The sequence below is a fragment of the Candidatus Oscillochloris fontis genome (assembly GCF_004138135.1).
GTDB classification, from domain to species: Bacteria; Chloroflexota; Chloroflexia; order Chloroflexales; family Chloroflexaceae; genus Oscillochloris; species Oscillochloris fontis.
The window spans coordinates 115344-171853 of record NZ_RYFD01000002.1 but is presented as its reverse complement, the minus strand read 5'-3'; the positions used below and the strand labels follow the sequence as shown (position 1 = coordinate 171853).

54 protein-coding genes, 3 tRNA genes and 1 riboswitch (2 of these 58 cut by a window edge) are annotated in these 56510 nt (G+C 59.1%); of the genes, 36 read left to right on the top strand and 21 right to left on the bottom strand.

Going from position 1 to position 56510, the window contains the following annotated elements:
• The 5 genes in view from EKD03_RS01840 to EKD03_RS01820 are tightly spaced (each overlapping or abutting the next) and all read right to left on the bottom strand, a layout consistent with a single transcriptional unit that may run on beyond the window.
• Positions 1-141: the 5' end (the start) of an ATP-binding cassette domain-containing protein gene (locus EKD03_RS01840; RefSeq protein WP_238613322.1), read on the bottom strand. It extends 666 nt beyond the left edge of the window; the window shows 141 of its 807 coding nt (coding positions 1-141); the start codon lies at positions 139-141; the stop codon falls past the left edge of the window.
• Positions 131-1072: an alpha-D-ribose 1-methylphosphonate 5-phosphate C-P-lyase PhnJ gene (locus EKD03_RS01835; protein WP_129626698.1), complete on the bottom strand. Its 942-nt coding sequence runs from the start codon at positions 1070-1072 to the stop codon at positions 131-133. Before EKD03_RS01835 ends, EKD03_RS01840 begins: the two co-directional genes overlap by 11 nt.
• Positions 1069-2136 (bottom strand): carbon-phosphorus lyase complex subunit PhnI, encoded by a 1068-nt coding sequence (locus EKD03_RS01830; protein WP_129626696.1) that lies wholly within the window; start codon positions 2134-2136, stop codon positions 1069-1071. The genes EKD03_RS01835 and EKD03_RS01830 overlap by 4 nt, the downstream gene beginning before the upstream one ends.
• Positions 2136-2684, bottom strand: coding sequence for a phosphonate C-P lyase system protein PhnH (gene phnH, locus EKD03_RS01825; RefSeq protein WP_129626694.1), 549 nt, complete (start codon positions 2682-2684; stop codon positions 2136-2138). Before phnH ends, EKD03_RS01830 begins: the two co-directional genes overlap by 1 nt.
• Complete coding sequence (locus EKD03_RS01820) at positions 2684-3106, bottom strand: phosphonate C-P lyase system protein PhnG (protein WP_129626692.1); 423 nt, start codon at positions 3104-3106, stop codon at positions 2684-2686. Before EKD03_RS01820 ends, phnH begins: the two co-directional genes overlap by 1 nt.
• Before the next feature lie 300 nt (positions 3107-3406).
• Here EKD03_RS01820 and EKD03_RS01815 point away from each other — a divergent pair, with 300 nt between their 5' ends.
• The 3 genes from EKD03_RS01815 to EKD03_RS01805 are packed head-to-tail and all read left to right on the top strand — an operon-like array spanning position 3407 to position 6015.
• Positions 3407-3916 carry a hypothetical protein gene (locus tag EKD03_RS01815; RefSeq protein ID WP_129626690.1) on the top strand — a complete coding sequence of 170 codons (510 nt, stop codon included), beginning with the start codon at positions 3407-3409 and terminating at the stop codon, positions 3914-3916.
• Between the two features lie 23 nt (positions 3917-3939).
• On the top strand, positions 3940-4518 hold the full coding sequence (locus tag EKD03_RS01810) for a GNAT family N-acetyltransferase (RefSeq protein WP_161569158.1): 579 nt from the start codon (positions 3940-3942) through the stop codon (positions 4516-4518).
• 30 nt (positions 4519-4548) lie between these two features.
• Positions 4549-6015, top strand: coding sequence for an outer membrane protein assembly factor BamB family protein (locus tag EKD03_RS01805; RefSeq protein ID WP_129626686.1), 1467 nt, complete (start codon positions 4549-4551; stop codon positions 6013-6015).
• Positions 6016-6060: 45 nt separating this feature from the next.
• On the opposite strand, the gene EKD03_RS01800 is transcribed toward EKD03_RS01805, so the two are convergent.
• The 7 genes from EKD03_RS01800 to EKD03_RS01770 all read right to left on the bottom strand — a co-directional run bounded on the left by EKD03_RS01800 (position 6061) and on the right by EKD03_RS01770 (position 10621).
• A tRNA-Phe gene (locus EKD03_RS01800) sits at positions 6061-6136 on the bottom strand.
• 19 nt (positions 6137-6155) lie between these two features.
• Positions 6156-6231, bottom strand: a tRNA-Val gene (locus tag EKD03_RS01795).
• A 13-nt stretch (positions 6232-6244) separates the two neighbouring features.
• A tRNA-Leu gene (locus EKD03_RS01790) sits at positions 6245-6334 on the bottom strand.
• 39 nt (positions 6335-6373) lie between these two features.
• Positions 6374-7414 (bottom strand): adenosine deaminase, encoded by a 1041-nt coding sequence (add, locus tag EKD03_RS01785; protein WP_129626684.1) that lies wholly within the window; start codon positions 7412-7414, stop codon positions 6374-6376.
• Between the two features lie 244 nt (positions 7415-7658).
• Positions 7659-8744 carry a peptide chain release factor 1 gene (prfA, locus tag EKD03_RS01780; RefSeq protein WP_129626682.1) on the bottom strand — a complete coding sequence of 362 codons (1086 nt, stop codon included), beginning with the start codon at positions 8742-8744 and terminating at the stop codon, positions 7659-7661.
• A 128-nt stretch (positions 8745-8872) separates the two neighbouring features.
• Complete coding sequence (rpsU, locus tag EKD03_RS01775) at positions 8873-9064, bottom strand: 30S ribosomal protein S21 (RefSeq protein ID WP_044200632.1); 192 nt, start codon at positions 9062-9064, stop codon at positions 8873-8875.
• A gap of 423 nt (positions 9065-9487) precedes the next feature.
• Positions 9488-10621 carry an ArsA family ATPase gene (locus tag EKD03_RS01770; protein WP_129626680.1) on the bottom strand — a complete coding sequence of 378 codons (1134 nt, stop codon included), beginning with the start codon at positions 10619-10621 and terminating at the stop codon, positions 9488-9490.
• A 152-nt stretch (positions 10622-10773) separates the two neighbouring features.
• Between EKD03_RS01770 and EKD03_RS01765 the strand changes: the two genes are divergently transcribed.
• From EKD03_RS01765 to EKD03_RS01745, 5 genes are all read left to right on the top strand, one after another.
• On the top strand, positions 10774-11412 hold the full coding sequence (locus EKD03_RS01765; RefSeq protein WP_129626678.1) for a cyclodeaminase/cyclohydrolase family protein: 639 nt from the start codon (positions 10774-10776) through the stop codon (positions 11410-11412).
• Positions 11413-11448: 36 nt separating this feature from the next.
• The gene (locus EKD03_RS01760) at positions 11449-12306 is read left to right on the top strand and encodes a bifunctional 5,10-methylenetetrahydrofolate dehydrogenase/5,10-methenyltetrahydrofolate cyclohydrolase (RefSeq protein WP_129626676.1); all 858 of its coding nucleotides are present in this window, start codon (positions 11449-11451) and stop codon (positions 12304-12306) included.
• Positions 12303-13637 carry a phosphoribosylamine--glycine ligase gene (locus EKD03_RS01755; RefSeq protein ID WP_129626674.1) on the top strand — a complete coding sequence of 445 codons (1335 nt, stop codon included), beginning with the start codon at positions 12303-12305 and terminating at the stop codon, positions 13635-13637. Before EKD03_RS01760 ends, EKD03_RS01755 begins: the two co-directional genes overlap by 4 nt.
• A gap of 244 nt (positions 13638-13881) precedes the next feature.
• On the top strand, positions 13882-15468 hold the full coding sequence (locus EKD03_RS01750; RefSeq protein WP_238613317.1) for a (Fe-S)-binding protein: 1587 nt from the start codon (positions 13882-13884) through the stop codon (positions 15466-15468).
• 32 nt (positions 15469-15500) lie between these two features.
• Complete coding sequence (locus EKD03_RS01745) at positions 15501-16319, top strand: hypothetical protein (RefSeq protein ID WP_129626672.1); 819 nt, start codon at positions 15501-15503, stop codon at positions 16317-16319.
• A 258-nt stretch (positions 16320-16577) separates the two neighbouring features.
• Here the strand turns inward: EKD03_RS01745 and EKD03_RS01740 are convergent, their stop codons facing one another.
• Both EKD03_RS01740 and EKD03_RS01735 read right to left on the bottom strand, forming a co-directional pair.
• The gene (locus tag EKD03_RS01740; RefSeq protein ID WP_161569157.1) at positions 16578-17327 is read right to left on the bottom strand and encodes an FHA domain-containing protein; all 750 of its coding nucleotides are present in this window, start codon (positions 17325-17327) and stop codon (positions 16578-16580) included.
• Positions 17328-17462: 135 nt separating this feature from the next.
• Entirely contained in the window at positions 17463-18053 is a 591-nt protein-coding gene (locus tag EKD03_RS01735; protein WP_129626668.1) for a hypothetical protein, read from the bottom strand.
• Positions 18054-18192: 139 nt separating this feature from the next.
• On the opposite strand from EKD03_RS01735, the gene EKD03_RS01730 reads away from it, so the two are divergent.
• The 16 genes from EKD03_RS01730 to EKD03_RS01655 all read left to right on the top strand — a co-directional run bounded on the left by EKD03_RS01730 (position 18193) and on the right by EKD03_RS01655 (position 34257).
• On the top strand, positions 18193-19353 hold the full coding sequence (locus tag EKD03_RS01730) for a M23 family metallopeptidase (RefSeq protein ID WP_129626666.1): 1161 nt from the start codon (positions 18193-18195) through the stop codon (positions 19351-19353).
• A gap of 174 nt (positions 19354-19527) precedes the next feature.
• Entirely contained in the window at positions 19528-20361 is an 834-nt protein-coding gene (locus tag EKD03_RS01725) for a B-box zinc finger protein (protein ID WP_129626664.1), read from the top strand.
• 85 nt (positions 20362-20446) lie between these two features.
• The gene (locus tag EKD03_RS01720; protein ID WP_238613315.1) at positions 20447-21673 is read left to right on the top strand and encodes an AAA family ATPase; all 1227 of its coding nucleotides are present in this window, start codon (positions 20447-20449) and stop codon (positions 21671-21673) included.
• Positions 21674-21759: 86 nt separating this feature from the next.
• Positions 21760-22431 (top strand): helix-turn-helix transcriptional regulator, encoded by a 672-nt coding sequence (locus tag EKD03_RS01715; protein ID WP_129626662.1) that lies wholly within the window; start codon positions 21760-21762, stop codon positions 22429-22431.
• Positions 22432-22455: 24 nt separating this feature from the next.
• On the top strand, positions 22456-23235 hold the full coding sequence (sufC, locus tag EKD03_RS01710; protein ID WP_129626660.1) for a Fe-S cluster assembly ATPase SufC: 780 nt from the start codon (positions 22456-22458) through the stop codon (positions 23233-23235).
• A gap of 14 nt (positions 23236-23249) precedes the next feature.
• The gene (gene sufD / locus EKD03_RS01705) at positions 23250-24458 is read left to right on the top strand and encodes a Fe-S cluster assembly protein SufD (RefSeq protein WP_129626658.1); all 1209 of its coding nucleotides are present in this window, start codon (positions 23250-23252) and stop codon (positions 24456-24458) included.
• 30 nt (positions 24459-24488) lie between these two features.
• Complete coding sequence (locus tag EKD03_RS01700; RefSeq protein WP_129626655.1) at positions 24489-25727, top strand: cysteine desulfurase; 1239 nt, start codon at positions 24489-24491, stop codon at positions 25725-25727.
• A 35-nt stretch (positions 25728-25762) separates the two neighbouring features.
• On the top strand, positions 25763-26164 hold the full coding sequence (gene sufU, locus EKD03_RS01695; protein WP_129626653.1) for a Fe-S cluster assembly sulfur transfer protein SufU: 402 nt from the start codon (positions 25763-25765) through the stop codon (positions 26162-26164).
• A 2-nt stretch (positions 26165-26166) separates the two neighbouring features.
• On the top strand, positions 26167-27582 hold the full coding sequence (gene sufB / locus EKD03_RS01690; protein WP_129626651.1) for a Fe-S cluster assembly protein SufB: 1416 nt from the start codon (positions 26167-26169) through the stop codon (positions 27580-27582).
• A gap of 287 nt (positions 27583-27869) precedes the next feature.
• Complete coding sequence (locus tag EKD03_RS01685) at positions 27870-28181, top strand: non-heme iron oxygenase ferredoxin subunit (protein WP_238613309.1); 312 nt, start codon at positions 27870-27872, stop codon at positions 28179-28181.
• A gap of 18 nt (positions 28182-28199) precedes the next feature.
• Positions 28200-29057 carry a sulfurtransferase gene (locus EKD03_RS01680; protein WP_129626649.1) on the top strand — a complete coding sequence of 286 codons (858 nt, stop codon included), beginning with the start codon at positions 28200-28202 and terminating at the stop codon, positions 29055-29057.
• Positions 29058-29241: 184 nt separating this feature from the next.
• Positions 29242-29928, top strand: a complete 687-nt coding sequence (gene trmB, locus EKD03_RS01675) for a tRNA (guanine(46)-N(7))-methyltransferase TrmB (RefSeq protein WP_129626647.1) — start codon at positions 29242-29244, stop codon at positions 29926-29928.
• 381 nt (positions 29929-30309) lie between these two features.
• Positions 30310-30717, top strand: coding sequence for a hypothetical protein (locus EKD03_RS01670; protein ID WP_129626645.1), 408 nt, complete (start codon positions 30310-30312; stop codon positions 30715-30717).
• Positions 30718-31185: 468 nt separating this feature from the next.
• Positions 31186-31334, top strand: a riboswitch (cobalamin riboswitch).
• Between the two features lie 132 nt (positions 31335-31466).
• Positions 31467-32477 carry an ABC transporter substrate-binding protein gene (locus tag EKD03_RS01665; protein ID WP_129626643.1) on the top strand — a complete coding sequence of 337 codons (1011 nt, stop codon included), beginning with the start codon at positions 31467-31469 and terminating at the stop codon, positions 32475-32477.
• Positions 32477-33481, top strand: a complete 1005-nt coding sequence (locus EKD03_RS01660) for a FecCD family ABC transporter permease (protein ID WP_238613306.1) — start codon at positions 32477-32479, stop codon at positions 33479-33481. Before EKD03_RS01665 ends, EKD03_RS01660 begins: the two co-directional genes overlap by 1 nt.
• On the top strand, positions 33478-34257 hold the full coding sequence (locus EKD03_RS01655; protein WP_129626641.1) for an ABC transporter ATP-binding protein: 780 nt from the start codon (positions 33478-33480) through the stop codon (positions 34255-34257). Before EKD03_RS01660 ends, EKD03_RS01655 begins: the two co-directional genes overlap by 4 nt.
• A gap of 327 nt (positions 34258-34584) precedes the next feature.
• Here EKD03_RS01655 and EKD03_RS01650 read toward each other — a convergent pair whose 3' ends face one another.
• Both EKD03_RS01650 and EKD03_RS01645 read right to left on the bottom strand, forming a co-directional pair.
• A complete protein-coding gene (locus EKD03_RS01650) occupies positions 34585-36495 on the bottom strand; it encodes a PhoX family protein (RefSeq protein WP_129626639.1) in 1911 nt (636 codons plus the stop codon).
• Positions 36496-36540: 45 nt separating this feature from the next.
• Positions 36541-37560, bottom strand: coding sequence for a c-type cytochrome (locus EKD03_RS01645; RefSeq protein WP_161569156.1), 1020 nt, complete (start codon positions 37558-37560; stop codon positions 36541-36543).
• A gap of 203 nt (positions 37561-37763) precedes the next feature.
• Here EKD03_RS01645 and EKD03_RS01640 point away from each other — a divergent pair, with 203 nt between their 5' ends.
• On the top strand, positions 37764-39764 hold the full coding sequence (locus EKD03_RS01640; RefSeq protein WP_129626635.1) for a WD40 repeat domain-containing protein: 2001 nt from the start codon (positions 37764-37766) through the stop codon (positions 39762-39764).
• 69 nt (positions 39765-39833) lie between these two features.
• Positions 39834-41381: a glycoside hydrolase family 71/99 protein gene (locus EKD03_RS01635; protein ID WP_129626634.1), complete on the top strand. Its 1548-nt coding sequence runs from the start codon at positions 39834-39836 to the stop codon at positions 41379-41381.
• A gap of 164 nt (positions 41382-41545) precedes the next feature.
• On the opposite strand, the gene EKD03_RS01630 is transcribed toward EKD03_RS01635, so the two are convergent.
• Both EKD03_RS01630 and EKD03_RS01625 read right to left on the bottom strand, forming a co-directional pair.
• Positions 41546-42931, bottom strand: a complete 1386-nt coding sequence (locus EKD03_RS01630) for a B12-binding domain-containing radical SAM protein (protein ID WP_129626632.1) — start codon at positions 42929-42931, stop codon at positions 41546-41548.
• Positions 42932-42944: 13 nt separating this feature from the next.
• On the bottom strand, positions 42945-44489 hold the full coding sequence (locus EKD03_RS01625) for a B12-binding domain-containing radical SAM protein (protein ID WP_129626630.1): 1545 nt from the start codon (positions 44487-44489) through the stop codon (positions 42945-42947).
• A gap of 467 nt (positions 44490-44956) precedes the next feature.
• Between EKD03_RS01625 and EKD03_RS01620 the strand changes: the two genes are divergently transcribed.
• From EKD03_RS01620 to secF, 3 genes are all read left to right on the top strand, one after another.
• Positions 44957-45664: a DsbA family protein gene (locus EKD03_RS01620; protein ID WP_129626628.1), complete on the top strand. Its 708-nt coding sequence runs from the start codon at positions 44957-44959 to the stop codon at positions 45662-45664.
• 215 nt (positions 45665-45879) lie between these two features.
• Positions 45880-47277, top strand: coding sequence for a protein translocase subunit SecD (secD, locus tag EKD03_RS01615; protein ID WP_129626626.1), 1398 nt, complete (start codon positions 45880-45882; stop codon positions 47275-47277).
• 18 nt (positions 47278-47295) lie between these two features.
• A complete protein-coding gene (secF, locus tag EKD03_RS01610) occupies positions 47296-48300 on the top strand; it encodes a protein translocase subunit SecF (RefSeq protein ID WP_129626624.1) in 1005 nt (334 codons plus the stop codon).
• Here the strand turns inward: secF and EKD03_RS01605 are convergent.
• The gene (locus EKD03_RS01605) at positions 48203-49351 is read right to left on the bottom strand and encodes a lysylphosphatidylglycerol synthase transmembrane domain-containing protein (protein ID WP_238613301.1); all 1149 of its coding nucleotides are present in this window, start codon (positions 49349-49351) and stop codon (positions 48203-48205) included. The genes secF and EKD03_RS01605 overlap by 98 nt on opposite strands.
• A gap of 81 nt (positions 49352-49432) precedes the next feature.
• The gene (locus tag EKD03_RS01600) at positions 49433-49711 is read right to left on the bottom strand and encodes an acylphosphatase (RefSeq protein WP_129626622.1); all 279 of its coding nucleotides are present in this window, start codon (positions 49709-49711) and stop codon (positions 49433-49435) included.
• A gap of 544 nt (positions 49712-50255) precedes the next feature.
• Between EKD03_RS01600 and EKD03_RS01595 the strand changes: the two genes are divergently transcribed.
• From EKD03_RS01595 to EKD03_RS01565, 7 genes are all read left to right on the top strand, one after another.
• Complete coding sequence (locus tag EKD03_RS01595) at positions 50256-51086, top strand: electron transfer flavoprotein subunit beta/FixA family protein (protein WP_129626621.1); 831 nt, start codon at positions 50256-50258, stop codon at positions 51084-51086.
• Between the two features lie 12 nt (positions 51087-51098).
• Positions 51099-52118 carry an electron transfer flavoprotein subunit alpha/FixB family protein gene (locus EKD03_RS01590; RefSeq protein WP_129626619.1) on the top strand — a complete coding sequence of 340 codons (1020 nt, stop codon included), beginning with the start codon at positions 51099-51101 and terminating at the stop codon, positions 52116-52118.
• A complete protein-coding gene (locus EKD03_RS01585; protein WP_129626617.1) occupies positions 52108-53424 on the top strand; it encodes an FAD-dependent oxidoreductase in 1317 nt (438 codons plus the stop codon). Before EKD03_RS01590 ends, EKD03_RS01585 begins: the two co-directional genes overlap by 11 nt.
• A 4-nt stretch (positions 53425-53428) precedes the next feature.
• Positions 53429-53785 (top strand): ferredoxin family protein, encoded by a 357-nt coding sequence (locus EKD03_RS01580; RefSeq protein ID WP_238613299.1) that lies wholly within the window; start codon positions 53429-53431, stop codon positions 53783-53785.
• A gap of 13 nt (positions 53786-53798) precedes the next feature.
• Positions 53799-54089 carry a hypothetical protein gene (locus tag EKD03_RS01575; protein ID WP_129626615.1) on the top strand — a complete coding sequence of 97 codons (291 nt, stop codon included), beginning with the start codon at positions 53799-53801 and terminating at the stop codon, positions 54087-54089.
• 258 nt (positions 54090-54347) lie between these two features.
• Positions 54348-55136 carry a PhzF family phenazine biosynthesis protein gene (locus EKD03_RS01570; RefSeq protein WP_129626613.1) on the top strand — a complete coding sequence of 263 codons (789 nt, stop codon included), beginning with the start codon at positions 54348-54350 and terminating at the stop codon, positions 55134-55136.
• 21 nt (positions 55137-55157) lie between these two features.
• Positions 55158-55457: a hypothetical protein gene (locus tag EKD03_RS01565; protein ID WP_129626611.1), complete on the top strand. Its 300-nt coding sequence runs from the start codon at positions 55158-55160 to the stop codon at positions 55455-55457.
• A 153-nt stretch (positions 55458-55610) separates the two neighbouring features.
• On the opposite strand, the gene EKD03_RS01560 is transcribed toward EKD03_RS01565, so the two are convergent.
• Positions 55611-56510, bottom strand: partial view of a lamin tail domain-containing protein gene (locus EKD03_RS01560; RefSeq protein WP_129626609.1) — the 3' portion only. The gene runs 84 nt beyond the window's last position; only the last 900 of its 984 coding nucleotides appear in the window; the start codon falls outside the window, past its right edge; it ends in the stop codon at positions 55611-55613.

Below are 56510 nucleotides of genomic sequence, written 5' to 3'. Positions count from 1 at the left end.
CAACACTTCACCCCGGTAGACACTCAGATCCACCCCATCAATCGCCGTAATCGCGCCATAACGGCGGCTCAACCCACGCGCTTGGAGCAGTGGTACATCGCGCACCAAGCGCGGCTGATCAAGGCTCGGTCTAGTCATCATGGTGCAAGAATCCCGTATGGTAGAACCGGCCCTGATCGTCATAGTAGGTCGCACCGATCTCGACTCCTTCACCCTGCGCCCGCTGCACGAGCTTTGCCGCATAGCCGGTGTCGGAGAGGATGTAGCGCGAACTGCCATCGGGCTGGGGGACTTCATTCATAAAGCGGTTGATCGCGCCGGTCTGCGCACACACCCGGCCCGCTTGGTTCTCAACCTGAAAATGGACATCCTCGAACTCAATCGGGCGCACATCGGTATAGGGCGGCACCGCATACAAGCGCTTCTCACGCCCCGCCGAGAGCAGGGTCAGGTGAGCAGCCTGGTGCAGCATCGGGGTATCCCAGCGCGGAATAGGACTCGGAGCCATCAGGTAGCGCCCGTGTACCACCACCGGGTAGTCGGCTCCGCCGGTAAAGGTGCGGTAACGTACCAACTGCTCGTGCAGTTCAAGCCAGATCAGCGCATAATCGGCGTCGGCATGCATCTGGCGCGCACGGGTGACACTCGGTTCCACATGGGTCAGTGGTTCGGGCACCGGCACCTGCAACACCAACAGTTGCCCCTCGCGCAGCCGCTCTTCGGGGATACGGTGGCGACTCTGGATGATCGTCGCCGCCAACACATCGGTGGTGGTCTGCACGCCGGCCATACGCGCAATAAAGCGGCGCAGGTTGGCCGCATTGACCGAGTCATCCGCGCCCTGGTCAATCACCTTGACCGTGTCTGTCGGCCCGACGGCGGCCAGGGTCACTTGCAGACCGCCGGTACCCCAACCGCGCGCCATCGGCAATTCGCGGCTGGCGTATGGCACCTGATAGCCGGGGATGGCGATGGCCTTGAGGATACGGCGGCGCAATTCGCGCTTGGCAAACTCATCCAAAAAGGCATAACTATAGTCATGGCGCGGATGCGCAAGTTGTTGGAGGCTCATTCGGTATCCTCCGCCGCAGCCTCGCGTGCCCGGCGCAGTGCGTCCAGGTTGCTGCTGAAGGTGACATAATGGGGTAGTTTGTAGTGAATACAGAACCCCGACGACTCAACCGGCTCGGTATGGTAGAGCACGAACTCCTCGTCATGCGCCGGGTGCGGATTGGGCTTATCCATCTCCAGATCGAGCATCGCGCCAGCAATCACCTTCACCTCATTCCACCCCAACGTGGCCGCATAGCCCAACTCCAGTGTATCGCCGTGGCTACTCACCACCTCGGCCATACTCACCCGCACCCGCCCCGCACTAAAGCGCTCCCCACTGATAGGATGTTCGAGCAGCACATCGGCATAGCCCAGGCGCACCTCATTCACCGTAGGATGGATGAGGCCATAACCGCGCATACTGGCATACCCAAGCGCCAGCACTCCACCCGTATCGGCGCGGGCAAGCGACTGTAAGCGTTGCGCACGCGGCGCCGGGAAACGCACCGCCTCACGAGTCACATCGGGCAGGAGCGCCGGGTCGGCGGGGGGCTGAGGCGGGAGCGCCTCCAGCAGCCCGTTGAGGCGTAGCCATTCGGTGACGGGAGGGATGGGCAGATCGGGGAGCACGGGCAATTCGGAGGTTGTGGGCTGTTCGCTCGCTACCTCTCCCTGCGCATCACCATCAAGCAGATCCGTGCGCAAGAGACGGTGGCTATAATCGAGGGTCGGGCCAAGAATCTGGCCACCGGGAATATCCTTAAACGCCGCCGAGATGCGCCGCAGCGTCTGCATAGTTGCCGGATCAACCGGCGCAGCATAGGCCACCCGTGGCTGCGTCGAACGGTAGGCGCGCAGCAACAAGATCGCCTCATACAGATCACCCCCGGTCTGCGCGATGGCCAACGCGGCCAACTCCGGCGCATAGAGCGAGCCTTCACTCATCACCCGATCCACCAGATAGGGCAACTGGCGCTCGATCTGCTGCACCAAACCGGCATCAAGCGTCCCATTCAGACGGCGAAAGAGCGCCTCAGCCTCTTGGATCGCCGCTTCACCGCCACGTGCCGCAACATAGGCCACTAAAGCACCTCAACCTTGGTTGTACGCGGCAGACCGATCAGTTGGTCGTGCGCAATGAAGAAGATGTCCCACCCAAGCGGGAACTGGCACACATTGGTGCGCAACTCCCAGAACCCCGGCGGCAAGCCACCCAGATTCACCATGAACGGTGCGGGGATACCCGGCCCACTCAGGCGCAGCCGTTCACCCGCACCCAGGTGGCAACTCAGCACCAACGTCGCCGAAGAGTCGGGGTCAAGGTACGTACCGACCGGGGCCAGCGCCAGATCATCGAGCGCCGTGCTGGGCAGATCGGGGTAGAACTGGTAGTGGGCATGCTGCGGCCCCAACGCCCGCGCCCCACTATGTGCCAGCAACTGGACCAAGCCAGCATGGTTGGTGTAGTAACTCGTCTCCAGATCGATCAGGGTCGCCCCGACCGCCGCGAAGGCTGCCACACCCACCTCGGCGATGCGCTGCGCTCGCCCCGGGTAACTCAGCGCCCACATGAGCGCCTGGAACGTCTGCTGACTCTGGGCCTCAAACGCCGTCAACTGAGGAGTAATCATCAGAATGTCTCTAGCTCCACACGAGTAGCCTCAATCTGGTGCCGCAGCGCCAGATCCTCCGCCTCCAGCGCCGCTGCTTGCGCCTGCACAAACGCGGCAATCTCGGCACGACAACACCCCGCCGCGCAGGCCGCATCAAGCAACGCCAGCGCCAACGCCTGGGTCAGATCACGGCCCAGACAGGCGGCATAGCCCTCGCCACCCGCCAACCGCACCCGCGCCGAGGCCACCAACACCTCACCCACATAGAAGGTCGTACCCTTGGCCGTATCCTGCATCGGCAGCATGACCAAGCCAGTGGCGTTGTACAACACCTCCACTGGTTCCAGAGCGGGCAACAAGCTCTCAACAAAATCCTTAACCAGCGTAGCCGGACTACGGCTGAGGACACTCAGGGAGAAAGATTGATCGGGGTAGGACATGGAGAAGTCATCCCATGTAGGCAAAGCCATCACACGCTGCGGCGCAAGTGTAAGCGGGGTTGACTAAGGGGGTGTTAAATCGCGGTCAAGGGCAGAGGGGATTTGGGTGAAGTAGGGGCGAAGCATCGCCTGCCATGGAGCATGGGAACCCGAACCAGTGGGCGATGCTTCGCCCCTACGGGATGATCGGGGAACCCGGCGATGATGGGGTTTCCTGACCCCAAGGGTGATCCGTAGACTAGCATCAAGTGCTACAATAGCTGCCGACATCGCTCTCCCATACCGAAAGTAAACCTCTTTATGGCCGCCAAACTCACCCCCCAAGGTCGTGCATGGCTCAAAGGCTTCCACATCCTCTTCTCATCCACTTGGGTAGGCGCAGCTCTGTGTATGGTGCTGCTCCATTTCAGCTACCAACCGAGTAGTAGTAGTGAGACCCATACCATTCTGAGCATCCTCAAGCGCATTGACGACTGGGTGATTATTCCTTCAGCGATTGCCACCCTCATCACTAGTGTTCTGATCAGCGCTCTCACGCCTTGGGGCTTCTTCAAGTGGGCATGGGTGACGGTCAAGTGGGTTCTCACCATCGCCATCATTCTCTTCGGCACCTTCTTCCTTGGCCCGTGGCTCAATGGGATGGAGGCACTGACAGCCACTGATCCGCAGCTTGCCGTACAGAACCCGCAGTTTCTCACCAACCACCAACTCATGTCCTATGCGGTTGGCCCGCAGTTGTTGACCCTGCTCTCAATCATCTTTATCTCGGTGTTAAAGCCATGGAAGCCCAAGAAGAATCCGGTAGTGTAGATCTGAAAGCAACACGTTCTCTTATGGACACCTTCATCCCGCCGCTCGAATACCACTACGACACCTTCACCCTACGCGCCTACCGCCCCGGTGATGGAGCCGCACTGCAACACACGGTAAATGCCTCGTATGAGCACCTACGCCAGTGGATGATCTGGGCCAAGCCCAACCAGTCACTGGAAGAGTCGGAGGCGATCTGCCGCCGTTTTGCTGGCCAGTACCATCTCAACCAGGGCTTCACACTGGGCATCTGGCGCGGGGATGCGTTGGTCGGAGGCACCGGCTACCATCTGCCCAAGCAGGGGCTAGAACATGGCAATGCCGAGATCGGCATGTGGATCGCCGCTCACGAAGCGGGCCGGGGCTTAGGGACGCGCACCCTGCGGGCGCTGCTCGATTGGGGCTTCAGTGAATGGCCCTGGCAACGCCTCTTCTGGCGCTGCGACACGCGCAATCTGGCCAGTGCGCATACTGCCCAAAAAGCGGGTATGATACGAGAGGGGACGTTCCGATCTGATGGGATACATGTGGATGGTACCCGCCGGGATACCCATCTCTTTGCCCGCTTGCGCACGGAATATACCCCCCAACCCCCACACTAACCGCAGCGGTATGGATGGGAGGTCGCGTCTATGCGAGAAGAACGTCGCCCCCCTGCGGGCTGGATCATCCCCGTGGTGGCGCTGCTGATCGGGGTGCTGGGCGGAGCCTTCGCTATGCTCAGCTTTTTAGGTCTGGGCATGAACGAGGTGATCGCCCGCATGCAAGGCCGGGCCGCCCCACTCCTGATCGAAGTCACCCCAACCCCTGTACTCCACACCGTCGGCGGAGCCGCTCCTGGCCGCCGCCTGGTCTGGCGCGCCCCCATTCCCCTGGATACGGATACGAGCGAACCAGAGTTGCTGCTGATTAGCCGCAACTACGACCGCGATAGCGATACGCTGCTCCTCTTCAGCCCGCTTGAGGGCCGGGTGCGTTGGGAAAGCCCGCCCATGGGCACGAATGGTACCTCCTGGCTGGTTGCCTACAGTGCCGCGACGATCATCGTTGCCGATGAGGCGCGCCTGATTGGCTTGAGCCGCACCGATGGTAGCAAGGTCTGGGAAGCGCCGCTCACCGACCGTATCTTCTCCAATGGCTGCCAGGATTGCCTTCAGGTCTTTGGTGATGTGGTCGTTGCATTGAGCGACGATGGTCAACTCCAAGCCCTCAATGCCAACAAGGGCACCCCGCTCTGGGTGGTGCGTCTGCATCAGACCACGCGCCAACTGGTGCGGGTGGGCGCTATGGTGGGGGTGCCGGATAGCCTAGAGCCAGATGAAACCGAGGCGGGTCTCTTCATCTACAATCCCGCCGATGGCCAACTGGTGCGCACGATTGCCCCCACCTGTCAGCACGAATCGCAGGGCTATGTGGATCAACCGCACTACTACGACTACATCCTGGCCGATCCGCAGAGCGAAGCGCTCTACTGGATGCTCGATAGTGTCAACTGTCTGTTACGGGTGGGAATGGGCAGCTTCGGTGGTGAAGAGCGCACCTTCAACCCGGCATTTCAAAACTTTGAGGTCAAGAATACCCTCGTTGCTGATGGACACATCTATCTGAGTAGCGATCAATCCATCTACACCAGCGACGGCCAAGGCCAAGCCCGCCTACTGACCCAGGCTGAAGACTATAACCTCCGCCCACTGGCAGCGCGTGGCAGCGATCTGCTGGTGCTCGCCCAGCGTACTCGTGGTTCTTCGCGTTACGAACTCTGGCTTCTCGATGCCCAGAGTGGCCAGCAACGTTGGAGCCGCGTCTTGCTCGGTGATGATCTCGTCGAAGATGCGATCTACGATTCGGGCGACACAGCCGTACATCTGCTCGCCAGCGGCGTTGCCCTGATCGAGCAGCAAGCCGATCCAGAGGCGATCAGCTATGAACTGCTCAACCTGAACAATGGTACCAGCCAGGTGAAGAAAGAACTACGTGTCGAAGATGCCGGAGATTCGCTACGTGGGGTCACATGGGGCAACCAGAGTGTCTGGTTGGCAGTCGACGAGCTCTACGCCGTGGATCTGACCACCGGCGAGACGCAGGCGCGTTGGCCATAACAACCCAAAGCCCCCCCATCGTTGTTACGATGGGGGGCTTGTTGCTGGTGCCAAGGACCAGACTTGAACTGGTGACCCTCGCATTTTCAGTGCGATGCTCTACCAACTGAGCTACCTTGGCGTGGTGCTGGCACTCTCACTGGTGGGCGATGACGGGCTCGAACCGCCGACAACCTCGGTGTAAGCGAGGTGCTCTACCAACTGAGCTAATCGCCCCCAGATAATGAGATGGTGCCCAGGAAGGGACTTGAACCCTTATGAGCATGGTTAGCTCACTAGGCCCTCAACCTAGCGCGTCTGCCAATTCCGCCACCTGGGCTTAACACGGTCGGTATTATAGTCGCCCTTCCCACTTTTGTCAAACGCCGATCTCACTGCGCAGCATGGCAACCTCTTGGGCAATCCGTTCATGCAGCCGCTGGCGCTCTGCAACGGGCAAAAAGCTGGCAGCCGCAGCATTCTGCACGACGTGGATCAGGTCATCAATCGTGAACCCGAAGTGCTGCACAGCGTGGCGGTATTCTTCGGTAATGGTCGTGTGGAAGAAGGCCGGATCATCGGAATTGAGCGTCACAACCACCCCGGCATCGTAGAGTTGGCGTAACGGATGCGCCTCCCAGTTTGCGACTGCGCCAGTGCGCAGGTTACTACTGGGGCAGACATCAAGGATCACCCCGCGCTCGATCAGCGCCGCGATCAGGGCGGGGTCCTCAATACTGCGCACCCCGTGGCCAATGCGCTGTACCCCCAACGCATTGATCGCGCCCCAGACACTGGCTGGCCCCACCACCTCTCCGGCGTGCGCCATCAGCCCCAAACCAGCCTCGCGGGCCGCCGCGAAGAGCGCCGCGAAGGGTTCGGGCGGGTAGTCAATCTCGTTACCGCCAATAGACCAGCCCACCACGCCGAGGGGCTGGGCACGCCGGGCCACATCGAGTACCTGCCAACCCAGATCGGGGCCATACTGCCGCCCGTGGTCTAGGGCGATACGGATCTGGGTGCCGGTTTCGCGGGCCACCTGGGCAAAGCCCGCCGCCGCCCCACTGATCGCCTCGTAGAGATCCATCCCGCGCCGGATGTGCTGCATGGGCGAGATCATCACCTCGGCATAGCGGACGTTTTGGGTAGCGAGGTCGCTGCCCAGTTCGTAGGCCAGGCGGGCAAAATCTTCGCCGCGCACAATCACCTGGGTCATCTGCATAAACAGGCTGATGAACTGGCTAAAATGCTGGTAGTGGAAGAGTTGCTCGACCCCAGCAACATCATGGGCGGGGAGATCGAAGTTATTCTGCTGGGCCAGATCGAGCAACGTCTGGGGCGTTATCGAACCCTCAAGGTGCAGATGGAGTTCCACCTTCGGCATCCGCACAATAAACTCATCGAGTTCTGCGGTCAGCACACTGTTCCTCCTTCGTGCGTACCTTGGCGTTGGGGGCAAAAAAGGGACATAGCGTTGTCGCTATCTCCCTATGCTGCTTGCTTCTCACGCCGATAAGGCGAATTATCGGTAGTAGTTGGTCATTCCGAGCGATTGCGGTGGCTTCGGCAAGCTCAGCCACCGCGCCGCTGGCTGAGCTTGTCGAAGCCATGTGGCGCTACGCCGTTTCCCTCAGCATTACTGACCCGCTGGAGCATTGGGTGCTCTATGCGATCCCTGATGCCTGTAAGCGCTCGGCATTATCATAAACGATCAACGCATCAATGATCTTGTCCAACCCACCGGCCAAAACACCCGGCAAATTGGAGAAGTTCTGGCCAATCCGATGATCGGTGATGCGATCCTGGGGGAAGTTGTAGGTGCGGATCTTTTCGGCGCGCTCGCCGGTACCCACCTGAGCCAACCGCGATGCACCTTGGGCACGCTGCTGCTTCTCTTGCTCCCGCGCATAGAGCTTGGCGCGCAGCACCGACATGGCCTTCTCGCGGTTCTTGATCTGCGAGCGGCCATCCTGACACGTCACCACGATCTCATCCGGCGTACCACCCCGATAGACCAGCCGCACCGCCGAGTCGGTCGTATTCACGCCCTGGCCACCGTGGCCACCACTGCGGAAGACATCGGTGCGTACATCCTCGTCCTTAATATCAATCACCGTCGGCTCCACCTCTGGCATTACCGCAACCGTGGCGGTGGAGGTGTGGATACGCCCACGCGCCTCGGTGGCAGGGACGCGCTGCACACGGTGGACACCGCCCTCGTACTTGAGTTGGCTGTAGGCATTCTCACCCCGGATCTCAAAGACCGCCTCTTTGAAGCCGCCGATCCCGTTATCGGTGATACTATCAACCTCAACCCGCCAGCCACGTAGTTCAGCATAACGCACATACATCCGGTAGAGATCGGCCGCAAAGAGCGCCGCTTCATCGCCACCTTCGCCCTGGCGGATCTCGATGATCACATCCTTGGCATCATTGGGATCACGCGGAAGGAGCAGCAGCTTTATCTCTTCTTCAAGCTGGGTGATGCGCGTGCGCTGGCTCTCCAATTCCTCATGGGCCATCTCGCGCAGTTCTGGCTCGCTGCCACTCTCGTTCAGCATCGCATGCGCCTCTTCGGCGGCTTGCCGGGCATGCTGATACTCACGAAAGGCATTGACAACTGCCTCCAATTCGCGCTGTTCTCGTGCATATTGCTGAAGCAGCGTGTGGTTATGAACCACCTCTGGTTGGGCCATCAGTTCGCCAAGCTCGTCATAACGAGCGACGACACTCAAAAGTTTATCGAACATGGGTCTTTATCATCCTTAACATGTTGTATGGATCGCCATTATAGCATGGGGTATCAAGTGTAACTGGACATAACAAAACGGCATAGGGGCGAGTGTTACTCGCCAGCCCATGCCGTCTGAAAGTTGGGTTAGAAACCCTTCGAGATCTTCTTACGCCGGTTGCGCTCAGCGCGGCGGCGCTTCTCTTTGCGCTGCTCGCTCTTCGAGACGAAGTGCATCTTCTCGCGGAAGGTCTTCGTGATGCGCTCGGAGACGACGCCCTTATTGAATCGGCGGATCAGCTGCTCGACTGTCTCACCGTCACGACGCTCAACTTTCATCGCTCTGCACGTTCGGTAGGGAACGAACCGCTGGTTTAGCCAACTGGCTCAGGTCTGGTACTGGCGTGGGGCACCGCCCCGACCCGATACGCCTTCTACCGATACGTTCTGCTCACCCCCTTTACCGTGGATTTGGTGTGGCCCCGATTGCAGATGGGCAGAGCTGCCCGCGAACACCGTTGCGTAGTATAGCCGATATCCGCTATCGGCGCAACATCTCCAATCCCTGTAACTATTCACACTTGGGGTAAATAGAAATCTTGTATTGACGCAAAGGCGCAAGGACGCAAAGGTTTTGTTGCAGGCTTTGCGCCTCTGCGTCTTTGCGTCAAAAACTGGAAGCTAGGAGAAGTGTGAACAGTTACCAATCCCTGTAACTATTCACCCTTGGGGTAAATAGAAACTGTGAACAGGTACCCATGACTACCCTGTTCGCGGGCGCACAATCAGGGTATCGCCCTGACGTGCCGCACGGATCGCGGTTCCATCGCGTAGCCCCTCTGGCATCAGGATGTGGCGGCGATATGGCCCGGCGCGCACAATCAACTCGTCGCCACTGACGGTAAGCCCCAGTGCCTCGCGGCGCAGACCGGGCAGATCGATCGCCACGTGGGGATCGGGTGGCCCGACCACACGCAGCGGAGGAACGGCATCCTGCGTGGGAATAACTTGGCCATCGGGGTAGAGCGCGGCACCCAAGGTGGCCAGCCCCGGTACACTACCGGGGGTCGCCGCAGCTTCAAGGCGGCGCAGGGGCAACCCGCCCCAGAACCGCGCCACATCCGCTAGAACCTGGCGCTGCTCGGCGATGAGTGGGCCAAGTGCCAACACCCCTTCGGGAAGGAGCGGGCCAGCAATGATCTGCTCGACCAGTAAGCCAAAGAGCTGGATGGCCGGCAGTGCGTTGAGCGCCTCTTCTAGCCCGCTGCGGTCGGGACGTAACACGTAGCGCACCCGCAAGGCCGCCGGATTGACCGTCTCATCACGCAGGTGTTCCAACTGAACGCGGGCATCCTGCACCTGCGCGATCCAGTCGAAGGGCATGAGCGCACTTGGTAACAACGCCCGCGAGATCGAAGCACTCGAACGACCAGGGCCACGATCTAGCCCCAAAAGCAAGCGCACCACCCAACGGAAGGTGTCGGGCACCACGAGCGCTCGCAGGAGGCTATCGTGATGGCCAGCATCAAGACAGATCAGATCATAGTTCGCCGCCATCAATCGCAAACGCGCCACGGCCAAAAAGAGATCACTCCCCGGAATGATCGGCAATTCATCGCCATTGATCGGCAAGTTGGCCAGGGTACTCACCCGATTGCGTAATTCACCCCAGACCGCACTCAGATCGTTGAGCGCATCAAGAGTCCAAAAATCTAGCCCCGGTGCAATCGGATGCGGCGCAGTAGCCGAAGCCACCCCCACCAGAGCGTGAATGCTATGTGACGGACCAACACTGGCGATCAGAGCGCGGCGACCGGCAGCGGCGGCGGTGGCAGCGGTGGCAGCGGCGGCGGTGGCAGTTGCGCCCCCACCACTTCCCACAAAGATGAGAATCATATCATTTCGAGAGATTTTTGATACTTGGGACATCAGACAACATGCAGTGTAGCATGCTTTTTGTGTCATAGGGGCGGTATCACCTTGTCATAGCCTGCTATAATGAAAGGCGTCAGCCGCAGCGTTCGGCAGCAGAAGAGGAACTGAGTACCATGACAGAGAACCTCAACGAACAGAGTATTGCAACCTTCCTGGATGCCTTAGCATCGAGCGCACCCACACCTGGTGGAGGGAGTGTCGCCGGAACCAGTGGCGCAATGGCGGCTGGTCTGGTCAGTATGGTCTGTTCGCTCACCATTGGCAAGAAGCAATTCGCCGAGATCGAAGACGAAGTTCGTGGCATCCATGATCGTTCCGAAGCATTACGCCGGGAACTTCAGGACTTAGCCCAGGCCGATATCGAGGTCTTTGGGCGGCTTTCGGCAGCCTACAAGCTGCCGCGCACCACCGATGCCGATGCGGCGACCCGCAAAGCGGCTATCCAGCAGGTGACCCGTAGTGCGGCGGATGTTCCACTGCGCATCGCCCAGGCAGCAGCGGCGATCATCCCACTCTGCACCTCGCTCTCCAACCGTTGCGCCCGCCTGATCGTGAGTGATGTGGGGGTGGCGGCACTCCTCGCCCGTGCCACCGTGCAGAGCGCTATCCTCAATGTGGAGATCAATCTCGCCGGGCTTGAGGATACGATCTTTGTGCGCGAAACCCGCGCCCAGCTTGAAGATCTGAGCGTCGGGTTGGGCGAAGAGGCCGAGGGGATTTTGGCGATTGTTCGCCAGCGAATCAATCAGTAAGGGCTACGGCCCATTTGTGGAGATGAGATTGTACGTATGACTGCCACGATCCTTGATGGCCGTGCGCTAGCCCAAGAACTGCGCACCGCCACCCAGACCGAGATCGCCAATCTGAGTACCGCACTTGGTCGCGCCCCTGGCTTGGCGGTGGTGCAGGTGCTGGGTGATGCTGCATCAACTCGGTATGTACGCAGTATCGAGAAGTTGTGCGCAACGCTGGGCGCGGGGTTCCGCCTGATTGCCCTGGCACCCGAAACGACACAGGCCGAGCTAGAGGCACACATCACCGCGCTCAATGCGGATCACGAAGTAGATGGGATCTTGCTCCAGCTCCCGCTTCCGGCCCCTCTGAATGCCAACGCGGCGATCATGCAGATTGACCACCGCAAAGATGTTGACGGGGTTCACCCGATCAATGCCGGGTTACTGGCGCAGGGCCGCGATGCCCTGGTGGCTAACACGCCCGCCGGGGGGATGGAGTTGCTGCGCCACTATCAGATCGAGTTGCGTGGGAAGCGCGCCGCTGTGGTGGGACGCTCGGCAATTGTGGGGCGGCCCATGGCCCAATTGCTCATCCAAGCCGATGCGACCGTCACCGTCTGCCACTCGCGCACCCCCGACCTTGGCGCGGTGCTGCGCGAATGCGAGATCGTCTGTGTGGCCGCCGGGCGCCCCGGCTTGGTCACGGCGGATATGCTCCGCCCCGGCGCAGTCGTGGTGGACTTCGGCACCAATGTGGGGGCCGACGGGAGTTTGGTGGGCGATGTGGATTTTGCCGCGAGTGCTGAAGTTGCCGGGGCGATCACTCCGGTACCGGGCGGCACCGGCCCAATGACCAATGTCATGCTGATGCGCAACTTGGTTGCCGCAGCACATACCCTACACCACCTATGAAAATACTCGTTCTTGGCAGTGACGGTCGAACCCACGCGCTGGTCTGGAAACTCTTCTCCAGCCCCAACGCCGAAATCTTCTGTGCGCCGGGGAATGGCGGGGCCGGTCTGCTGGCTCCCCAAGTAGACCTGGATCTGAGCCAGCCGTCCGAAGTGGCGCGCTGGGCCTTTAGCGAACAGATCGACATGATCGTCCCTGCCGAGAGCGGTAGTCTGTGGATCGGCATGGTAGACGAAGTCGTCTCTATGCACATGGGGGTCTTTGGTGCTTCGCAACGTGGCACGCGGCTCGAATGGAGCCGCTGTTACGCCAAGGAATTTCTACAACGCTACGGCCTGCCCACCGCACGCGGGCGCACCTTCACTAGCCTCTCGAACGCCGAAAAGTACTTGGCCAGCCAGAATTTGCCGGTGGTGCTTAAGGCGGATCACCCGGCGGGTGGCGGCGGGGTGTACCATGATCGCTACGCGGCGTTGGAGGGCTTACGTACCCTCTTCATTAACCGCCCAATCGAGAGTAGTAGCCATGGGGTGGTCATTGAAGAGTACCTGAGTGGAATTAGCGTCAGCTTCTCGGCGATCATAGACGGTAGCACCGCCTTGCCCTTACTGCCGGTACGCATCTATGATCGTCTGGATGCAACCCCAGAGAGCACCTGGGCACCGGGAATGGGCGCGATCACCGGCAACTCCAGCTATGCCCAACGCCTCGGTACCCACATGCACACCCATCTCATCCGCCCGATTGTGGCCGCGCTGAGTCAAGAGAACTTGCCCTACTGGGGTGTCTTGGGGGTAGACTGCATCATCACCGATCAGGGGCCACGGATTACGACGCTCCGCTGTAGCCTGCGTGACATGGAGGCCCAGGTGGTGCTGCCGCGCCTCAAAGACGATCTGGTGCCAATAATCGAGGCCGCGATTAACCGCAAACTGCACCAGATCCCCCCCCTTCACTGGCGCGACGAGGCCAGCGTGGGGATCGCGCTGGTGGCTCAGGGCTACCCCAACCACTTTGGGGTCGGTGGGGCCATTCGTGGTCTGACCGATATAGACGAGGGGGTGCTCGTCTTCCACAACCAGACCCATAACCCGGCGGCGCTGCGTTATACCCCAGTAGCCCGCACGGGGACGGGAATGTTCAACAACTTGCTCATGGGGGGTGGCACGGCGGTGCCCGATACCACCATGACCGGCGGGCATGTGGTGACGGTGGTGGGCCTGGGGGCAACCCTGAATGGCGCACGCGGGCGGGTGTTGCTCAACGCCGAGCGAATCAGTTTCCCCGGTCGCATCTATCGCGATGATGTGGGGAGCCACGAGTTTCGGTGACGGTTCGCTCTTTCGCTTCGATCCTTGCCGCTACCTATTATTTTGGTTGTTGGATAGCCAGACTAGCCCGCTTGGTGTCCATTTTATTGGGATGCTACACCCGTAATTGGGGTTGCATGTCCAGTAAAATGGGCTTTTTTTGTACTTTTTTATGCAACATTGACATATATGAGATCTCATACTTATAATATCTGTATATCAATTACATACCCCTAAGGGGTATGCTCAACAGAGGAGGAACGGCATGGATGCAACGATGGAGCGTTTCGTCGCATCGCTTGAAGCCCACATGACTGCCGAAGATGTGGTGAATCTTGAAGCGTGTATGGATTGCAAGCGCTGTGGTGATGCGTGTGCGTGGTATCTGGGAACCGGCGAAGAGAAGCTCCATCCAACCTATAAAACCAATTTTGTACGCGACATCTACCGCCGTTATATGACCTTAGAGGGCAAGATTGCTGGTTCGCTCGGTCTTATTCCTACCCCCACAACTGATGATCTGCGCGAGCATATGGCCTCGTTTTGGCACTGTACTGCGTGTGGTCGTTGTACTCTCTCGTGCCCGGCGGGCCTGAGTACCCGTAGCTTGGTGCGCATGGCCCGCTCTGCTTACACCGATTCAGGTTTGAGCCAGGAAAATGCAACTCTCAATTCGATTATTAAAAATCTTGAGACGGTCAACCATAGTTTTGGTCTGACGATCCCGCATGTGCTGGTGCGTTATAGCCTCTTCCTCTGCCATCAAGATATTGAACTCCCGGTTGATATTCAGGGTGCCGAGACGCTCTTTGTCTGTCCGTCGGCGGCCAATACGCGCATCCCCGATTATGCGACCCAGGTGATGGAACTGCTCAATGCGGCCAATGTGGACTACACCGTCTCCTCGCAGATTGCCGAGACCGGCACCGAGGCCGATCATATTGTGGTGCATCATGAGTTAGCGCGCAAGATTCTGGAGGATTGGGAGAACGAAGCCGAGCGCCTCGGTGTCAAACAGGTGATGGTGGCTGAGTGTGGCTGCGATACGCGCTCGCTCTTCTTTGAGGCCCAAGAGATCCTGGGGCGGCCCTTCAAGTTCCCGGTGGTACTCTTTGATGCAGTGTTGCTCGAAGCGATTGAGAAGGGGGTCTTGCCGATTGATAAGACCGATAAGAGCATTACCCTGCACGACCCTTGCCACTCCACCCGTCTGGCGGGCCAGGGTGATCTGATGCGCGAGTTGCTGCATGCATGTACCACCAACTTCATCGAGATGACGCCCAACCGCGAGTACAACTACTGCTGTAACGGCGGAGCCGGTGGTTTGCGTCTACCAGAGAATGCCCCGGTGCGGCGTCAAGTCTCGGTCTTTAAGGCCAACCAGATCAAGAACACTGAAGCCGACTATGTCACTACTCCTTGCGTGGTCTGTATGCTGACCCTAGATGATGTGTGTAAGACCTACAACCTCGGCAAGCAGGCTGAAGGTGAGCGCACCGCGATCATGATGTTTGAGGTGGTGTATGAGGCGGTGCGCCATGCGCTGGAGCGCACGGGCCAGCTTGATCGCTTGCGCACGCCCAAGCAATTGCGGGGCCGTAACGAGGAGTTCCTGCGCTCGCATAGCTCATCGGGCAAGGTCGTTCAGTTCCTCCAGAGTTCGGTGGCGCCCCAGATCCTGACCTGGCTCGACAACGATGAGGTGGTCAAGCGCTACTTCAAGGCACATCCCGATGCGGTGGCGAAGCTTGAGGAGTTTAAGGCGGTGCATGCCCGCTGGGCCGAGCGTGGTGACAAGATCGAACTCTGCCCCAACATTCAGCGCCGCGTGCCGGATGCGGTGGTGGCCTGATTTCCCAACAACTGATGCAGGAAGGAGCGACTATGGAGACCTTTCTCAATATCTATGCCCCGATTGCGTTGATCATCTTTTTTGGCGGCTTGGCGTTGCGAATGGGCCGTTGGGCCAAGGCGTTGGTGATCCATCGGAGCGTGCGAGGCCGCAATGCGACCTTCCCGGTGCATATGGCCGATCTGGGGCTGTTCAAGGGGGCCACGGATGTGCTTGCTGGCCCGGTGCAGCGCTTCCACAAGCCCGCCAACCGGGTCTGGAGCCGGGGCTACATGCTCTACCATATCGCCATCATCACCGAGGTGACTGGTTATAGCCTCTCAGCGCTGATCCTGTTTGTGCGTATGGCCATGGGCCAGCCGGTGCCCAATATTGCCCACCATACGGCCCAGAGTTTCAACTACGCCCCGTCCAACCTGTTGGCGATTGTCTTTGGAAATGGCGAGAGTCTGGCCTCGCAGTTCCTCTTTGGCAGCTTCGCCCCGATCTTTGTGAATGTCACCTGGGTGGCGGTAGGCTTTGCGGTGGTGGGCAACCTGCACCTCGTCTATACATTGCTCACCCGGCGCAATTCGGCGGTCTTGGCCGATATTGATGCGGCATCCAAGGGCGTGCGGATCAAGGGCCGCATCACCTGGGATCGCCTCGCGGTGCGTCTGCTGATCTTCTCGATCATCTGGACTGAGTTGTTCGCCCGCCTGGAACTGATTAACGGCATTGTCTTTGTGCATGCCGCGCTGGGCTTGGCACTCTTTACGCTCTTCCCCTTTACGTACCTCTTCCACATGGTCTTCAATATCGTGGCGCTCTACTACGGGGCCAAACGGAGTTCGATCCGTGCCGTGGCGTAGGGGTTCGGTTAAGGAATACCGCCGTAGCGGGAGCGTGGGGGCCTGCGGCCCCCACGAAAAAAGAGCGTTGTGCTGGTGTGGGCAGGGCATGTGCAAAGTCACCTCCGGTGGAGGTTCGGGGGCGGCTGCGCTGCCCCCGAAGATCTTTTTTTGTGGTGTTTTGGCGGCGAAGCCGCCAAAACACCACAAAAATTGGGGTTTGGGGCGCAGCCCCAAGGACTTTGCACATGCCCTGTGGGTGTGGGGCGTAGCCCCAAATTATAACCGGGTGGTCTGGGTGATGTAGCGAAAAAAGATGATCACATTCCCCAGCCGAATACGGGTGCGATCCTGGATGACGGTGCTGCTATTGGGCGACATTCGCATGTCGTTGAGGAAGGTGCCGTTGGTGCTGCCTAGGTCGGTAATCACCCATTGGCCATCAATCAGGCGGATGACGGCGTGTTGGCGGCTGACACCCTGCGCACTGCCACCGACCGGATGCAGGTCAATATCGGGGGCGGTGCCGGCTGCGGCGTCGTACCAGCCGATCATGTAGCTGCCCTTGCCGGGATCGAGCGGGATGCGGTAGTTGTTCGGCAAGACAACCTCGCAGGGCACGAGGGCGGCTGGCGCACTGGCCGGACGGATCATCTCCTCATACTCGTGCTCAAGCTGGCGTAGCTCGGTGCGGTGGCGTTCGAGTAGCACAATCAGCCGCTCTTGTTCCTGTTCAAGGGTGGCAATATCCTTGCGTTTGCGTGCAATATCGCTGATGCGGGTCAGGATCTTCTCGTTGTGCGCAATAATGCCGCGCATACGTTGCAGATCGCCCTCACGTACAGCGAGATCCGCCCGTGCCTTGGTGATACCATCCTCGGTGATGCGGCGCAGCGTCTCATTCATCCCGGCTAGGGCACGCTCATTGCTGGCCATCCAATCACGCAGTTGTTTGACCTCCTTCTCCATGGCGGCCAACTGTTTGCGTGTGTCTTGGGTCTCTTTTTCGATTGCTGTGCGGTCGAGCATCGGTTTTTCCTCTTTTTTGGCATGTGCAACGTTCTTGGGGCTGCCACCTTCAAACCCACGGTTGGGTCTGCGCCCCAGACCCGCTATTTTCTCTGATGTTGGCGGCGAAGCCGCCAACATCAGAGAAAAACCCCCTTATCTTCGTAACTTAGTTGACGAAATATCCATCCGAAATTGTTGCACCGGAATGGCACGCACCAGATCGACGTACTCACTGGGCAGGTTGAGGTCGGCTAGGGTGTGGAAACGGCCATGAACGAGGCGACCAGCGACGAGCAGACGGCAACCGGCAGCGCGGATCTGATCGAGTGCATCACACAGCCCCGATACCCCTCCATAGTATGCCGGATCAAGCAGGCGGGCGGCGGTGTCATAACCGAGGACGAGGGTGCGCCCAGGGTAGAGCCGCGCCTTCTGGGCGAAGAAGGGTGCGCAGGAGAGGATGAGCGTCGCCCAGCCCTGAAATTGGCGCGCCCGGCGTATGACTTCGTCGCCGGGAAGTTCGCCCTTGTCGGCATTGCGCAGGGGCAACTCGAAGGCCGTTGGCGCACCACAGATCGTCGCTGCGGCAGCGGACATCCCACGATGCCCGGCGTGCAACGGGTTGAATGAGCCGGAGAGAATCGGCCCGTAGGGTGGGGCGTCAACCGCATACTGGCCCTCGGCGCTGATGCTGAGGCTGCCAATTCGCCCACAACGTAGATCATCGAGGTATGGAATAGACATAGTTTGATTATAGGTCACTTGACCAAATCGTCAGTCTATGGTATCTTCACCGCGCTGCTGACCCTGACCGTCACAGCGTCGATCCCAGATTGATCGACTTCCCTATTACCCCAGGAGGTACGTATTGCTGAGTCTCCGTATGACTCTTGCGAGCAGTCGCGCCCCCCAGCTTCGTCGCACACACTTTACTTCACTGCTCCTCTGGCTGACGGCCCTGTTCGCCTTCAGTACGCTGGCCCTTCCCACATCAGTTTCCGCTGCCCCACAACTCATTCTACCTACTCCGCCGGGCGAAGAATGGAAGATCATCCAGGGCTATGCCTGTGGCACCCACAATGCCTGGGATCGCTACTCGCTCGATCTTGTCCAGGTGAATGGCCCAACCTATGATGCCCCGATCCGTGCTGCGGCATCTGGCCAAATTTGGCACTGGGAGGCCCGGAGTGGGACGCTCATTCTGAGCCACGGCGACCGCTTCTTTACGATGTATACCCACCTGAGCCGTGCGGTCAGTACCGAATCGGGTCGGGTCTTTCAGGCTGGTGAAGTTCTCGGCTACGCGGGCGACCGTGGTTCACCGGGGATTCCCCACCTCCATTTTACCGCTTATACCGCCAATCGTGATGGCTGGAGTGGCAAAAAGTCGGTGCCGCTCAGTTTTGCCGAGGGCTACGTCCTGCCCGAAGTTGGTGGCTGTAGTCAGCATCAGGGCACGGTGATGACGGCGATGGCGATTCAGCCACCTGAAATCACCTTTCTGACCGATGCCCAGCCTAACACCTGGTACAACCAGGATCAGCGGATCGCCTTTACCACCAATTGGGCCGGTGGCGGTCTCAGCCAGATGTGGGATGTGGAACCGAGCGCCGATGCACCCATGTTCCCGCAGAATGTTGATGGCTACGCAGACCTGAGTATGGTAGGTGAGGGCATGCACACGCTCTACGTGCGCGTCTGGGGGCCAGATGGGAAGCAGACCGTGGCGAGTTATGGCCCGGTAGGCTACGATATAACCCCGCCGACCAGCCCGCAAGCCCAACCCGATCTGCAACTCAATGCGGGTAGCCAAACGATTGTCGTCTGGCCTGACGTTGAGGATGCTCACTCCGGGTTAGCCGGGTACCGCATTTATGTGGGCACCGACCCCGAAGGTGAGGATGTCTGGTTCAGCGAAGAGGCATTGGTCAAAACCCCAACCCTTGCACCGGGTACCTATGTGGTGCGCGTACAACCCCTGGATCAGGTGGGCAACGCCGGGCCGTGGACGACGATACGCACGATCACGGTGGCAATGCCGTAGGTAGAGACGCAAGATATTGCGTCTCTACCTACGGCGACGCAACGGCGACGCAAGATATTGCGTCTCTACCTACGGCGACGCAACGGCGACGCAAGATATTGCGTCGCTACCGCAATATCCCTTTGCCCCACACCATGCTACGGGGTATAATGCCATTGGAGGAGGTGTCTTCTGATGGCAGAATGTACCACAATCGGTGATGCGCCTGTCCTTGTCCAGGAGGGGCGGGCAGCGCTGATGGCCGGTGATACCTATGCGGCGCGCCAGAGTTTTCGTCATGCGCTCGAATTGAACCCGAATTCGGTTGAGGCGTTGATCGGCATGGCGGGAACCGTGCGTGCCTACCGCGACAAGCGCGACTACTTGCTGCGGGCGTTGAGTATTGATCCGCTCCATCATGAGGTGCGGGTGGCATTGAACCAAGTTGAGGCGCGTTTAGCTGCCGGTGAGGTGCTGGCTCCCACGGGGATTGGCGGGAATGAGCCGGAGCCAAGTGCGCCTAGCGCACTGTTGGCGCTGCCGAGTGACGTGGGGCCGATTCTTGATGTCTGTGTCAACCACCCTAACCGCGAGACGGGGCTGCGCTGCACGAGTTGTGATCGCCCGATCTGTGCCGATTGTGTGCGCCCGGCAGCGGTGGGCCAGCTCTGCCCGGAATGTGCGCGGGCGCGCCGTCCGGTGAACTATCAGGTGGGGGCGAGCGATCTGCTGATCAATGGTGCGGTGACATTCTTCTTCGCCTTCCTGATGAGTATTGTCGCTGGGTTTGGTTTGGCCCTGATCGGCTTTTTCAGTATCATCCTCGCATTCATCCTGGGGCCGTCGGCAGGTGAATTGCTGGTACGGCTACTGGAGCGACTCAATCGTAAGCGTGGACGTAGTATGCAGATCATGGTCGGGGTCTGTTATGGCCTAGGGGCACTGCCAGTCGTCGCCTTCTTTTTCAATATTGCACTCCTCATCTTCACCATTGCTGCATTGGCCACGGCGGTTACGCGCTTACGCTAGGCTCCGCTTCAAAAAGAGGCAAGCATAACGTTTGTTGTATGCATTGGTTGGGAGTAGGTAGAGAGTAATCTAAAGGGGCAGGGCGATGACCAATAGTATCTACGGGATGTCACTTGCACGGCGTGGCGATCAGAACCCGCTTGATGTGGTCGAGGGGCGGCTACGCGAGCAGATCTTTGGTCAGGAGCGTGCCATTGAGAGTGTGATCCGGGTGCTAAATCGGGCACGCTTCGGCTTTTCAGCGGGCAATCCGCGTCGTCCACGGGCGACCTTGCTCTTTCTTGGGCCGACTGGGGTGGGGAAGACGGCTACAGCGCGATCCCTGGCTCAGTTGGTGCGCCCTGATGGTGAGGCATTTCTCAAAATTGATTGTTCACTCTTTAGCCAGGGCCACGAGGTGAGCGCGTTGGTGGGTGCGCCGCCATCGTATGTTGGGCGTGATCAGAAGCCGCTGCTCAACCCAGACATTATTGAGCAAGAGAATAGTGTGGTGCTCTTCGACGAGATCGAGAAGGGCCAGCCCGAATTGTGGAACCTGATGCTCCAGATTATGGAGGATGGCGAGATTCTGCTGCTTAATGGCGGGCGGCGGGTCAGTTTCCAGAATAGTATTGTGATCTTTACGACCAATGTGGGTGCGAAGGAGATGGTTGATTTTCTCGACCGGCGCACGATTGGTTTTCGCACCCCGCATCAGGATGTTGAGGCGACGGGGCAACAGATCTACCAGATCGGCTTTGAGTCGCTGCAAAAGGTGTTTCAGCCCGAATGGATCAACCGTCTTGACGAGATCGTCGCCTTCCGCCCACTCTCCAGTGATGTGCTGCGCCAGGTACTCGATCATATGCTGCTAGAGAGTAACGAGCAGTATCTACGCCAGGGCATCCAGGTGGATGTAACCCTTGAGGCGAAGGAGTATTTGCTCGATAAGGGCTTCGACCCACGCTTCGGGGCGCGCCCGCTACGCCAGCGCCTGCTCAAGGATGTGGATGCGCCACTCGCCGATCTGCTCGCTTCGGGGGGGATACCGAGCGGTAGCCGGGTACTCGTGGCCTACAGTGGGGTGGATGTGCATGGTCAGGCGCTCGAATTCTACTTTGAGCAAGCGCCAGAGTTGTTGCGTCAGGCCGAAGAGTTGCGTGCCGCCGAGGTGGGTCGTTTTGCGGTCGGGGCGACTGATGGCCCCCAGCCACCCAGCGTCAGCTTGTCGAGTGAGCGTGGCAATGCCGCCGAGAGTTCAGCCTCGGCGGGGCCATTCGGGGGCGCACGCGGGCCGCGCATTACCCCACCCAAGCGCCACGAGGGGCGCTAAAGCGAATAAACACGGTTTTTCCCTTGTTTATTGACAATATCCCGTAGCCCTGCTAGACTGCATCATAGTTCTAGAGGAGGCTGCGGATGTCCAACATGGGGTATGCCCCGGAGAGTGGGGCGGGCAAGATCATCGAATACCTCCAGCGCCACGGCGAAGGCACCGTGAAGGATTTCGCGGCTTGTCTCGACGTGAGCGATACGGCGGTGCGCGAGCATCTGCTCCACCTTCAAGCGGATGGCCTCGTGGTTGCGCGCGCCGAGCGGCGTGGGCCGGGGCGTCCACGGCTCATCTACTGTTTGAGTGAGAAGGCGCAGAGCCTCTTTCCCAAGCAGTATGATCGGCTGATCTCGCTCTTGCTGCGCGAGCTAATCGCCCTTGAAGGGGCCGATAAGCTCGACGAGATCCTGGCGCGGGTGAGCCAGCGCTTGGCGAGTGAGTATGCCGACCGTATGGCGGGCACTGATGTAACGCAGCGCCTCGCCGAGCTGCGCCGTCTGCTGGAACAGCGTGGCGTTCCGGCTGAGGTGGCCCCCGATGGCGATGGGATTAATCTCTTCGCCTGCCCCTACTACGATGTCGCCCACCTCCATCCCCAAGTCTGCGCAATGGAGCGCCAAATGATCGAGTATGTCCTCGGCGAGAAGCTGGATGTCCAGAACCGTATCCGCGAGGGTGCCCATAGTTGTAGCTTTACCGTGCGTGAGCCAGCGACGGAGATGCCTGAGAAGCGGGTGATTATCCCGCTTGAGGGTTGAGCCAATTTGTTTGATGAGGAGCACATGAGCAACGATCTAGTGATCCGGGATCTTCAGGCCAAGATCGATAATAAGGAGATCCTCAAGGGTGTGAACTTGACGATCCAGCATGGTACGGTACACGCCATCATGGGGCCGAACGGGAGTGGCAAGAGCACCCTGGCGCATATTATTGCCGGTCATCCGGGGTATGAAGTGACCGGCGGTGAGATCTGGTACAAGGGCCAGAATGTGCTGGAACTGGATGTGGATGAGCGCAGCAAACTGGGCCTCTTCCTCGCCTTCCAGTACCCGGTCTCGGTGCCGGGGGTAACGGTGGCCAACTTCCTGCGGGCGGCGCTGAATGCGCACCGCGCCGAGGAGGGTAAGGACCCCAAGGATACCTCAATTCCGGTGGCGCAGTTCCGCAAGCTGCTGCGTGAGGGCATGGCCACCTTGGAGATGGACGAAGGTTTTGCGCGCCGCTACCTGAACGAGGGTTTCAGTGGTGGTGAGAAGAAGCGCCTGGAGATCCTTCAGATGACGCTGCTCGCCCCGACTATGGCGATCATGGATGAGACCGATTCGGGCCTCGATATTGACGCGCTGCGCATTGTGGCCAACGGTGTCAACCGTCTCTCTGGCCCGCAGATGGGTGCATTGGTGATAACCCACTACCAGCGCCTGCTCAACTACATCAAGCCGCAGTTTGTGTCGGTGATGATGGAGGGGCGGATTGTGCGCGAGGGTGGCCCGGAGTTGGCGCTGGAGCTGGAGGAGAAGGGTTACGACTGGCTCCGTGAGGAGTTGGCCGGTGCAGCGTAGGTGGTGAGCAATCCATGACAACTCTTACCCTCAAAGACATGACCGCCGAAGAGATTGTGGCCCGCTCGGCGGCGGCTGGTGAGCCAGCGTGGCTGGCGGAGCGCCGCCGTGACGCATGGAACTACTTTCTCCAGTCAATCCCGCCGGAGTGGCGGCGGACTAATCTGCGTGAGCTTGACCCAGAGGTGCTGGTGCCAGCGGCAGTACCGCAGGGCACCGCCATCCAGTGGGATGCCGAGCTCGCCCCGGCGGGGGTGATCTTTACCACCATGGCCGCCGCGCTCAAGACCCATAGCGATCTGATTCAGTCCAAGATGGATCAGGCGGTGCTGGCGTTGGAGCATAAGTTTAGTGCACTGCGTGCTGCGTTGTGGCAGGATGGAGCCTTCTTGTATGTGCCAAAGGGTGTGGCAATTGAACGCCCGCTGCGGGTTTGCTATACCCTGGCCGATAGCAAGCAGGCGATCTTCCCGCGCACCTTGGTTATCCTCGAAGAGCAGGCCAGCGTCACGCTGATCGAGGAGTTCATTTCCCACGACCATGCCGAACCGGCGTTGGCCGGGCCGATCACCGAGATCTTCGCTGGACCGGGGAGTAGCCTGCGCTTTGCCAGTGTGCAACATTGGGGCGCGGGGGTCTACCATATTGGTGGCCAGAAGCTCATTTTGGGCCGCGATGCCAACGCCGAATGGACCTCGGTGGCGCTGGGGGGCCAGGTGCAGCATATCGAGGCCGAGACGCGCCTAGAAGGTAACGGCTCACAGGTCAATTGGCTGGGTGCGACCTTTGCCAATGGTACGCAGAATCTGGTCATCGCGCCCTGGTTGCGCCATGTCGGCCACAATGCCGAGAGCTTTATGCAGTTTAAGACGGTGGTGAATGACTCCGGCTATAGCGTCTTTGATGGCATGATCAAGATCGAGCATGAGTCGAAGGCGACCAGCACCCGGCTTGAGGAGCATGCGCTGCACCTGAGTCCTGATGCGCGTAATGACTCGATCCCTGGGCTGAAGATTGATACCAACGATGTGCTGAAGGGTGGCCATGCTTCGACCAGTGGCGATCTGGACGATATGCAGCTCTTCTATATGCAGGCGCGTGGCATTAAGCGTGATGATGCCAAGCACATGATCGTGATGGGCTTCTTCGAGCCGGCCCTGAACCGCATTCCGGTTGAGGATCTGCGCGACGAGTTGGCAGGGATTATTGAGGGCAAGATCTAATCTATTTTGCCTGCTGAATAGTACAGTATTATGGCCACACTCTCCACCTTTGACGTGCTCGCCCTGCGCCGCGAGTTTCCGATCTTGCAGCAGCAGGTGAACGGTAAGCCACTGGCCTTCCTCGACAGCGGGGCTTCATCGCAGAAGCCACGCTGTGTGATCGAGGCGCTGGATGATTATTACCGCCGCTACAACGCCAACGTACACCGAGGCGTGTATAAGCTCAGCGAGGAGGCAACGTTTGCCTACGAGCGAGCGCGGGGCAAAGTGGCCCGTTTTATTGGTGCCTCCAGTAAGCGCGAGGTGATCTTCACCCGCAACACGACCGAGGCGATCAATCTGGTGGCCTATGCCTGGGGTGGGGCGAATATTCGCGCTGGGGATCGCATCCTGCTCACGATGATGGAGCACCACTCCAATATCGTGCCCTGGCAGATGTTGGCCCAGCGCACCGGAGCCACGCTCGACTATATCGGCATTGATGCCGAGGGGCGTTTGTGCCTGGATGATCTGGAGCAGAAACTGACGCCGGGAGTCAAGTTGCTTGCAGTCACGCAGCAGTCGAATGTGCTGGGGACGATCAACCCGGTGGCGCTATTGGCCGAGCGGGCGCATGCCGTGGGGGCCAAGATCCTGATTGACGGAGCGCAGAGTGTGCCGCATATGCCGGTGGATGTGCGGGCGCTGGGTTGCGATTTTCTGGCCTTTAGTGGCCATAAGATGTGTGGCCCAACCGGGATTGGGGTGCTGTGGGCGCGGCGTGAGATCCTCGAAGCGATGCCGCCCTTCCTGGGTGGTGGCTCGATGATCGAGGTGGTTGACCTGGAATCGAGCACCTACGCGGGGGTTCCGGCGCGTTTTGAGGCTGGAACGCCCGCAATTGGTGAGGCGATTGCGTTGGGTGAAGCGTGCGATTTCTTGGCTGGGATCGGCATGGATTCGATCTTCCAGCACGAGCAGGAGTTGCTCGGCCACGCACTGGATCGTTTAGCCAGCGTGGAGGGGTTGCACATCATCGGCCCGCACACGACCGAGCAGCGTGGCGCGGCGCTCAGTTTCACCCTGGAGGGGGTGCATCCGCATGATGTGGCCGCGATCCTGGATGGCGAGGGGGTGGCGGTGCGCGCCGGGCACCACTGCACCCAGCCGCTGCACCGCTTCTATGATGTTCCGGCCACCACGCGCGCCAGTTTCTACATCTACAACACAGCCGAGGAGGTAGACCGGCTGGCGGCGGGGTTGGAGAAGGCGCGTAAGCTGTTTCAGTAATACATGGGGATTGCCCCATTTGTGATAGGTCGTATATGGACGACATGTACCGTGAGCAGATCCTCGAACACTCCAAGCACCCGCACAACTTCGGGACATTGGAGGAGCCTTCGGTCTCACGCGAGGAGTTCAACCCCTTGTGTGGGGATCGGGTGCGGATGGATTTGCAGATCACCGACGGAGTGATCACCGATGTGCGCTTTAGTGGGCGCGGGTGTGCGATCAGCCAGGCGAGTGCCTCGTTACTCACCGACGAACTGCGCGGGATGAAGGTGGAGGATGCCAAGGTGTATCGCAAAGAGGATCTGCTGGAATTGATCGGCATTCCTCTAGCGAAGAACCCGGTGCGTCTCAAGTGTGCATTACTGTCGCTGAAGGCGCTCAAGGCGGGCCTCTATGGCGTGGGCCATATTCACGACGATGATGAGGAGGAGTAGATATGGCCGCTGAGCCAAACAATCTGCAATTTGATTACTCCAAGTACGGCTTTCGTCAGGAGGAAAACTACCTCTTCAAAGCCCCCAAGGGGCTGAGCGAGAAGGTGGTGCGCGAGCTTTCGGGGATGAAGGGCGAGCCGGAGTGGATGCTCCAGCGGCGGCTCAAGGCGCTGGAGATCTTCAACCAGAAGCCGGTTCCGCTGGCCGGGATGTGGGGCAACCCTGAGTTGGCTGATCTTGACTATGACAGTATCCACTACTTTGTGCGTGCCGGTGAGCGCCCGCAGAGCGATTGGGATGCCGTTCCGGCGGAGATCAAGAACACCTTTGAGCGCCTGGGTATCCCTGAAGCCGAGCGCAAGTTTTTGGCTGGCGTGGGTGCGCAGTATGAAAGCGAAGTGGTATACCACTCGCTCCGCGAAGAGTGGCAGAAGTTGGGCGTGATCTTCCTTGATACCGATACGGCGCTCAAGGAGTACCCGGAGCTGTTCAAGCAGTATTTCGGTACCATCATCCCCTCGGCGGATAACAAATATGCCGCGCTCAATACCGCCGTCTGGTCGGGTGGCTCGTTTGTGTATGTGCCGGCTGGGGTGAAGGTTGATATTCCGCTGCAAGCCTATTTCCGCATCAATGCGGAGAGTATGGGCCAGTTTGAGCGCACCCTGATCATCATTGAGGAGGGGGCCGAGGCGCACTATATCGAGGGCTGTACCGCGCCGGTCTACTCGACCAACTCACTCCACTCGGCAGTTGTCGAGATCATGATCAAGAAGGGCGGCAAGTTCCGCTATACGACGATCCAGAATTGGGCCAACAACATCTACAACCTCGTCACCAAGCGGGCGGTGGCGCTCGAAGAGGCGAGCATGGAGTGGGTGGATGGCAACATCGGCTCGAAGTTGACCATGAAGTACCCCTCGGTCTATCTGATGGGGCGTAAGGCGCGCGGTGAGGTGCTCTCGGTGGCCTACGCGGGTAAGGGCCAGCATCAGGATGCCGGGGCCAAGATGGTGCATGTGGCACCAGAGACGACCAGCCGGATCACCAATAAGTCGGTGAGTAAGGATGGTGGTAAGACCACCTACCGGGGCTTGGCCAAGGTGGCGGCGGGTGCGTATGGGGCGAAGGTCAATGTCAATTGTGACGCGCTGATCCTGGATGAGCGTTCGGCCTCAGACACGATTCCCTTCATCGAGATTGAGGAGGATCGCTGCACATTGGCCCACGAGGCCACCGTCGGGCGCATCGGGGCGGAGCAACTCTTCTACCTGATGAGCCGTGGTTTGCCGGAGGCCGATGCACTCTCGATGATCGTGTTGGGCTTTATGGAACCCTTCACCCGCGAGCTGCCGATGGAGTATGCGGTCGAACTGAACCGCCTGATCCAGATGGAGATGGAAGGTTCGGTCGGGTAGGGATTCTTCAACCGCAGAGGACACAGAGGACGCAGAGGAAGAACCGTAGGTATCGCGAAACCCATCCCTCTGCGTACCTCTGCGTCCTCTGCGGTCAAAAACCGGGGCGCAAGAGGATGCTTAACCGAATGCCTATGAATATGCCTCTCGTTCTCGCGCTGGTTTCGACAAGCTCAGCCAGCGCGGGCTGCGGCATTGGGGAGCCGTTGGCGGTAGCTGAGCCTGTCGAAGCTGAGCCTGTCGAAGCTGAGCCTGTCGAAGCCGACGGCGTGTAGAAGGAGGTATCCATGCCCGCAATGCGGATCGCCAATCTGGCCGATGTGCCAGAGAATGGTGCGAATCGTTTCGTTGTCAACGGTAAGTTTGTGGCGGTCTTTCGGGTTGGTACGGATCTCTACGCGATTGATGACACGTGCTCGCATGGCCAAGCCTCGTTGAGCCAGGGTGAACTCGATACCGATACCCATTGTGTGGCTTGCCCAGCGCATAGCGCGATCTTCGATCTGCGCAGTGGCCAAGCGCGTACTCTACCGGCCTTCAAGCCGGTTGCCACCTATCGAGTGTGGGTGGAGGACGATGGGGTGCTGATTGAGGTCTGATTGGGAAGAGAGGTTCTGATGGCTACCTACACCCATCCCGAAGTGCTGGTCGAGACCGATTGGGTTGCCGCGCACATGCACGATCCCCAGGTGCGCTTGTTGGAGAGCGATGAAGATATTCTGCTCTATGACCTTGGGCATATTCCCACTGCGCTCAAGATTGACTGGGTGGAAGATCTGAATGACCCGGTGATCCGTGACTACCTGGATGCCGAGCGTTTTGCTGGGTTGATGGCGCGCAAGGCGATCACCCCGCAGACGACCGTGGTGCTGTATGGCGACAAGCACAACTGGTGGGCGACGTATGCCTTCTGGGTGATGAAGCTCTTTGGCCATCAGGATGTGCGCATCATGAATGGTGGGCGCGCTAAGTGGATCGCCGAAAAGCGCGATCTGAGCCGGGTGGTGCCGAGCTTTGAACCAACCGAGTACCCCGCCCCAACCCGTGACGATGCGGCCATTCGCGCCTTCCGTGATCAGGTCTTCCAGCATATTCGCCATGAGGGCGTGGCGTTGGTGGATGTGCGTAGCCCCCAGGAGTATACCGGCGAGCGCACCCACATGCTTGAGTACCCCCAGGAGGGGACGCTGCGCGGTGGGCATATTCCAACTGCCGTGAATATTCCGTGGTCTATGGCGATATGTGACGATGGCACCTTCAAGAGTGCTGATGAACTGGCCGCGCTCTATGGCACCCAGGGCGTCACACCCGACAAGGACGTGATCACCTACTGCCGGATTGGTGAACGCTCCTCGCACACCTGGTTCCTGCTGACCTACTTGTTGGGCTACCCACGGGTGCGTAACTATGATGGCAGTTGGACCGAGTGGGGGAATGGGGTGGGCTTGCCAATCAGCAAGCCGTACCAGCGGTGAGAGGGTTGAGCACTTCACCGAGACTCCCGATTGTGAGGCAAAGACGCAAAGGCGCAAAGTGTTCAACACCATGACCAATCACAACCTTTGCGTCTTCGCGCCTTTGCGTCAAAAAAGGCTCCGATCATAAGTGGGCAATCCGTTTACCCCAAGTATAAATAGTAGGTATGGTTGAGGTTGCTGTATGGGCCGTGGGCGTTACCCTGCGCGGCTTCAGGTTTTGCCACCGAGTGCCGAAATTGCCGCGCAGTATCTGATGATCTGGCCGGGGCGCGAAGTCTACGCCGCCCCGGAGCTATTCCCGCTTCTCTGTTCTGCCGCCCTCTTTGGCAATGATCGCCCATTTGAGGTAGACATTGGCTGCGCTACCGGTGAGTTGGTGTGTGCGCTGGCGGCAGCGCAGCCTGAGCACAACTACCTGGGGGTAGATATTGCGCTCAAGCCGCTCTACCGTGCGGTAGAGATCGCGGCGCAGCGCGGCCTCAGCAACGTCAAGTTCTTGCAGAGCGATATGCTCTTGGCCTACGGGCGCATCGCGGATGCCAGCCTCGATGCGGCCTATGTCCACTTCCCCGCCCCACTTCTGCGCACCCGCCAGCGCAAACAGCGTCTGGTGGCCCCCGCGCTGCTCGAACACATGCAGCGCACCCTCGCCCCCATGGGGAGCCTCAGTTTCATGACCGATCAGCCCGACTTGTACACCGAGTTCCTGCGCCTATTGGCGGGGTACCCTGGGTTGCGGCTGCGGGCAGTGGAAGAACAGGCGGCCATCCGGCGTGACCTGCTCGCCTCGCACTACCAGCGGCGCTGGGAGGCGCGGGGTCGCCCGATTGTGCGCGCCGAAGTTGAGCGGATTCCTTCTTCTGGGTGAACCAAAAGCTCCACTTTTTGCGTATTATCTATAGTCCTGCGTACAGGGCATGGGCAAAGCCCTTGGGGCTACGCCCCAACCCTAATTTTTGTTGTGTGTTGGCGGCGTAGCCGCCAACACACAACAAAAAAGATTTTCGGGGGCGGCACAGCCGCCCCCGAACCCCCACTAGAGGTCGTAGGTTGTTGTAACAAAAGTGATGTATCATAGATATGGGCGACAAACCCTTGGCCAGCCCGTACACCGCAGTACAGGCCGAGTGTCACCCGCGTTCTCCGCTCTGGGTTGGGTATCGAGGCGGAACAGCCATCAACGACGATTTGCATCCAGGGTTTTGCGCATACGCGCATGGCTGACCGATATCCACAGAAAGGACTCATCGTGACCGAGATTGACATCGAGGGCATGAGTGTTGCGGATCTGGAGCGTCTGCGAGATGCAATCAACCAGCGGTTGCTGGAACTGCGCTATAGCAATCGGCATTCCCTCCCCGAGTTGCTGCGGATGCTAGAGGATTTGAAGGTCACGCTGACGGATCAGGGTAAGGAGTGGCGTTCGTTGGAGCGCTGGCAGTGGATGGATGGTAAGATCCGTTTCTGGTTGAACCCGACCGATCAGCTGCGTTATCAGTCCGGCTGGTATACGATAGACGAATTGATGCTCTGGGCGCGTGGATCTGGCCCGGTACTTGTTCCCGAAGATGAGGACGAGATTGCGGAAGAGCCGTGGACGGACGTTGGGGGGGTACGTATTCGTTGGCTCCCTGATGGTTCGATGGAGCGTCTGTAGGTGCTATGATAGGATACGGGGCGAGCGTGATGCTCGCCCCGTGTTTGTGCCTTCCACGGGGCTGCGCCCCAAACCCCAATTTTTGTTGTTTTTTGGCGGCGTAGCCGCCAAAAAACAACAAAAAAGATTTTCGGGGGCGGCGAAGCCGCATAGGCGTTCGGTTAAGGAATACCGCGTAGGGGCGCGTCACGACGCGCCCCATGGCATTCCCAAGCGGTGCGGTAGCCCGATCATCGCGCCGGGGGGCGCGTCGCGACGCGCCCCTACGCACGCCCGAAGGTAGCACCGGCTTCTCGCCGATTACGATGCGCCACCGACCGACTGGAAGCCGGTGCTACCTTCGGGTTTAACCGAATGCCTATGCGGCGAAGCCGCCCCCAAACCCCCACCGGAAGTATCGTTGCATACCCCCTGATAAGTGGGGTGACGCGAAGATATGGTATACTGGAGCGTCTCAAGGTACCTTATCCAAGTTGATACCGACGAGGTGACCCGTAACAGCCCGGATGCTAGGGCGTAAAGGTGGAAGCTGGTGTGAGTCCAGCGCTGTGCCGCAACTGTGACTGACCGATAATCAGGTCAGAAGCCAGGAAGCCTGCCTCGTTGTTGATCGTTTCTGCCTTCTCGCGCTAAGGAGGACAAACATGCCGTACACGTTTTGATCGTGTGTACGTCCAGTTCGTGAGTGTTTGTCGCCCCAGCCTGTCAGGTTGGGGTTTTTGTGTTGTATCTGTTGAGGAGTTGTTTCGATGTTGCGTCTCTTCCATAGCTTTACCCTTGTTCTGATCGTGCTGGTACTGGCCGCTTGTTCTAGCGCCCCTACGGCGGTTTCTACTGCTGTTGTTCCTACCGCTGCGGCGACGACTCCCGCTGCTGCGGTTCCTGCTCCTGAGCCGACGGCGACGCTGGTTGTTGAAGCGACCAATGGGGCGATCCAGATCACCGATGCGCTGGGGCGCGAGATTACCCTGGCCGCGCCGGGGCAGCGGATTGTCTCGCTCGCCCCCTCGATTACCGAGATCCTCTTTGCGGTGGGTGCTGGCTCCCAGGTGGTTGGTGATACCCAGTACTGTAACTATCCACCTGAGGCCGATGCGCTCCCGGAGATTGGTGGCTTTTCGGCCAAGACGATCAGCATCGAGTCGCTGGTGGCGCTCAATCCTGACCTCGTGATCGGTGGTAGTACCGCCCAGGCGAGTGTCGCCGAGGCGCTGGCTCCTATGGGCATCCCGACGATCATTTTTGAGCCGAAGTCGTTTGAGGATGTCTATGCCAATATCATCCAAGTTGGCCTTGCTACTGGTCATAGCGCTGAGGCCGAGGCTGTCGTGGCCGACATGCAGGCGCGGGTGGCGGCGGTTGAGGCTACGGTCGCTACGATTCCTGTCGAGCAGCGTCCGTCAATCTTCTACGAGGTCTTTGATGAGCCGCTGCTTTCGGCTGGCCCCAATACCTTTATTGGCCAGATGATTACGCTGGTCGGGGCAACCAACATCTTCGCTGATACGAGCGAGGAGTACCCGGTGGTCAGCGCCGAGGCGATTGTGGATCGTAACCCCGATGCTATCGTCGGCCCCGACTCACACGGTGATAAACTGACACCTGAACAGTTGGCGTTGCGTCCCGGTTGGGAGCGCATCAACGCGGTGCAGAACAAGCGTATCTACCTGCTCGATGGCGATATGGCCTCGCGGGCTGGGCCACGCTTGGTAGATGTGCTTGAGTCACTGGCTAAAATCCTCTACCCGGAGCAATTCTGATGATGAGCCGACTGCGCCTGCGCCCAATTGTCTGGGCACCACTGCTGATCTTGATCCTCATCCTCGTTGGTATCCTCAGCCTGGGTGTGGGCGCAGTCTGGTTATCGCCCGAAGAGGTCTCGCAGGCGCTTTTGGCCCCCAATAGCCCGGAGACGCGCCCCACTGCGGTCACGATTGTATGGGATCTGCGTTTGGCGCGGGTGCTGTTGGCGGCGCTGGTCGGGGCCGGGTTGGCCGGGGCGGGTGCGGCGTTCCAGGGGATGTTCCGCACGCCTCTGGCCGACCCGTTTGTGATCGGGGCGTCTGGCGGAGCCTCCTTGGGGGCCACGCTGGCGATCATCGGGAGAATTGGTGGGGTGGGGGTGCCCTTCGCTGCTTTTGCCGGGGCCATGTTGGCGGTGCTGCTGGTGTATGGGATCACTATCGCCAGTGGGGCTAGTTCGGCGACTGCCTTGTTGCTTGCGGGGGCGGCGTTGAGTACGATCCTCTCCGCGATTGTCTCGTTGCTCATGCTGATGAGTGATCGTGATATGCACGAGATCTTTAGCTGGTTGCTCGGTGGTCTCTCTGGGCGTAGCTGGCCCCAGTTGCTGATGAGTGGCCCGCCACTCATCCTCGGTCTGATTGGCCTGTGGTTCTTTGCGCGCCCGCTCGATGCGCTCACCGGTGGTGAGGAGTCGGCGCGTAGCCTGGGTTTGCCGCTCAATGCAGCGCGCGCAGCGGTAGTCGCGGCGGCCAGCCTCACCACAGCGGCGGCGGTCGCAGCGGGTGGCCTGATCGGCTTTATTGGCCTCGCCGCGCCGCATATTGCACGGCTCTTCTGCGGCTCTAGCCATGCGCGCTTGCTGCCCGCCAGTGCCTTGGTAGGTGCGCTCCTGCTCGTACTAGCCGATAGCATCGCCCGTACCGCTCTGGCTCCAATTGAACTGCCGGTGGGTGTCCTCACCGCCCTCCTGGGTGGCCCCTTCTTCCTCTGGATGTTGGGTTGGGGTGGCCAGCGATGAGTGATATGCTTGCTGCTGAGGGGCTGCGTTGTGCACTCTCCGGGCGCCCCGTCCTCGATGGGGTGGGCCTGCATGTGCGCCCCGGCGAGGTCTTGGCGCTGATTGGCCCCAACGGTGCCGGGAAGACGACGCTGCTGCGGGCGCTTTCGCGGCTGCTTCGCCCGCTCGCCGGGACGGTGACGCTGGAAGGTGAGGATGTCTGGCATATGCGCCCACGCCCGTTGGCGCGGCGCTTGGCGCTGGCCCCCCAAGGCGCCGAGATGTGGCCGTTGACGGTCGAGCAGTTTGTGGGGCTGGGTCGCGCCCCGCATCGGGGTTGGCTCCTCCCCCTCAACACAGATGATCATCAAGTAGTGCAGGCCGCACTTGAACGTACCGGCCTCATCCCGCTACGCGAACGCCAAGTGACCGAGCTCTCCGGCGGCGAGCAACGCCGCGTTATTTTGGCGCGCGCACTGGCCCAACAGCCGCGTATCCTGCTGCTCGACGAGCCAACCGCTGCGCTCGATCTCAAATACCAATCTGCCATCCTCGGCCTGGCCCGCCGCCTCGCCCACGACGACGGCCTCTCGGTGGTGATCACGCTGCACGATCTCAACCAAGCCGCTGGCGTCGCCGACCGCATGGCGCTCCTTGCGCACGGGCGCGTGCTGGCCGTGGGTACCCCCAACGAGGTGCTAACTGCCGAGTTGATTAGCGCGACCTACGAGGTGCCGGTGGTGGTGTGTCGGCATCCCTTGGATGGCTCGCCGTTGGTGAGTCTGGTGGAGGAATAGGGGCGAAGCATCGCCCGCCAACGGCTACCCCGCCATGCCCCGTCATCCCGTAGGGGCGAAGCATCGCCCGCCAGATGACCGGGGAAACCCCAATCATGTTGGGGATGCGATGCTTCGCCCCTACATGCCCCCGCCATGCCCCGTCATCCCCCGTAGGGGCGAAGCATCGCCCGCCAGATGACCGGGGAAACCCCAATCATGTTGGGGATGCGATGCTTCGCCCCTACATGCCCCCGCCATGCCCCGTCATCCCGTAGGGGCGAAGCATCGCCCGCCAGATGACCGGGGAAACCCCAATCATGTTGGGGATGCGATGCTTCGCCCCTACTAACTCCCGATCACCCGGCTATCAAACGCCTGGATGGTCAGTACGCTGGGGCGCGGGAGACCGACCCGATCCGGCCATGTGCTGACCGGGCTTTCAAAGGTGCCACCCTCGCCAGGGTGCTGAATAGCCAGGAAGACCGTGCGGTTGTCGGGGGTCAACTCTGGCCCACACACCTCCGAACCTGCCACGCTGGAGAAGAACTGCTGCACATGGCCGCGCTCTTTCCCACTTACCGGCACCACAAAGAGCCCATCGTTGTACTTGATCCCATTGGCCGCACCATCGGTTGCGATCCAAAGGTTGCCCGCGTTGTCGAACATGACATTATCGGGGCAGGCGATGGGGCTGACCTTGCTCTTGTCGTACCCGGCAAAGTAGGTACTCTCATCGCTGGGCAGGCCACACAGGAGCAACAGTTCCCACTTGAAGGTCAGGCTGGCATAGTCATCCCCGGCTTCGGTCAGTTCGATCACTTGACCCGTGCGGTTCTTGGCGCGTGGGTTGGCTGCATCCACCCCTGGCTTACCCTCGGTGCCACGGGCGCTGTTGTTCGTCAGCGCGATGTAGATCTTCTTGTTCACCGGATTTGGCTCGATGTCCTCCGGGCGATCCATCTTCGTTGCACCCAGAAGATCGGCTGCCTTGCGCGTGTTGATCAGCACATCCGCCTGCGAGGTAAAGCCGTTGGCTGCCGTTAATGGCCCCTGACCATAGACCAACGGCATCCAAACGCCGCTCCCATCATCATTGAATTTCGCGACATAGAGCGTACCTTCGTCAAGGATGCCAAAGTTGGCCTTGCGATCCTTGGCGTTGTAGGTGCCCTTGGTGATGAACTTGTAGACATACTCAAACTGCTGGTCATCGCCACTATAGGCCACCACCTGGCCATTCTTGGCGATCCCAATCGTTGCCGCCTCGTGGCGGAAACGCCCCAGCGCGGTGCGCTTCACCGGCGTAAATGTCGGATCGTAGGGATCAATTTCAACCATCCAGCCAAAGCGGAAGACCTCGTTGGGTTCCTGGGAGACATCAAAGCGGGCGTGGAACGCTTCCCAGTGCAACTCGGTCGTCTCAGCCGGAACGCCATAGCGCTTATGCACCGCCACACGCGGGTCGCTGCTGCTCAACTTGCTGAGATTGCCGAAGTACTGATGGAAGTTCTCTTCGGCGGTCAGCACCGTCCCCCAGGGGGTCTTGCCACCCGCACAATTGTTGAGCGTCCCGCGCACCAGCGTCCCCGTCGGATCTTCACTGGTCTTCAGCCACTCGTGACCAGCCACAGGCCCACTGATCCGAATGGGGGTCTCGCCGGTGATGCGGCGATTATACTGTGAGTTCCGCACATAGTTCCAGGTACCGTCATAGGCGCGTCGCACCTCAACAACCGAGACACCATGCGCTGCAAGTTCGATATCCACCTGGTTGCGGGTGGGTGCGTTAAAGTCGTAGTTGGGGAACATCAACTCAGGGTTGGTGTACTCGTGGCTGACGAAGAGCAGACCATGATCCGAAACATTTGAACCAAAGGGCAGGGGCAGGAAACCCACAAAGTCGCAGTTGTAGCCAAATTGTTCCGCCTGCGCCTGCGGCGTCTGCTCCCAGACATTATGCGTAGGAGCGCTGGTGGTCAATGGCTCACCCCAACGAATGAGGGTTCGCGCATAGTAGCCCTCCGGCACAACCACATCATCGAAGGTCGGTGCAGTTGGTGTAACAGACGCGAAGCGTAGCGCCGGAGTGGGGGCGGCTGCCGCATTCGTCGCCCGCAAGCCTAGCGCACCCAACATGGCCGCCGAGGTGACACCTACTGCGCCCTTGAGCAGATCACGGCGGCTCATCCGCCGATTCATGATCTCCTCAATCGTTTCGCCCAGAGAGAGAGTCTTGTTCTCATGTTGCTGAGACATAACCAGTAGCTCCTTACACTTCAGAACTTACGTGACAGATACCATCTATGTATGGCACGAAGCACATGGCAAATCCGGTGTTGCTTCGTGTTTGTTGTCAATGCCATGCATGCTGTGGCACGATGGACAGCCGATCTGGTTGGGTGAACCACGATGACACTGGTTGCAGGTTGGATTGAGCGGATGCGGCATCAGCACCTGGAGTGGGTGCTGGTTATGACACGTCACGCAGGGTGCATACCGGGCGATACCGGGGTCATTCGGCGCACTCGGTAGCTCCTCCACGGTGGGTTCAGCGGTGGGGGTCGGCTCAACCGTTGGCGGTACAAGCGTTGGTGTTGGTACAGGCGCAGGCGTCGCGGTTGGCGCTGGCAGTGTGGCTTCGCTCGTTGGCAGCAGGGTGGCCGTGAAGGTCGGGATGGGTGTATCAACCACCGCCGTGAGGGTCGGGCTGGATGTGGGCGCCGCCATAAGGGTCGGGCTAGATGTGAGCGTAGCGGTTGCATCAGCAATCCGGCTAGGAGTCGGGGGAGGAATTGTTGGCCGTGTGGTTGCCGCCACGCTCGGAGATACAGCACTAGATGGGGCTGGCGTAGCACTTGGATGTCGCGCAATACTCAGGGCGTAGGGGTTCACCGGCGGCTGATCGAGCGTGAGCAGATAGGCAACCAACTGTGTCACCTGCTCATCACTCAACACGTCATCAAAATCACGCCCAACAAATGATCGCGCAATCCCTGCGGTATAGCCCGGTACGACATATTCATCATGAATACGGATCGAACGTTGAATATATGTTGCGGCGCTCAACTCCGGCACACGTTCCGAAGCACGCAGGGCAATGCCAGCCAAGTTTGGCCCGACACCACTCGGAGCATGGGGATTGATCGGGTGGCAGTTGAGGCAGGCGACAAAGCCATCAATCTCGACTTGGCCGTTGAAAATGGCTTTGCCCTGATCAGGATGGACTGTAGGTAACGCTGTCGTTGTACTCGTTACAACATCCGTCGCCACCACGCTTTGTGAACCACATGCAGCCAATACCCAAACCGAAATCAGTGCCATCAACGCAGACAAGACTCGTGATCGCCACCGCATGGAGATCATGCATCACTCCAGAACACGTCTCGATACCCCTGCCATAGTAGGAGGCGTTGATTAAGCGACGTTTAATAGTTTTTGAAGCCGAGACTAAATTTGGTCGGAGAAATCCCCAATCAGCAATCCAAAACCCAAAACCCCCAAACCAAAATGCTATAATAGCCCCCATGCCATACCGAATCCTACTGATCATCATTCTGCTGCTCCTCAGCGCCTGTGCTGCACCGCCTGCCCCACCGGAAGCGGCGCGCTCTCCGTCTCCGGCAGCATTGCTTGAGGAGGCTCCGACTGCATTACCAACCCCGCAACCGACCCTGGTTGTGCCTACGGAAACACCGATTCCCACCGCGCCGCCGCCCTTACCCTCGCCCACACCGGGCGGCCCGTTGAGTCGCGTGGCGACATGGGGTGCTGGTATACCCCTGGCTGCCACCTACCTCCCCGATGGCCAGAGCGTGGTCGTGCTGCGCCCGCTCGCCCTCGAACTGCGTGCCGCCACCCGCCTTGCCGATCTGCGCTGGCGGGTGCCGCTGGCGATCCCACCGAGTGCGCTGGCTGTTACGCCGGATGGCAGCACCCTAGCGGTGAGTGTCGGTGCGGTGGTGGATCTCTATGCTAGTGAGGATGGCCGCTTCCTGGGCCGGATTCCCGGCCTTGGCTCGCCAATTGCCGCGCTTGCCATCTCGCCCGATGGGCGTTTGTTGGCCGCAGCCCAGGCCGATCAGGTGCTCTCGCTCTGGGATGTGGCCGAACGCTCCAACCTGACGACGCTGCGTTTGCCGCTGGACGAGGCGGGCATGATCGTTCCCGGCAGCTTTACCAGTGTTGCCTTCTCCCCCGACAACCAGTTCCTCGCCGCCGGTGATGATGGTGGCAATGTGGGCGTGTGGGCCATGAGCGATCTGGTGGCGCTGCAAGTCTTGAGTGTGGGTGTGCGCGTGGTGGCCGATGTGGCCTTCTCACCCAACAGCCAGCAGATCGCCGCCGCCTCTGAGGGTTGGCGCAGCGAACCGGGCGCGATCTGGATCTGGGATGTGGCTACGGGTGAAGAAAAACACTGGCTCGGTATTGCTGATGAGTCCCGCTTTTTGGCTCCGGCGCAGCGCCTCGCCTTCCACCCTGATGGTAGCGAGGTGCTGATGGGCTTGGCCGATGGGAGCCTGCTGCGCTGGCGGCTGGCCGATACTTCTACGTTGGCGCAGGAGTTGATGGGGCATACCGCAGCCATCACGGCGCTGGCTATGACCCAAGATGGGCGTATTCTCACGGCATCGCGTGATGGCAGTCTGCGTACATGGAATCCCGACGGCAGCCCCGCCGACACGCTCAGCGATGCGGGGGCGATTGCGGCGTTGGTGCTGAGTCCTGATGGTAGCCTGATTATCAGTGGTGATGAGGGCGGCCAGATCAGCATCCACCAGCCCGATGCGACTCTGGTTACTCAGATCCAGAGTCCTGGGGGGAGTCTACGCACCCTCGCGCTCAGCCCCGATGCCAGCCTGTTGGCGAGTGGCAGCGCCGATGGTACCCTGCGCCTCTGGAATCTGCCGAGTGGCGAACTCCAGAGCGAACTCTCCGGCCACGAAGGCCCGATCTTCAGCCTCGCCTTCAGCCCCGACGGGCAACGGGTGGCCACGGTGGGCGACGATGGTACGTTGCGTCTGTGGCGGACTAGTGGCGTGGCTGAGCGGGTAACGCCGGTGCTCCAGAGTGATGGTATCAGCGCGACGGCGCTCTACCATGTGGCGTTTGCGCCCGATGGTCAGCAGATTGCCGTGGCCAGCAGTGCCGGTGAGATCAGTCTGTGGCGCAGTGCCGATCTTACCCAGATCGAGCGCCGCAGCATCGAGCCAGATCGTGCCCTGCAACTCAGCTTCACGCCTCAGAGTAGCCTGCTGGCGCGCACCGCCAGCGGCAAGATCCTGGCCTGGGCCGCAGGTAGCCCTGTGGTATTGCTCGACACCACTATCAGTTCCTACGCTCTGCTCGGTGACGCGGGAATCGTGACATTGGGCGGCGGAACCTTCCAGGTGTGGCGCGGGCCACTCAGTGCGCTCGCCCGCTACGCCGAAGTGCCGGTGCCGGGCTTCAACCGCCTAGCGGCCAACTCTACCACCATTGTGGTTGGGTCGAGTATGGGGATGATCGAGGTTTGGGCGGTGAGGTAGGGCTAGACAAATATCTTGTGTCTGGTATAACAATGATCATACCGTATTCGCCGCACCAAGGAGCTTTGCATGAACCCGCAACGTCTGGTTGGTTGGCTCTCCCCGCTCCTCGTCCTTGCTGCGTTCGCCGCCTTTCTCGCTGCTCCGCCACCTGCCCGTGCCGTCTCCGACCGCCCGATCATGGCCTTCTACTACCCTTGGTGGGAGACGAGCGATTGGAACTACAGCCGCATGAGCGACCTGCCCGCGCCGACCTATTCGGGTGGCGATGACGAGACGCTCAAGCGCCACATCCAACAGGCCGATGATGCCGGGATTGATGCCCTGATCTGTACCTGGTTCGGCCCCGATGAGGAGCGTTTGAATAAGCGCTGTCTGCGGATTATGGAACTCTCGCAGCAGATGGGGCGTGATCTGCAATTTGCGATCATTCCCGATCAATCGGCTTGGGGTACCTTGCAGAACGTGGATAATCTGGCCCGTGCGATTGGCGTGCTCCAGCGCGACTTCATGAGCAAGCCCAATTATCTCACCTTCCAGGGCAAGCCTTCGCTCTTCTGGTTCTACCCGCCCTCGCTCGGTAATCTCGATACATGGAAGCAACTGCGTGCCAAAGCCGATCCTAATCGCCAGCAATACTGGTTCGGTGGCACCGATGACTTCAGTTTCCTTGAGGCGTATGACGCGCTCTACTACTTTGACATCACCTGGGAGTCGCGGCCCGGTGCGGCCATGGCCTCCTATGCCGGACGCCTGGATCGCTACAATAAGGCCAATGGCCAGAATCGCCCCTTTATTGCCACGGTCATGCCGGGGTATGACGACATCAAGTACCGCAACGGCCATGCCCGTGATCGCCAGGGCGGCGAGTATTACCGGGGCACGTGGCAGACCGCGATTGACCGCAATGCCCAGGCGGTTGTGCTGACCAGCTTTAACGAGTTCTTCGAGGGCAGCCACATTGAACCCAGTGTCCAGTTTGGCGATCTCTACCTACGGCTGACCAAGGAACTGAGCGACAAGTTCCGTGCCGAGGTAGGCCGTGGCACATGCCAGACCTTCCCCGAAACCGGGTTTAGTGTCTGTGGCCGCATTCTCGAATACTGGCAGCAGAATGGCGGCCTACCCGTCTTCGGCTACCCGATTGGCCCGCAGCAGATGGTGATGATCGAGGGCAAACCGTTCCAGGCGCAGGAGTTTGAGCGCAACCGGCTCGAACTACACCCGGAGAATGCGCGCCCCTATGATGTGTTGCTGGGGCGTTTAGGGGTTGACGTGCTCGTTCGCCAGAGCCGCGACTGGCAGCAGTTCGCCAAGGTGACGGCGGCCCCCAATGGCTGCCTCTACTTCGCCGATACTGGCCACTCGCTGTGTGAGCCGTTCCTCACCTACTGGAGGACCCACGGCCTCGAATTTGATGGCCGCTCCGGCTACAGCTATGGTGAAAGCCTCGCGCTGTTTGGCATGCCGCTCAGCGAGCCACAGACCGAAGTTCTCAGCGACGGTAAGAGCTACACCGTCCAATGGTTCGAGCGCGCCCGCTTCGAGTCGCACCCGGAGAATGCGCCGCCTTACCATGTCCTCTTGGGCCTGTTAGGGGTGGAGGTGAAGAAGTAGAGACGGGAATCGGGGGTGTGGGGCCCGCAGGCTCCCATGAAAACGAATATTGTGCTGGTGTGGTTGGCCGCTTCGCGGCCAACCACACCAGCACAAATATGGGTTTGGGGCGCAGCCCCAAGAGGTGTATAGGGGGCGCACCGTGATGCGCCTCTACAAACTAACTACATCAACATATCCACCGTCAGCCGCTGGGTAAAGTTGTGCATCGCCAGATTCACCAACCAGACCCAATCGAGCTTGCGCCCGGCCATGCGCTGCATAATCCCCGGCCACGAGTAGACCGCCCGCTGCACCTTGATGAAGTTCTTGAGGAACTGCTCACGCTCCATCTTGGCCGGCTCGTACATGTAGTGGAACGTATCGTACTTGTCCCAATCGAAATGTGCCAAGCGCGGCTTCACCTCTTCAAACCAGGGCGTACCGGGGAAGGGCGTCGCAATCGTGAAGACCGGGAACTCGATCCGATTCTTCATGATGAAGTCGAAGGTATGCTGGAAGCTACTATTCGTATCGGTATCAAACCCGAAGATGAAATAGCCCTGGATCGCGATACCCTGTTTGTGGACATTGGCTACGACATCACCATAGTGAGAGACACGATTTGAACCTTTATGGACATGCTTAATGGTCTCAGGGTCTACCGACTCAAAGCCCACATTAAACATCTCGCAGCCAGCAGCAGCGGCCAACTCGACAAACTCACGCTTTTCGAGGAAGTTCATCGAGATATTGGCATTCCAATGCACACCTAGCTCGACCATGGCATTGAACAGCTCGTTGGCATAGGCCGGTTTGAAGCAGATGTTGTCATCCATGAACGAGAAGCGCACATCCTGCTTGCCTGCGAAGTTCTGATGCGTCTTGATCTCATCAATCATCTGGTCAGACTCGCGGATGCGGAAGGTCTTGCCATAGATGCGTGGGGTACAGCAGAAGTTACACCCCACCGGACAGCCCTTAGTCGCCAGCAGGGGCAAGCGCTCGGAATAATTGCGAGCGTTCTTTGAGCTACGTGCAAAGCGGAAATCCGTGCGCGGCATCTCATTCAGCGGCTTCCAGCCCGCACTTGGATCTGGCTTATAGATCGGCTTGAGCGTATTCTCGTAGATGTCCTGGGTCAGTTCATCATAGATCGACTCAATCTCGCCGAAGATGACCGTACTGGCGTGCTGCGACGCCTCTTCGGGCAACATCGTCGGATGCACCCCACCGAGGATCACCTTCTTACCCTGTGCGAGTGCCCGGTCGCCAATCGCATAGGTGCGGCTGGCGTTGAGCGTGCGTGACGTAATCGCCACCACATCATACGCACTAAAATCCTGTGGGACAGAGTCACCGATTCGCTCATCAATGAAATCAATATCAAAGTGGTTATTCGCCATTGTGGCGACCATCATCAGGTTGAGTGGCATACTCACCTTCCCCGAATCGACCATCAGGGGGGTGCTACTCTTCGGCTGAATCAGGAGCCACTTTTTGCGCTTGGTGGGCGCGACGAACGGCTTATGGGGAATCTCCGTCGTCTCGGGCGCAATCACGCTGCTCATGCAGAACCTCTTCTCAATGGGCTTCCACGACCGTCTCGACGGATTCATTCGTCACTGGTGGTGGAGGCAGGTTATCCTGGGCTACCGGGCGACGCACACCCTGCTTGCAGTTTTCGAGTTGCTCCTCAAGATTGCGACGGAACAGCAGGCTGGTCACGGTCGTAATCAGCTTGTTCTTGTTGAGCATCACGCGCCGAGCAATCGCCTTCCAGGTGAACATTCCCAGGAAGTGCTCCAAATACTTGATCTGGTAATCGTAGGGATCATAGCGCTCACAGCGCACTACCAGATTATTCGCCGTATACTTATCCCAATCCTCATCAACAATCAGATCTTGGGCCTTGTAGTCCTTGTAGAGTTGCGTGCCGGGGTAGGGTGTCAGGATCGAGTAGATCGGCATCACCAACGCATTCTCGACCACAAACTTCATGGTGGCGTCCATATCCTCATAGGTATCAATCGCCGGATTGACCAAGAAGTTGCACTGAATGGGCAGACCCGACGTGCGGCACGCCTCAATGATGCGCGCATAGTCGGCGGCAGTGTTGATGCGCCCCTTGTTATACGCCTTGAGCGTCTCCTGGTTGATCGACTCAAAGCCGACCAGCGCCATTGCACAGCCCGCCTTGACCAGCAGATCAACCGTCTTACGGTCGTCAAGGAATTTGAGGCTAATGAAGCTACTAAAGCGAATATTCAGCTTCGCCAGTTCCTCCATCGTCTCCCACATGCTCTGCTTATTCACCCCCAGGTTCTCATCGGTAAACATGAACCAGGGCGTCTTGCCATAGCGTGATTCGCGGAACCAGACTCGCTTGGCTTCGAGGACTTGGCGCCGCACTGCTTCGGTGGACTGAATACGGTAGAGGCGACCAGTGAAGTTGGGCGTGACGCAGAAGGAGCAGACGAAGGGGCAGCCACGGGTGATATAGATCGGGATGGATTTGCGTGCATCTACCTTCCCGCGCTTACTGGCGCGGAAGATGCGCTCATAATCAATCTCTGGCACCTGATTGACGGGCGCAAAATCCTTGGAATCGTAGCGGCGCTGGAGCGTGCCATCGGCCACATCCTGGATGACCTGCGCCCACAGATTCTCGGCCTCGCCACTGACCACACAATCAGCGTGATCGAGCGCCTCCATGTAGTTGAATGAGACGTGAACCCCACCCAACACAACCTTCTTGCCATGGCGACGAAACTCGTCGGCAATCTCGTAGGCGCGATTGGCATTCAACGAGCGGGTCGTGATCCCGACCAGATCATAATCGCCAGCATAGTTGATCGGATCGCCGAAGAGCTCATCGGCAAGTTCAATCTGGTGCTGTGGTGGGGTGATGCTCACGATCACGCCCACGGCCATCGAGAAGAGTGCCTTCTGACTGCTCTCCTCTTCCTTATTGCCTTTGGGGGTGATGAGTAAAATCTTGAGGGGCCGAATCGACTCGACGGGGCGGAGTGATTGCAGCGACCCATCGGGGGTTGGTTTGACTGCGCCATTCGTGGTGGTTCCTGCACGACGAGGCGGAGTGACTGGGGGCGTACCGGCACTGGTCATCGTGACCTCCCTAGACATCCTCGTAGGCGAGGAGTAGCTTTAGGTACCGCGTTAGCCGCGAATCGCAAGGCACATGATCCCGCCCGCAGGCAGGAATGAGGCTGCGGTACCGCCATGGCTTCCACGTTGCCGAGGAGAGAAAGAGTTCGCATGCTTTGATAATTATACAACAGGCTGCCCTATATGTCCAAGGGTTTTGTAAGTAAAACCGTTTCTTTTTTGCGAAATAGGGCATATCCCCATTATCGCGCCGCTTTTGTAAAATCACAAGTTGTGCATAGATGGGGCAAAGGTATGGCAGTGGCTTGTAGGGGCGAAGCATCGCTCTCCAACCTCGTTCGGGTTCCCCTGCTGCATGGAGGGCGATGCTTCGCCCCTACATAGAACCCCAAGGGTTTGACCGGGCGTATCTGAGGCCGCTATAATGCTCCAAGTTTGGCCAATCGCATGTCGAAGGAGAGCGTTTCATGAGCACCTCAAACCAGCGTGGACGCCGAGTTTCGCGCAACAATCGAACTCTGCGTACCTTTTACATGGGCATTGCGGCCGTGCTGGTCTTTGCCATAGGTTTTGTGGGGGTCTTTAGCGGTTTAGGTGGTTTTTCGCGCGAAGTAACACCCGTAACCGCGCCGATGGGGCGTACTGCCGATGGCTATTACTACAAGGGCAACCCCAATGCGGTGGTGAAGGTGATCGAATATGCCGATTACCAGTGTCCTTCCTGTGCCGAGTATGACCGCAACCTCGCCCCACTGATTGATCGTGACTATGTGAATACCGGCAAGATCCAGTTTATCTACCATGAACTGCCGCTCATTAACACTCACCGCAACGCGCAAGTAGCGGCTGAGGCTGTGCGTTGCGCCGGAGATCAGGGCGTCGAGAACTTCTGGAAGATGCACGATATGATCTACATCAACCAGGATCAGTGGGCCAGCGTCAGTACCGCCCAGAATATCTTTGCCAGTTATGCGGGCCAACTGGGGATGGACCGCAATGCGCTCACCACCTGCCTGACCAATAGCACCCATACGGCAGCTATCGAGGCAGCGCTACAAGTGGCGCTGGCTACCGGGGTTGAGGCCACCCCGACCTTTGAGGTGAATGGGCAACGGGTTAAGGCGAGCGAGTTGGATCGTGCCATTCGGGCAGCGTTGGCCGCCGCTGGGCAGTAAGTAACGGTTCACACTTCTCCTAGCCTCCAGGTTTTGACGCAAAGACGCCAAGGCGCAAAGTCTATAACAAAACCTTCGTGTCTTCGCGCCTTCGTGTGAACAATAACGTTTCTTTTACCCCAAGCAAGTGTGAACAGTTACATTGACACCTATCTTTGACACGACTATAATTGCGCGGTTTAGAAGCAGAAATGAACGGAACCGGGTGGCTTATCGTGCGTAGTCGAGATCTCTATTCTCTGCTGTTGATCGCCGCGATTGCGGTTCTTGCGCTTGTGATCAACCTCGCCCCCAGCCAGAACTTTTTTGGGCGTGATGTGCGTTTTCGCTTAGGTCTTGACCTTCAGGGTGGTATTCAGGTCTTGTTACGTACCACGAGTGCTACGGCAACTGAGGCAGATGTCGAGACGGCGGCGGGCGTGATCGAGCGCCGTGTGAATGGCTTGGGTGTGGGTGAGACGGTGGTGCAGTTGGCGGGCAGTGATCGGATCATTGTCGAGTTGCCCGGCATTGATAATCCCGAACAGGCGGTGGAGACGTTACGTGGTACCGGGCGGCTGGAGTTTATTAACTCGCAGGGGCAATACATTCCAGAGGGGACGGTTGTCCGTACCACTGGTGAGCCGAATCCTCCCCAACTCGGTGATACGAGCCTCATGACCGATACGACCGCGCTTGGCCCGATCTTCCAGAGCATCACCGATGGCCGCGATTTGGATACTAGTCAGGTGTCGCCGGTCTTCTCGCAGGGTGGGACGCTCGGTAGCCGTCCGGCAGTCTCCTTTGCCTTCCGGGGCCAATCGGCCACCAATCTGGCTCAGTTTACCGCCACCAATATTGGCCAACCGATGTGTATTGTGCTCGATAGTGCGGTGGTGAGTTGCCCGGTGATCAACGGTGCGCTCAACGATGGTTCCGGGGTGATCGAGACCAATAGTAACGAAGATCGTGACCGCATCTTCAACCAACTCAAGTTTGGTGCGCTGCCGATTCCGCTCGAAGTCGAGACGAGCCGCACAGTCTCAGCAACCCTCGGTCAAGCCTCGGTTGAGACGAGTATTGTTGCCGGGCTTGCTGGTTTGGTGGTGGTGGCGGTCTTCATGATCGTCTTCTATCGTCTACCAGGGCTGTTGGCAGCATTGGCGCTGGTGATCTATACTCTGATCAGCTTTTCGATCTATCGGCTCATCCCGATCACGCTCACCTTGCCAGGGATTGCCGGTTTCATTCTCTCCATCGGTTTGGCGGTTGACGCCAACGTACTGATCTTCGCCCGTTTGCGCGAGGAGTATCGGCGTGGGCGCGATATCCGCAGTGCGTTGGAGATGGGTTTTGTTGAATCGTGGCCGGCCATCCGCGATTCAAGTGTTTCGACCCTGATCACCAGTATTGTGCTGTTCCTCTTTGGCAACAGCTTTGGGGTCAGCATCATCAAAGGCTTCGCGGTGACACTGGGCCTGGGGATTGTGGTCAGCCTCTTTACGGCGATTGTGGTGACGCGCACCTTCCTGCGTCTCGCGGCTCCGCTCTTCAGCGAGCAACGAGCCTGGCTCTTCGGGATTGATCGCCGAACACCCGTGACGACCGATTCAGCGGCGGCTAACTCGCTCTAGCCCAGAGAGGTTTGTGTTATGGAACAGCTTGTTCGCCGCCGCTATTGGTGGTTTGCGGTCTCGTTGGTGTTGATCCTGCCGGGACTCTATTTTCTCCTCTTGCACCCGCTTGTAACGACCGGGCGCTTGGGCATCGGCTTGCATCCCAGTATTGACTTTAGTGGTGGTGCGTTCTGGGAATTGCGCTTCTTGGAAAAGGCTCCGCCAGATGTGTCCACCGATGCGGTGGCGCGGGTCTTTGCCGAACAGGGTTTTGAGAATGCGCTGGTGAAACTCAGCCCGGTGGAGGTGGAGGGGAAGACTATCGCTGGGGTGTTGGTACGTACTGCCGCCCTTAGTTCGATTGATCCGAATAGCCAGATTGAGGCCGTGACGACGGCACTCCAAACCACGTTTGGGCCAGTCTCACGTGAACGTCTGGAGAGCGTTGGCCCCACCGTGAGCCAGGAGAGTACGCGCAGCGCGTTCATCGCCGTGTTGGGCGCCTCATTGGTGATCCTGCTCTACCTGACCTGGGCCTTCCGCAAGGCTCCGCACCCGGTGCGCTATGGCGTGTGCGCCATCCTGGCTATGGTGCATGACGTGGTGCTCGTACTCGGTGTGGCCTCGATCTTGGGAACCTTCTTTGGCTTAGAGGTAGATGCGCTCTTCCTGACCGCGCTGCTCACCATCCTGAGTTTCTCGGTGCATGATACGATTGTGGTCTTCGACCGTATCCGCGAGAACCTGATCAACCGCCGCAGTAGCGAGGTCTTTGACGATATTGTCAACCATAGTATCGTCCAGACCCTGCCGCGCTCGATCAACACCCAGTTAACGACGCTCTTTACGCTCACCGCACTGCTCCTCTTTGGTGGTGAGAGCATCCGCAACTTTGTCGCCATCCTGCTGATCGGCCTGATCATCGGCACCTATTCCTCGATCTTCAATGCTGCCCAGTTGCTGGTGGTCTGGGAGCATCGTGAGTGGCAGGGTTGGTTTGGGCGGCGCAAGCCGGAGACAGAGACGTTGGTGGCGGAGTAGAGACGCCGTTGGCACCGGTAGAGACGCAAGCGTCTCTACCGGTGCCACCATGCAACGGCGTTACCGTCTCGTGCATCAACCAATGGTAACAGGCAGCGGCGACCGGGGCCAGGAGCCAAAAATTGAACAGGCGGAAGATGATTGCCGCCGGAACAGCAGCGGGGCCAATGCCGACCTGGGTGAGCACGGCGACTAGCGCTGCCTCGACCGTCCCACCCCCGCCGGGAAGGACATTAAAGGTTGAGGTGATCAGGGCGACCCCGAAGGCCGCGAGAACGGCGGGGAGGCTGGTCTGCACTCCCAGGCTGTAGAGCACCAGGAGCATCGCGAGGCTGTGTCCACTGAGGGCGATCAACTGGATAAAGACCAGCAGGATGACATCGCGGCGACGGCTGACGAACAACCCTCGCCCGCGATCAATATCGGTGATGATGCGGTTGATCCAGGCATCGCCCCATTGCTGACCCAAGAGGCGGGCGAGGCCATTCTTGAGGCTGATCAGCCAGTGGCGCAGCGTTGTGGCGCGGCGGGTGAGGAGAAAGATGGCGGCACCGATTAGGCACAGCCCCACTAGCGCAGCGATATAACTTGCCCGCCCCGTCACCAGATCGTGGGCAGCGAGAAAGAATAGGCTGAAGCTGAAGACGATCAGCATGGCGACCGCATAACTGAGGGTTTCAAACGAGGCCAACAGCGCTGCTTCGCCCGGCGAGACCCCTCGGCGGGTAAAGTTGCTCATCAGGAAGGCGTAACTGCCCACCCCTCCGGCGGGTAGCGACTGACTAATTACAATCGCGACGAGTGCCGTTGCCCATAGCCGCAGCAGGCTCATCCGATAGCCGAGTGAATGTAAAACGACATGAAAAACTTGCGAACTGACGAGGTAACTCAGCCCGATCACGACAAATGCCACTCCAAGCCAACCGGGTTTGGCCTGATCAAGAAGGCCAAAGGCTTCGCCAATCCAGGCCCGGTTGAGAATGGCTAGTATGAAGATTCCGAGGCTGATCAGAACACTAGTGACCAGCTTCCAGCGGGAGCCTTGCATCATGCGCCCTTTCATCGGTACGGTCGGTGTGCGTTAGACGATTAGGGCGCAACTTTCGTTGCATACGGACATGTCGCTGTGAGCCTACCAGAGAATCGCGAAGCTTCCTTCATTCCCATTTGGCTCCTCCCAGACCAGATCAACCTTCTCAACTTCCGCATGGATCGGGCCGCTGTAGCACCAGCTCACCATGCGTTGCACCGCAGATCGGCTACCCTCAAAAACCGCCTCTACTCGCCCATCGCTCAGGTTGCGTACCCACCCTTCGAGCCCCGCAGCGCGGGCTTTATCACGGGCGTAGGCGCGGAAATTGACCCCTTGTACTCGCCCTGAGATGTGTACATGTGCGCGCACACGTTCCATATAGTATTGTTTCCACTTCTAAAGAATGCCTTATGGTAGCCTTCAGGAGTATAGCGCAGCCCCAAGCCAGATGCAATATCTCTCGTCTACCCACCTAGGGCATGTGCAAAGTCACCTCCGGTGGGGTGCGGGGGCGGCTCAGCCCCAAGGACTTTGCACATGCTCTGGTCTACCTACCCCTGGTGGAGGTTTGGGGCGGTGCAGATGCCAAACAACCATACCGATTGGGGTTCTTGCCTATGCCCTGCCTCCCACCTTTGGTGGGGTTTGGGGCGGCGAGCCGCTCCCAAACTATTTTTTGGATGGTGTTGGCGGCGTAGCCACCAACACCATCCCTCCTCCAACTACTATTTTGGGTGAACATGGGTGATAGATTTCCCCCTGTTCATCCATAAGGATTGTCTGATAAGATCTTTTAGGAATGATTATCATGTCGAACGGAAAAGATTTCATTGCGCCTCTTTTCAGTATACCTGCTACTATGTAGGGATACAGTCGATGAGTAAGGGTACGCGAGAGTCGGGTTAGGAGGGTGAGACAGGTTATGCACTCAGTGGTCGCAATCAAACAGGTGCCGGACACCACCAATGTCCGCATCAATCCTGAGACCGGCACGTTGATCCGTGATGGTGTTCCAACGATCATCAACCCCTACGACATCCATGCCGTCGAGATGGCGGTGCGATTGAAGGAGAAGTTTGGGGGAACGGTGACGGTGATCACCATGGGGCCGCCCAAGGCTGCGGAGGCATTGATCGAATGCGTCGAGCAGGGGGCGGATCGGGGGATTCTGATCAGTGATCGCCGTTTTGGTGCCGCTGACACCTTAGCTACTTCGTATGTGTTAGCGCGCACAATCGAGGCCATTCAGGCCGAACATCCGGTTGATCTGTTGCTCTTTGGCAAGCAAGCGATTGATGGTGATACCGGGCAGGTTGGGCCGGGGGTGGCCACCCGCCTGAATGTGCCGCTAGTTAGTTATGCGGTTTCTATTGAAGAGTTTGATCCCGTCAAGCGGCGCGCCGTGATCCACCGCAAGATTGAGCAGGGTATTGAGGTGATTGAGGTGAGCCTCCCACTGTTGCTCACGGTTGAGAAGGAGATTGCGCATGTCAAGCGCGCACCGTTGAGCAACATGATCAAAGCGGCGAGCTACAAACCTGAGATGTGGAACGCCGATACACCGGTGCAGTTTGATATTACCCAAGTTGGGATTAAAGGTTCGCCCACGATTGTGGGCAAAGCCTTCACCCCCGCACCGCGTGAGGCCGGGGCGATCTTGTCGGTGGCGGAGAAGGGGTTGCGCGAGTCGGTGGCTGATGCACTGGCAATGATCGCTCAAGCCCATGTCGTCACGCTCCAGAAGCATGTATGATGGAGGTAGAGTGTGAGTGAGCAGGTAGAGACTTCCTCTCCACGGATCTGGGTCTTTATTGAGCAGGAAGACGGCCAGCCGCATCCTGTTTCCTGGGAACTGTTGGGGGCGGCGCAGCGTCTGGCAAATGATTTGCCCGGTAGCGTGGTGGAGGGCGTATTGCTCGGCCACAATGTGGCTGGAGCGGCCCCGCAGGCGTATCAGTATGGAGCCAAGCGGGTCTATGTGATTGATGACCCGATCCTTGAGTTCTATCGCACCATGCCCTATGGCGTGGGGATCAGTAATCTGATCACGAAGTATAAGCCGGAGATCTTCCTCTTTGGGGCAACCACGCAGGGCCGCGATTTGGCCGGGATGATTGCGACCCATATGCGCACTGGCCTCACCGCTGACTGTACCGAGTTGGCAATTGATCCCAAGCAGAAGATTTTGGCTGCGACTCGCCCCACCTTCGGTGGGAACCTCATGGCGACGATCCTCTGTCGCCAGCACCGCCCGCAGATGGCCACGGTGCGTCCCCGCGTCTTACCGATGCCCGATTCTATCCCCGATGCCACCGGCGAGATCATCCGTGAAGCACTCGATATGAACGAGAGCGACATCCCGCTGCGCCGCTTGCGCCTCATCCCCAGTGAGGCGAAGATCAACATCGAGTATGCCGATGTGATTGTCGCGGGTGGGCGTGGCCTGGGTGGCCCGCACGGCTTCAAGCTGCTGGGTGAATTGGCCGATGCCCTTGGTGGCGTGGTCGGTGCGAGCCGCCCGGCGGTTGATGCGGGCTGGATGGATTATGAGCATCAGGTTGGTCAGACGGGCAAGACGGTGCGCCCCAAGTTCTATATTGCAGCCGGTATTTCCGGTGCAGTTCAGCACACGGTGGGGATGAGTGGGACGGACTTTATCCTGGCGATCAACTCCGACCCGCGTGCGCCAATCTTCCAGATGGCCAATGCAAGTATTGTCGGTGACCTCTATGAGGTCGTTCCCGAACTGATCAAACAGGTGAAAGGAATGCGCAATGGCCACTAAACACACCTTTGACGCCATCGTCGTCGGTGGTGGCCCATCGGGGACGGCGGCGGCACTGACGATGGCGCGTGGGGGTCTGAAGACGATCCTGATCGAGCGCGGCAATTTTGTCGGCGCGAAGAACTTCTTCGGTGGGGTCATGTACACCCACGCTATCGCCGATCTGCTGCCGGAGTATTGGGAGCGCAACCCGCCCTTCGAGCGCCCGCTGACTGAGCAGGGTTACTGGATGCTCGCGCCGGATAGTGTGGTGCGGATTACGCACAAGAGCGAGCACTATAAGCACGAACCCGCCGATGCCTATACGGTGCTGCGTGCCCAGTTTGATCCCTGGCTGGCCGAGCAAGCCGCGAAGGCGGGGGCTTTGGTGGTGACGCGCACGGCGGTGCTGCGCGTCTTGCAGGATAGTAAGGGTAAGGTGATCGGGGTACGCACCGACCGCCCCGATGGGGATGTCTATGCGCCGATTGTGATCATTGCCGAGGGGGTGAACAATCTGCTCACCCAGCGCCTGGGCTTGATCAAGAATGATCTACCACCACGCTTTGTGGCTCTGGCGGTCAAGGAGTATATCTCGCTCCCCGCTAAGGATATTCAGGCTCGTTTTGGCCTGAATGGGGCTAACGAGGGGGCGGCGATTGACATCTTCGGCGATGCGACGATGGGGCTGCCGGGAACGGCCTTCCTCTACACTGACAAAGCCGGGATCTCGATTGGCGTCGGCATGCTGCTTGATGAGTTCATTCAGCACAAGCTGCGCCCCTACGAGGTGCTGGCGCGCTTCAAGAACCACCCGGTCATTCAGCCCTACCTGGAGGGTGGCAAGCCGTTTGAGTATGGTGCCCACTTGATCCCAGAGACGGGCTACGACCGCATGCCCAAGCTCTCCGCCGATGGTGTGATGGTGGTGGGTGATGCGGCTGGAATGGTTGATGCGCTGCATCGTGAGGGTACCAACCTCGCGATGACCGCCGGACGCATGGCTGGTCTGACGGCGCTCAATGCCCATCAGGCAGGCGACTTCTCGGCCAAGTTCCTCAACCAGTATCGCCAGGATCTCGAAGCGAGCTTCGTCCTCAAGGATATGAAGCAGTACCGCCGTATGACTGACTTTTTGGACAGCACGCCGCACTTTATGGGTACCTACGCCAACTTCCTTAACGATGTGGCGTTGCGCTACTTTACCGCCCATGGCATTCCCAAGCGTGACATGGAGCGGCAGATTGTTGGCATGTTGCAGGAGCGCCGTTCCTTCTTTGGTGTGGCGCAGGATATGGTCAAGTTGCTAGGGGCAATGAGAGGATAGAACCATGAAACTGAAGACGAAGAAGAAGAAAGGGCAGCCAGAAGAAGCGCTTAGCCCAGAACTGCGCGCCACGCTGCCTAAGGTCAACATCAACGACCTCGTGGTCTCGATCAAGTACTACGTGGATGAGGATTTTGCCCACATCCAGATCCGTGATCACTCGGTCTGTACGCGCTGCGCCACCAAGCCATGCTTGGACTTCTGCCCTGTCCAGGTCTTTACTGCGGATGCCCAGGGTAAGATCATGGTCGGCTACCAAGCGTGTGTTGAATGTGGAAGCTGCCGCATCGGCTGCCCGCTGAAGAACGTGGATTGGCAACTGCCACGCGGTGGCCACGGCGTCGCCTATAAGTTTGGGTAAGAGGAGATGGGTTATGCACGAGACCGCAATTCTCCAGATTGATCAGGCGGCACTGGCCTTGGTGCAGGCGTTGAATACCTTCGGTGACGAACTGAAACCATTGTTGGCTCCTGAGCATCTGGAGAGCCTGCATGCGGAGGTGACCAACCTGCGGCGGGTGTTGCTGGGCCTTGAGATGGGTATTTTGTACCAGGATCAGGATTGGCAGGTGCCGGAGGAGTTGTTGCAGCAGGCGGTGCAAGAGCTGCTGCCGGTGGATCAGACCGCTTCGCGGATCAAGGATAGTGCCAAGCCAGAGGCGTAGTAGTCATACCCCTCACCCCCCTGCCCCCCTATCTCGCACGAAGGATAGGGGGGCAGGGGGGTATTGCTTTTTTGCTGTAGCGCATCGTGACCGGCTGGAAGCCGGTGCTACCTTCGGTTCTATGCGGCTGTGCCGCCCCCGAAGATCTTTCTTGTTGTTGTTTGGCGGCAAAGCCACCAAACAACAATAAAAATAGGGGTTTGGGGCGCAGCCCCAGAATAACGCAGCCGAGTCGCTCGGCTGCGTTATAATTCTGGTATGACAATACCTATCATCCAAGTTGACGCCTTTACGGCGACCCCTTTTCATGGTAATCCGGCGGCGGTGTGTGTTCTGCCTGCGGCGGCTGATGCGGCCTGGATGCAGCAGGTTGCGCGGGAGATGAACCTCTCCGAGACGGCATTTGTGGTACGGCGTGAGGATGGTGATTTCGATCTGCGCTGGTTTACCCCATTGGTGGAGGTGGATCTGTGTGGCCACGCGACATTGGCGACCGCGCATGTGTTGTGGCAGGCGGGCCATTTGGAGGCTGGAGCGCAGGCCCGTTTTCATACCCGTAGTGGCTTGTTGACGGCCAACCAAGATCAGGACTGGATCATCCTAGATTTCCCGGCCACCCCACCTGAAGTGACTGAACCCCCGGCTGGTCTGGCGTATGCGCTAGGGGTTGAGCTAGTGGCGGTGGCGCGCAGTAAGTTCGATTATCTGGTTGAAGTGGAGCACGAGTCGTTGGTGCGTCACCTGCGCCCTAACTTCAGTTTGCTACGTGATCTGCCCGTGCGCGGCATTATGGTGACGAGTCGTGGAACGGAGCCTTATGATTTTGTGTCGCGCTTCTTTGCCCCGGCAGTTGGGGTAGATGAAGACCCGGTGACGGGTTCGGCCCACTGTTGCCTCACCCCCTACTGGAGTGCGAAACTGGAGCGTAGCACCTTCTTGGCCTACCAAGCCTCGCCGCGTGGTGGGACGCTGCGGGTGGAGTTGCGCGGAGATCGGGTGTTGCTGGCGGGCCAGGCGGTGACGGTATTGCGTGGTGAATTAGTATAGCAACGAACGAGGAAGTACCCCATGCCGATCATGCTTATTCTCATTCTCAATACGATTGTGTGCATCATCGGCGCACTGGGCGGGGCCTTTCTTTCTATTGGCAGCATCATCAGCATTGCCAACATGGACGTACCCTGGGCATTTGTGCTCTTATGGATGACATTCCTGGTTCCTGTGATGTTTGTGGTCTCCGGCATTGGGGGTTGGGTGCTCTTTGCGCTGCGGGCTACCCAGTGGCTCGGCTGGATGATCGGGCTGCCGTGGGGCTTCGCGGTGCTGTTTGTGTTGGCGATGCTGGCGACGTTTCAGTTTTTGGCGTAAACCCCAAACGTCCAGGGCATGGACAAAGTCATTGGGGTTGCACCCCAAACCCTCATTTTTGTTGAGTTTTGGCGGCTTCGCCGCCAAAACTCAACAAAAAAATATCTTTGGCGGCGGCGAAGCCGCCCCCAAACCCCCACCGTGGGAGCATAATCAATCCGCCCAGTAGCTCACCAACTGCCCCTGCGGGTTATAGAGTGCGCCGGGATCTTGCTCCGAGTTATTCCAGATACTGCCACCACTATAGGCGAAGCCACGCTGCTCGCCGGCGGCGAGGGTGCCACCAATACCTGTGTGCTGCTGGTTGCCCCGAATACTGCACATGATCCAGCCATCAAGGTTGACTGCCTGTGGGCTGACGTTTTGCAGCGTGACCACTTCGCTCTTATCGTTGATGCCCACGATCTTTACCGGGTAGTTGGGGGCTTGGCCTGCGCTGGGATCAGCCTGACAGTTGTTGTAGCTTGGTGGCGGCAGGCTTGGCGCTGGTGCTGGCGCTGGTTGGGGCGCAGGTGTAGGTTGGATAACGATAAGACGGTTATCGAGCACCTCACGCCCTAACAATCCGAGCAGAACTGCCTGCGGGCCAATCTCAGGGTGAAGCTCAAAGCGGCGACGTTCAAAATACTGAACCGTATAGGGCTTCCCTTCGAGTACCGTCTCGAAGGCTCCTGTGATGGGAAACCCAAAGCGCTCAAGGCCACCATTGGTTTTCCAGTAGGTAGCGATAGCTCCACAAATCTGGTAGCCCGTCTCTGGGAAGAGTTGGCAATCCGGGCCAGCCGCGCCACCCGGCCCCTGCTGCCAGGGAGTGCCGAGTTGCCCTAGTCGCTCGACCCCCAACCGACCAGTGGTGACTTGGCCATTGGCTTGAATTTCGAGCCGATCACGCTCGAACCATTGGACTTGCAGGAGGCGGCCTTCGACGATTTCGTTGGTTTGAGCGGTGATCGGGAAGCCAAAGACGGATAGACCACCACCACGTTCCCAATAGGCGCGAATTGGCCCACTAATGCACTGGTTTGTTTCGGAGAAACAGCGCTGTTCGGTTTG

Bases quoted from the DNA above. Each gene is read 5' to 3' on its own strand.
- EKD03_RS01595 (WP_129626621.1), top strand. From the start codon at position 50,256: ATGCACTCAGTGGTCGCAATCAAACAGGTGCCGGACACCACCAATGTC.
- EKD03_RS01810 (WP_161569158.1), top strand. From the start codon at position 3,940: ATGGACACCTTCATCCCGCCGCTCGAATACCACTACGACACCTTCACC.
- sufU (WP_129626653.1), top strand. From the start codon at position 25,763: ATGGACGACATGTACCGTGAGCAGATCCTCGAACACTCCAAGCACCCG.
- EKD03_RS01640 (WP_129626635.1), top strand. From the start codon at position 37,764: ATGCCATACCGAATCCTACTGATCATCATTCTGCTGCTCCTCAGCGCC.
- EKD03_RS01605 (WP_238613301.1), bottom strand. From the start codon at position 49,351: ATGATGCAAGGCTCCCGCTGGAAGCTGGTCACTAGTGTTCTGATCAGC.
- EKD03_RS01815 (WP_129626690.1), top strand. From the start codon at position 3,407: ATGGCCGCCAAACTCACCCCCCAAGGTCGTGCATGGCTCAAAGGCTTC.
- sufC (WP_129626660.1), top strand. From the start codon at position 22,456: ATGAGCAACGATCTAGTGATCCGGGATCTTCAGGCCAAGATCGATAAT.
- EKD03_RS01740 (WP_161569157.1), bottom strand. From the start codon at position 17,327: ATGCTCGACCGCACAGCAATCGAAAAAGAGACCCAAGACACACGCAAA.
- EKD03_RS01820 (WP_129626692.1), bottom strand. From the start codon at position 3,106: ATGTCCTACCCCGATCAATCTTTCTCCCTGAGTGTCCTCAGCCGTAGT.
- EKD03_RS01720 (WP_238613315.1), top strand. From the start codon at position 20,447: ATGACCAATAGTATCTACGGGATGTCACTTGCACGGCGTGGCGATCAG.
- EKD03_RS01570 (WP_129626613.1), top strand. From the start codon at position 54,348: ATGACAATACCTATCATCCAAGTTGACGCCTTTACGGCGACCCCTTTT.
- EKD03_RS01565 (WP_129626611.1), top strand. From the start codon at position 55,158: ATGCCGATCATGCTTATTCTCATTCTCAATACGATTGTGTGCATCATC.
- sufD (WP_129626658.1), top strand. From the start codon at position 23,250: ATGACAACTCTTACCCTCAAAGACATGACCGCCGAAGAGATTGTGGCC.
- EKD03_RS01630 (WP_129626632.1), bottom strand. From the start codon at position 42,931: ATGAGCAGCGTGATTGCGCCCGAGACGACGGAGATTCCCCATAAGCCG.
- EKD03_RS01635 (WP_129626634.1), top strand. From the start codon at position 39,834: ATGAACCCGCAACGTCTGGTTGGTTGGCTCTCCCCGCTCCTCGTCCTT.
- EKD03_RS01660 (WP_238613306.1), top strand. From the start codon at position 32,477: ATGATGAGCCGACTGCGCCTGCGCCCAATTGTCTGGGCACCACTGCTG.
- EKD03_RS01770 (WP_129626680.1), bottom strand. From the start codon at position 10,621: ATGATTCTCATCTTTGTGGGAAGTGGTGGGGGCGCAACTGCCACCGCC.
- EKD03_RS01730 (WP_129626666.1), top strand. From the start codon at position 18,193: ATGACTCTTGCGAGCAGTCGCGCCCCCCAGCTTCGTCGCACACACTTT.
- EKD03_RS01755 (WP_129626674.1), top strand. From the start codon at position 12,303: ATGAAAATACTCGTTCTTGGCAGTGACGGTCGAACCCACGCGCTGGTC.
- EKD03_RS01685 (WP_238613309.1), top strand. From the start codon at position 27,870: ATGCCCGCAATGCGGATCGCCAATCTGGCCGATGTGCCAGAGAATGGT.
- trmB (WP_129626647.1), top strand. From the start codon at position 29,242: ATGGGCCGTGGGCGTTACCCTGCGCGGCTTCAGGTTTTGCCACCGAGT.
- EKD03_RS01625 (WP_129626630.1), bottom strand. From the start codon at position 44,489: ATGACCAGTGCCGGTACGCCCCCAGTCACTCCGCCTCGTCGTGCAGGA.
- EKD03_RS01665 (WP_129626643.1), top strand. From the start codon at position 31,467: ATGTTGCGTCTCTTCCATAGCTTTACCCTTGTTCTGATCGTGCTGGTA.
- EKD03_RS01645 (WP_161569156.1), bottom strand. From the start codon at position 37,560: ATGGCACTGATTTCGGTTTGGGTATTGGCTGCATGTGGTTCACAAAGC.
- EKD03_RS01765 (WP_129626678.1), top strand. From the start codon at position 10,774: ATGACAGAGAACCTCAACGAACAGAGTATTGCAACCTTCCTGGATGCC.
- EKD03_RS01725 (WP_129626664.1), top strand. From the start codon at position 19,528: ATGGCAGAATGTACCACAATCGGTGATGCGCCTGTCCTTGTCCAGGAG.
- EKD03_RS01620 (WP_129626628.1), top strand. From the start codon at position 44,957: ATGAGCACCTCAAACCAGCGTGGACGCCGAGTTTCGCGCAACAATCGA.
- EKD03_RS01680 (WP_129626649.1), top strand. From the start codon at position 28,200: ATGGCTACCTACACCCATCCCGAAGTGCTGGTCGAGACCGATTGGGTT.
- sufB (WP_129626651.1), top strand. From the start codon at position 26,167: ATGGCCGCTGAGCCAAACAATCTGCAATTTGATTACTCCAAGTACGGC.
- EKD03_RS01650 (WP_129626639.1), bottom strand. From the start codon at position 36,495: ATGTCTCAGCAACATGAGAACAAGACTCTCTCTCTGGGCGAAACGATT.
- EKD03_RS01735 (WP_129626668.1), bottom strand. From the start codon at position 18,053: ATGTCTATTCCATACCTCGATGATCTACGTTGTGGGCGAATTGGCAGC.
- EKD03_RS01600 (WP_129626622.1), bottom strand. From the start codon at position 49,711: ATGGAACGTGTGCGCGCACATGTACACATCTCAGGGCGAGTACAAGGG.
- prfA (WP_129626682.1), bottom strand. From the start codon at position 8,744: ATGTTCGATAAACTTTTGAGTGTCGTCGCTCGTTATGACGAGCTTGGC.
- EKD03_RS01835 (WP_129626698.1), bottom strand. From the start codon at position 1,072: ATGAGCCTCCAACAACTTGCGCATCCGCGCCATGACTATAGTTATGCC.
- phnH (WP_129626694.1), bottom strand. From the start codon at position 2,684: ATGATTACTCCTCAGTTGACGGCGTTTGAGGCCCAGAGTCAGCAGACG.
- EKD03_RS01760 (WP_129626676.1), top strand. From the start codon at position 11,449: ATGACTGCCACGATCCTTGATGGCCGTGCGCTAGCCCAAGAACTGCGC.
- EKD03_RS01805 (WP_129626686.1), top strand. From the start codon at position 4,549: ATGCGAGAAGAACGTCGCCCCCCTGCGGGCTGGATCATCCCCGTGGTG.
- EKD03_RS01580 (WP_238613299.1), top strand. From the start codon at position 53,429: ATGAAACTGAAGACGAAGAAGAAGAAAGGGCAGCCAGAAGAAGCGCTT.
- EKD03_RS01585 (WP_129626617.1), top strand. From the start codon at position 52,108: ATGGCCACTAAACACACCTTTGACGCCATCGTCGTCGGTGGTGGCCCA.
- EKD03_RS01700 (WP_129626655.1), top strand. From the start codon at position 24,489: ATGGCCACACTCTCCACCTTTGACGTGCTCGCCCTGCGCCGCGAGTTT.
- secF (WP_129626624.1), top strand. From the start codon at position 47,296: ATGGAACAGCTTGTTCGCCGCCGCTATTGGTGGTTTGCGGTCTCGTTG.
- EKD03_RS01715 (WP_129626662.1), top strand. From the start codon at position 21,760: ATGTCCAACATGGGGTATGCCCCGGAGAGTGGGGCGGGCAAGATCATC.
- rpsU (WP_044200632.1), bottom strand. From the start codon at position 9,064: ATGAAAGTTGAGCGTCGTGACGGTGAGACAGTCGAGCAGCTGATCCGC.
- EKD03_RS01745 (WP_129626672.1), top strand. From the start codon at position 15,501: ATGGAGACCTTTCTCAATATCTATGCCCCGATTGCGTTGATCATCTTT.
- EKD03_RS01750 (WP_238613317.1), top strand. From the start codon at position 13,882: ATGGATGCAACGATGGAGCGTTTCGTCGCATCGCTTGAAGCCCACATG.
- EKD03_RS01575 (WP_129626615.1), top strand. From the start codon at position 53,799: ATGCACGAGACCGCAATTCTCCAGATTGATCAGGCGGCACTGGCCTTG.
- EKD03_RS01655 (WP_129626641.1), top strand. From the start codon at position 33,478: ATGAGTGATATGCTTGCTGCTGAGGGGCTGCGTTGTGCACTCTCCGGG.